The organism is Haliea sp. E1-2-M8 (assembly GCF_030649675.1).
Classification (GTDB): domain Bacteria; phylum Pseudomonadota; class Gammaproteobacteria; order Pseudomonadales; family Halieaceae; genus Haliea.
The window spans coordinates 1-53,583 of record NZ_JAUTDR010000028.1 but is presented as its reverse complement, the minus strand read 5'-3'; the positions used below and the strand labels follow the sequence as shown (position 1 = coordinate 53,583).

Genomic DNA, 53,583 nt, shown 5'->3' with positions numbered 1-53,583 from the left:
CTTCGACATAAACACTCCTTTTGCCCATTATGGGCTTCTTTGAAGTGTCCGTGGAAGTGGGGTAGAACCCGAACCCCTCGACAGGGTTTAGGCTGTGCAATGCTTTGAGAAGATTTGATTTTCCGCTTTCATTTCGCCCAAGTAGTGACGTTATTCGGGAGACTTGGATTTCACCACTATCGTTGATTGAGCGAAAGTTTCTTGCCCTGAATGATTTTAGCTGCACTAGTATTCTCCTTTTTTCTTATTTCAGCAATGCCGAAAACAACCACGAGCAAACTCGAACTCTTGAATCAGCTGGAGCCATAAGAGTTAATTAACCAGAACGGGCCGTATAACGCCATTCCGGTTAGTTCGAAAATTTGATCTGAAAGCACCGCTATTTCTTGCTTTTAATCAACACGTTAGCGATTCCCACGCCAAATACAACCAAGATAACCGGACGCTCCCTGCAAACCCGGTGCGTCATTTTCTCCAATCAGGTCCCGACCTTTTATATCAATTTCAATAAGTTGCATCAGTGCTTCAATCCCGAGTGTGACACGGCCGGTGAAAAAGCTAAAACAATAACCAGAACTCGCCACCCCTTTGAGCCTTGAGAGGCTCCCAACAGGCCCTTTGCCGAGTGGCTGCTTTGGGTCGAAGCTGATATTTGACTTTGCTGCGTCCATCGCCGAAGGCGCGAAGTTGATTGACTTGTTATGTTCATAGGATTTTCTTCTTTAGCTCGGCTGCCTTTGTGTTGAATTCATCTTGTGTTAATACACCTTCATCAAGTAAATTTTTGTACTCGAGCAATTCTTCGCGCGCTTTCCTTTGAGAGAAGTCTTTACCTACTTTCCCAATAAATGAAGATCCAGAGCGATTACCTATTTGTGGAGGCAGATTTACTCCTAGCAGTATCAAGAGTGTAGTAACACCTGCATATACCATTCCTCCGTAGGCAAGAAAATTACCTAGGCCTCTGATATCGGCAAAATCATGCAAACCAGCTCCAACAATAAAAATTGCGCCGCCCACGAGAGCGTGAAAAAGTATTTTTTTAAACATATATCACTCGACCTTGCTGAACATGACGCCGCTGCAAAGGCGCAAAGTAAAGCTGTCACACCCCTTTCGTCAGCAAGGGGTGTGACAGCTTAATTTTGTCGCTCCTAAGTGCTTTATTATGCATTGAACCACTCACTGAAGCGACTCGAAATTTCACTAGGAATATGGTTCGGAAAATTCGTGAAGTCGACATACGGTAAATTGCATTCCTTACACTCGCTCTTATACCACTCGCTTCCATCTGCCTGCTTTTGAAGGAAGCTCAGCGCATTCTCTTTGGATTCATCTTTTAGCCAGTGCTCGTTCTTACTGAGGATGCGGTCATATCTTTTCCCGAGATCCTTGTCCTCATAACCACAGTAGATTGCGGCGCTAGGGCCAAACAGCGCTACAGCTACTTCCGGGTCAATCCATCCCCCGTCCAAGATGCATTTTCGACCGATTGCGAGGATATGAGTAGCCGCAACCTGGCAAATGGACTTAGTAGCGACTTCTAGATCGGAATCTGATTTAAAGGCCGGTCGCAAGGTATTGTAAAACGCATCCAGATGGATCAATGAGAGGCTATTTGTGGTCGCCAATTTCAGTGCGACAGTAGTCTTTCCAGATGCACTTGCACCACCTATGAAGAACACGCAGCTCATGGTCAGGCCTCAAGATGCATAAAACGAATTAACCAGACCTGGTCGTATAACACTATTCCGGCTAATTCGAAAATTGGATATGAAGACACCACTATTTATTCTCTGTAACCAACACGTTAGAAATCCCCACTCCAAATCCAACCGAGATAGCCAGACGTCATTAGCAACCACGACTCACCATCATCAATAAACGGCGGCTTCGGGTCGAAAGCAGCCTCAATATTTTACATACACTCCCACTAGTGATCGAGAAAGGACATGTGCTGCAGTTCGTATTCCGCAATATCCAGAAACAAATCCCTGCCATCGATTTCTTTAGCGGTGCTCTCCACCTCGTCGCCGCGGGCCCTCCCCGATAGATTCTCCAGACATTCATAGATTATTTTCATTATGGCGGTAGCCCCGTTGTAGAGATTCATGCAAGGGCGGGCGCCAGCAGCTCTGGCTGCGCACTGGGAAGGCCACAACAGTGGTATAGGGTTGCGGCTCCCACTCAACATACTTCTGGGGAAACCGGAACTCCCGGGCAGCTTGCAGCAGCCATTCCAGCGCGGCTTGGTCAGCTGATGACTCTTGCACCAGCACAGATTCCACCCGCCCCTCCCTGCCCACTTCGAACTCCAGCAGTACCTGAAGCGGCTTCAGGTTAATCAGGCAGACCCCTTTGGTTTCGCGATGATAAGGCACATAAAACTCGGTCGGTACGGGTTGTAAATACCGTGGCGGCAGCCCGGTGGCCGGCCCTTGACTGGAATAGGCTGGTACTGTGCCGAGCAGCAGACAAACCGCTAGTAGCAGTGGAATAAGCTTCAAGGGGCCGCTCTCCCGGCAAGCAAGCCAGCATTGGCTGGTAGTCGACGCTGTTCGGCGATCATTTGCGGGGTACTGCCTTCGTCATCCCGTAAAGCGGGATCGGCTCCCGCCGCCAGCAAGGCCTTCACACTTTGTTCTCCCAGCCAAACCGCGGCTGCGCGGTGCAGCGGCGTCGCGCCGCGCTCATCCCGAGCATTGGGGTTCGCACCGGCTTCCAGCAGCAATTTCACTACCTCCGGTGTATGCACTGCCAGGTGCAGGGCGGTCTCGCCATCGATAGTGCGGGCATTGATGTCACGCTGTGCCCGCACCAGGGGCTCAAGCAATGGTGCAGGGAAGCGCGGTGAAAATACTGCCCGGTGCAGCGGTGTCGCGCCATCGTAGGCAGTTGCATTGGCCAGTGCTTCGTCTGCGGAGAGTTCGGGCAGCGCTGTTCTGGCCCCCTGCAACGCCGCTCTGTGTAGGGCACTGTTGCCGTAACTATCGCGGGCAGCGGGGTTTTCACCATCATCGGCCGGGAGCTCTGGCCCGCCTGAGATGGCTCGCGCAGCGTCATGCATCAGGCTCTTCAACTCCTCGGTGCCCAGGTTGGCAACGAATACAGAGGCTCCAAGCAGCTGCTCCCTGTGATTCACCGGGGACACCGCAACATCATCCAACTCCAGCAACAGCGGAGCCGACTCCCCAAACTCAGGAAAGGCCGAATAGGGTATGGCGCGTATCACCTCCAGCACCCGCCGCAGATTCGATGCCAGTTTGTCGAGATCGGCAGCTTCGCCCTCTCTCGAATATGCCAGATTGAGTTCCGCGCCGGTGTGCACGCGGAAGTCATCGAGCAGGCGATAGACGGTGCGCGAGTGGGGCTCCAGCGTGTCCTGGAGATAGGCCGCCAGCCTGGCCGCGTCGCTGAAATGCACGCGCAATTTTGGGCTTTGCTGTCCGCGCCTAACACCACCATGGCCTGCGCCGCCTCCGCGGAGTCGCAAACCCCTCTGCCCGGGCTCCACCGTTAGGTGAACAAAGAAGCCCGGAGCCCGGTAGCCGCGCTCGGTCAAGTCGTCGTGGAGCGTCTGCAGGAAGTCGCGGTAGTGCGCCCGATGACTATCGATGCAGTCCAGGTTCGGGCGATAATCCAGCAAGGTCGGGTCGGGAAATACGTGGAAATCTCGCCACAGGGCCTGCTCCAGAATGCGAAGCGTTTCGTGGGATACCATCGGGCAGTTTGCTGAGCGCCCCTGCTTTCCTACGGTCGCCATGTCCAGCTGGAGTATGGCCCTGCGATCTGGTGTGACCGACGAGTTACGTTGGTAGTCCAGTTGCGCGAGCAGAGCGAGCTTGCCATTGGCTGGAACAGCTGCTTGGGTGAGGTACTGTGCTTGAACGCCGAAGCCGAAGTGACGCCGCCAGGGACCATTCTCACCGATCTCGCCCAGCAGGGCCCAGCCGCCTTCACCACCCAAGTGCAGAAGCTTGCCACCTGGCAGCCATTTCAGGGCTCGATTGTCAGGAACCAGGTGCCGCTGCAGCAGGCCCCCGTCAGCAATCGAGTAGACCAGCATCTCACTCAGACCGCGATGATCGTCCCCCGCTGACTGGGTCAATAAGAATGCGCGACCTCCGTCCAGACCTAGCAGGCTGGCGTCAAACCGCTCCGCCGAGGCAATTTCGGCCCGCAGTAGCAGCTGGCCGTTATGATCAATATGACGCACTTCGTAACGCCTGGAATCATTGCTGGCTGCGCGGGAGAGGACGGCCAGCCCGCCTTCTTTAACACGCGTCAAGCCATCTTCCGACACACCACCTGGCAGATCAACGCGCCACAGTATTGTGCCATCCCGGTCCTGGGCCCAGATCTGCCACCGGGGCCCGATCTCGCGAACCGTATAAAGCCGCAGCCCGGTCTCGTCAGGCAGTGTACCGCGATAAGGAGGCACCTCGAACTCGCGCTCGGGGCCAAGCGGTGTGCCGTCAGTCATTGACACCTTGACCGACACAGCGCGTCTGTTGCCGTCTGGATCATGTTCCCGTTGCCACAACAGGAGGTCATCGCCTGTCGGGACTATGGCCTCGACCGCACGGGATGCGGCGAGCCGATATCGCCACCGAAGTTGCCCCGCGGCATCGAAAGCCAGCAGGTAATTTCCTGGCTCATAGTCATACCCACTCGGGTCCGTCCAGGGGCGCTGGACTGAGCCTGACAGCAAGTAACCACTTCCGCCAGCCACCGCGAAGGCTCTATCCTCGAAGTACGGCGGCAAGCCATCAAGGTGGACAACGCTCTCACCTTCAGCGATGCCATGGTGCGGGCGCTCCGGCCAACCGTACTGGCACCCATACCGCGCGTCCAGCGTGATGGCGTTTACGACGGTCTCACCGCAGCCAGCATGTTTGGCAATGAGGGTTGGGGCTCCCCCCCGGTACACTCGTTCGATGGACTCAACTTTCTGCCCGGGTCCAGCAAGATTGCGCAATTCGGCAAGGTAGGCCGCTTCCGCGACGCGAATCACTTCCTCTTCGTCGGGCCAATCCTCCGCGGGCAATGCGGCGTTGGCCTGCGCCAGCAACCGGCAGTGCAGGTTAAGCAGTTCGCCTTTCCGATTAAAGTGCATGTTGCAGCTCTGGTTTTCCGCCCGCACCCCGTCGATGAGTTGGCGGGCCCACAAGGTCAACCAGGCCGCACCGGTGCCGCCGTGATGGGACTGCAGGTAAGTAGACCAGTCCAGCGTATAGCCCTCGGGCCGGGGGCGACACAGATTCTGGTCCAGCTTCTCCATCAGCCGTGCACCCACAGTGTCGGGGTCGGCGGCCAGCTGGTCGAGATCCTCCTTTGGGAACAGTCCGGGGGAGGCAGCACCATCTTTCAGTGCAGGCGATGGATAGACCACTTGCCACTGGTTTAGTCGCCACTCCTCGCGCAAGTAAGCCGAATCATAGTGGTACGCAACATGAACTTCATCGTGACTGAACGCGCCATGAACTTCACTCCGTTCGCAGCCTGGTGGCAACGCAGCGGCATGCAATGCCAGGCTCTGTAGCGCCAAGCAAATAAGGACTGTCCCTGGAAAATTCCGGAGTCCGCGCATGTGCTGGAACATCTTGTTATTAATTTTCAGCACCCTGGAGCCAACGGCAGTGGTTCTGTGATACCACACTAGCTGAACCCCGGCAAACACGGAATGTCTGGACGTCTGCTGCTCTCAGGAGAGACGTATCCGTCGTGAAGAATCCATACTGAATACCGGCTTCACTCAATTGTTCAGCCATGTTCGGGTTGACGTAATCTGTGATTAAAAGGTCCGCGCTTGTGGGAGATTGGCGGGACTTACTCTGATCCGTCCTGCAATACGAGGCGCCGTAAATTAGGTTGGCAAAACTCTTTTGTACTCCAGGGAGTAGCTGGTACTTCGCCCACCGCCGGGGTCTTTCCTGAGTGCGCCGCGCTTCATTAGATCGAGAATATCCCGGTAGGCAGTATCCTGGGAGCATTTTGCGAGCTTAGCCCACTTGGACGTTGTCAGTTTTCCTTCAAAGCCGTCCAGGACCCGGTTCAGCACTTTAATCTGGCGCTCATTCAGGGGCTCCCTGGCAAACTGTTCCCAGAACCGCGCCTTGTTCTTAACAGCGGCAAGTTTTTCCTGTGCGCCCTCAATTGCCCGGTAGAGGCACTGCAGAAACCAGGTGAGCCAGGGCGTTACGTCGAGTCCACCTTTTTGGGTGCGCTCCAGCAGGGTGTAGTAATCGTTGCGTTCGATACGGATTTGCGCCGACATGCTGTAAAAACGCTGCGCCGATCCGTCCGCGCGGGCCAGAGCCATATCCGCAATGGCGCGCGCGATACGGCCATTGCCATCGTCAAAGGGGTGGACAGTCACAAAATGCAGATGTGCCAGACAGGCGACCACCAGCGGATCGAGGCCGCAGGGGGCCTCGAACCACGCCAGGAAACCCGCCATTTCCAGCGGCAGACGATCCGCTGGAGGGGCTTCATAATGGACCTTTTGTCGTCCTGTAGCGCCCGAGACGGCTTGCATGGGACCACCGCTGTCATTGCGCCACTGGCCTACCAGAATTTTGTGCATGCCGTTGCGCCCTGTCGGGAAAAGGGCAGCATGCCAGCCAAAAAGTCGGTCTTCGGTGAGGGGGGCCATGTAGTTGCCGGTCGCGTCCAGCATCATTTCGACAATACCATCGATATTTCGATCTGATGGAACAAGGCCGGCAACATCCATGCCGAGTTGCCTGGCAATGGAAGAGCGGACCTGTTCTCTTGCCAGTTTCTCGCCTTCGATCTCGCTGGAATTGACGACCTCTTCCGTCAGTGTTTGCAGATGGGCTGCATCGCGCAAATCGAACCCCAGCCCCTCCATTCTCCCCAGCAGGCGGCCCTGCTCGCGCGATACCTGGGCCAGAAGGCCGGCCAGGGCATCGTTATCCCAGGTGAATGTGGGCCAGCCTTTTCTGCTCCAGATATACATTTTATCTCCGCACGATGTGCGGATAATATCGACGCTATTCCCGCAGAGTCAAGAGTAATATCCGCTTGGATTGCGGAGAATAGTCTCGCTGATCTCCGCATCATTGCTGATAGGGTCCTTTCCGGTCACATAGGTGACAGTTCATTCCGATCTTTATCACTCTGCCGCGCAGCGGGACCTGAACGACGCCGGGTCCTGATTGTAGCGACGTACACAGGCCTGACAAATGCAGGCCTTGCCCTTTGCCGGAGGAGGGACCAGCTCAACAAGTCCCACGGGTATAGTGGCGGCAATGCACCAGCAGAGCTGCGTGCTCTTCGCCATGCAGGTATTCACTTCGCCACAGAATGGGCACGTGTCTTCACCGTCGACTGCCGTCATGGACAAACCTCTCGATGTCACGTTCCGGAAACCTGCCGCGACATTTCCGCCAGCTCGCTTGCGTCCACCGGCCTGGTGGCGCCCGGTTCCAGACCACCCAGGCACACGGGCCCTACCGAAACGCGGTGCAGCGCGAGCACCTTGTTCCGGAACGAACCGAACATGCGCTTCACCTGGTGATACTTGCCCTCGACCAGCGACAGCCTGGCCCGGTACGCGGAGAGTATCTCCAGCCGTGCCGGCAGTGTGGTAATGCCTTCATAGGCAAAGTAGATGCCCGCCTGAAACGCAGCCACGTATTCCCCGCTCAAGGGCTCGGATACACTCACCTCATAGGTCTTGGGGAGTTTCGTCTGCGGCGAGCTGATCCGGCTTGACCACGCCCCGTCATTCGTCAGCAGCACCAGGCCCGTGGTATTGAAGTCCAGCCGCCCGGCAATATGCAGCTCATCCTTGCGGGGGTGCTGAACCAGATCCATTACCGTCGGGTGCTTGCTGCCCTTTGTCGCACTGACTACACCCGCGGGCTTGTTCAAGGCGAGATAGACCGGCTGCTCGCTCTGCAGGCAGACACCATCCAGCTCAACGCGGGTGAACTTCGTCACCGCCTGCTGAACCGAATCCGCCACAACGCCATCCAGCATTATCCGCCGTTGTGCCAGCAACAGGCGAGTGTCTGCCATCGAGCAATCGCTGTTCTGGCTGATAAAACGATCGAGTCTGGTGGTATAGGTCTTCATGGCAGGCTGGCGAACCGGGTGAGTGTTGACGGCATTATTTCACGTCAAACGCATGTCATCAGTACCTCTGCCAGACCGCTATCGCCTGGATGCAGAGGTCATACAAGAGAGACGCCAGTTTTTATTGCTGTGGCGCCTCAGTCGTCTTCCCGAAGTGTCAGCTTGCCCAGCCGCTCCCCCACCAGAAGATGCTGGTAGGCTTCGTCATTCGTGTCCCTTGGCGCCTCGAGGGTGAAATCTACCGTATCCTGAAACACCATGACAAAGTCGGAACCCCCGAACGCAAAGTGCCCCAGCATGTCGCCCTTCTTCACCTGCGCCCCCGGCTTGACATTGTCCTCCAGGTTTACTGAACTGACCGCTGACATGCCTATGGGCAACAGCGCCACCAGGCCATACCTGTCAGTTTCCAGAATCACACAACCCCTGGTCTCAATGCTTTGCCATCCCAATCTTTCCGAGGGGTCAAACGCATAGCGGTTATTAGCCGCATCCCACCAAATGGAGCCGCCAGTTGTGCTAACGCCCGGAATGATGTGCACCTCCCGGATGGTTCCGCCCAGTGGGAAATGGTAGCGATGGTAGTCGTTGACGTTGAGGAATGAATGGGTAAAAGTGCCGTTTGCAAAGGCATTTCGATACTCGCTGTCCTCACCGATAAGACGCGCTATGGACCGGAGACTCGAGGCTTTTACCGGCACGGGATCCCGCGCGACGAGATTGGAGTCTCCATCAATCGCCCAGACGCCCTGGGGCACCGAATCAGCAAAGGAAGCCACAACACTGTCATCCAGCGGTGCCGCAATGGGACGCATCGCGGGTGATTTGAGATAGCGGGCAAAAAATTCGTTGAAGGTGCTCCAGTTGCCGGAATCCTCGTACCAGTCATTTTGCAGCCCGAAGGCAGGGTCGTTCAGGGCCATTCCGTAATAGGTTTCGTTCCAGGACTCCGGCGTGTCGAGAAAACTGCCCCAGGATTGACTGAATACATTCAACCAGGATGCAAAGGGCTCGGCGTACTGCAGGGTGTTATTGACCAATCCCTTGCCCTCCAATTCAGGCAACGGCTGCTCAACCAGAAAATGGAAATACACCAGACTCTGGTAAATGTTGTCATATATTTCCGGATATTCGGGCTTCTTCAGCAGCGCCCAGGGCATCGCTGTTTCAGCCCAGGATACAAAATCGAAGTACTCTTCCAGGCTTTGCGCAGGATTGGTATTTCGATCCGGATTGATCTGCCTGGCCTGTTCGATGGAAGCGGCCAGCATTGATTTCAGGTCCGGGTTTGCCTCGACCAGTGCCATCAACTCGCTCGCCGCCGGCCCGTATTTAACCGCGCCACCAGAATCCCCTTTGGCACCAGCGGTAAGCAGTGCTGCAAGCGCCAATACCGCCATTATGGCAAACTGATTCAGCCGGGTGCGGCACCTGACATCCTTCGTATTCATAAATGTTCCTGCTTGTAGATATAGTAATTAATACACCGCAAGCATAGTCGGAATTTTGCAAAGGCGCAGTAACCGGGCAGCAGCAAGGTGGTAGCGGACACCTCCAGAAGCCTCATCTGTCGCACAACCCAGGGTTCATGATGTGTGAAATCAGGCCAGTTGTGGTGTCAAAAGTGCCTAAGTCCTGATATGTGATACTACACCCAGACCTCTCCATGACCGTGGGAAGCCCATGTTCCAGAGTGATGTTATGCTACCCCGCGCGCCGCAGCGGCCCTGTCCAGGTCATAGGTAGCCTGGAGATTCATCCACAGCTTTGGCGAAGTCCCCAGGGTGTCAGCGAGATCTAATGCAGCCTCTGCAGTGATTCCCCGCTTCCCGCGGATGAGTTCATTGAGCCGCGCCTTCGTCCAGCCTATTCTCCGTGCGAACTCAGCCTGACTCATGCCCTGGGGTTCGAGGAATTCCTCGAGCAGCATCTCGCCGGGATGGAACGGATGTTTGGGTTGCCTGTCCACAGCCTTCACCTCTATCTGTGATAATCCACTATCTGTACATCGTGTGATTGCCCGCCACTCCAGCGGAAAACCAGTCGCCATTGATCGTTGATTCGTATCGAGTGAAATCCTCTCAAATCACTTTTTAAAGCTTCCAACCTGTTACCAGGTGGAACTCGAAGATCCTGTAAGTCTGTTGCATCATGCAAGTAGAGTAGTTTTCGCCTGGCGATTCTCCGAAGTTCATTTGGAAATGATCTGGTTGCCTTACTCTTCCTGTCATAGAAGAGGTCTTCCGCCACAGCGTTTCCAAAGGATTCGATCATGTTCCTATGTTATCGGAATTTGATAACTCTAACAATGACTGTATTCCCAGCAGAAACCTGCGGGAGATTTGCGGAACTGACCCTGATTTATTGTGCTTCGTGGTGCTAATTGCGCTGTGGGTGTTCGAATTTAAGTTAACAAAATCAACCAGTTAAAAATCTACAGCCAAATCCATAAGGCTGGGGTCACTGGCCGGACCGTCAAGTCCAGCCGTATCTACCACTGGCGCAGGTAAACACAAGCCAGGTCAAACCGGACTGATCCCGCCACAAGCGGGCGGCCAGAGTCAGAATCCGCCGCACCACCGCCAGCATCAGGCCGTAGGCTTCGAAGACTGTCCGGAATGGTGGCAAACCGCTCCACCCAGGCCACATAGCCGGGCACCATGGCGCAGGTCACCCCGCGCCTGAAGCTCATCAGCTCGTAGGCCCGCAACAGCTGGTCGATCATGTCCGGCGGATACATGATGTCGTCGTCCACGGTGAGGATGAGGCTGTCCGGGAATTGCTGCAACGCGTAGTGGATTTTCTTGTAGGAACCGCGGTTGCCTTCACAGAAGCGGATTTCCAGCCCCCGCTCACACTACCGCCGCAACAGCTCCTGGCGGAGCCTGACGAGACTTTTGTCCGGTGCGATGCGCTCGGTCACCTGCTTGCCGGGGCTGTGCAGGAGGCCGGGGGCGATCCGCGACAGTACTGTGGCAGCGTCGCGGCACCGCCACCCCAGGTCTCCATGATGAGGATAGCTCACGGGTACATGAAAAAGTTCTGGTCATAATGATAGGTGCTTGATGCGATACTCGCGCGATGCAACCTTCACGATATTTTCCACGTTACCTGACACCATGCCCGTGAGAGCTGATGAGTAAGCCACTAGACCGAATCAATTTCACGATCACTACCCTGGTACTGATCGCCGTTTCCTTGCCCCTGCTGCTGTTTCCCGGCGCGAGTTCGGCGATACTGTTGACCACCTACGACTGGATTGCGGTGCACTTTGGCTGGCTTTACCTCCTGAGTGGAGCCGCCGCGCTGGTGTTTCTCGCCTGGATCGCGTTCGGACGGTTTGGCGATGTTCGGCTCGGTGAGGGCGAGCCCGAGTTCTCCACGCCAAGCTGGGCAGCCATGCTTTTCAGCGCAGGCGTCGGCGCGGGCCTAATGTACTGGGCAGCCATTGAATGGGCATCATATCTCGCCGCGCCGCCCTTTGGCGCTGAACCTTATTCGTCCGAGGCGGCGACCTGGGCATCCTCCTATGGTGTGCACCACTGGGGGTTTGTCGCCTGGGCGCTCTATTGCGTGCCGACCCTGGCGATCGCCTATTCCTTTTACGTGCGCAAGGTACCCCACCTCAAATACAGCATCGCCTGCGATTACTGGCTGGCCGGCAAGGAAACGGGGCCCCTGGCGCGGGTACTGGATTCGCTGTTCATGATCGCCCTTATCGGTGGCGCCGGTTCTTCACTGGGATTCTCGACGCCCCTGATCGCGGCGCTGGTGGGACGTCTCGTGGGTGTTGAGCCGGGCTTCGGGCTGGAAATGGCCGTGGTCGCCGTCTGCGTCGTGCTGTTTGCCGGCAGTGTGTATCTCGGGCTGAATCGAGGCATCAGACGTCTGTCCGACCTCAACATGATACTCGCCTTCATACTGCTCGCGCTCGTGCTGGTGCTCGGCGATACCCTGTTCCTGGTAAATACCGCCGTCAACGCCATCGGCCACAGCCTGCAGAACCTGATTCGGATGTCCCTCTGGACGGAACCGTTCAATGACACGGGCTTTGTTCGTGAATGGACAGTTTTCTATTGGGCCTGGTGGGTCGCCTACGGTCCTTTCGTCGGTCTTTTTGTGACGCGTATTTCCCGCGGGCGCAGCCTGCGGAGCGTGATTCTGGGTATGCTTAGCTTCGGCCCCGCCGGCTGCTGGCTGTTTTACCTGATACTGGGTAACCACGGCCTCGGCCTGCAGCTGGCAGGCACGGTGGATTTGCTGGGCATCATGGCCGCAAGTGATGGCAACCAGGCGATTATCGCTGGCCTTGACGCACTGCCAGCATCCACGCTGCTGGTGGGGCTGCTGTGCCTCGTCAGCACCATTTTCTGTGCCACTACCTACGACTCTGCCTCCTATACCCTGGCCGCCGGTGCAACCACGGCGATGCACCCCAGTGAGGACCCGGCCCGCTGGCACCGGCTGTTCTGGGCATTCGCGATTGCCATCCTGCCTGTTTCGCTCATGTATGTAGGTGGTATCCGGGAGGCGCAGACCGCGGTACTGGTTGTATCACTGCCCCTGTTATTCACCTTGTGGCTGGGCGGGCTGGCACTGAGCAAGTCCTTGAAACGAGACGAGGGGACACTTGAAAAAACCTAAACAGAACTGCAGTATTCGTTGCTTGATGTGGACGCGCTGTTAGGACAGCATTCCGAGACAACGAAAAGCAAGATAGGTTCCCGTTCTATGGATCAAGCGACCCATCGTCAGCTGCCCTCCACTTCCAGCTTCCGACCCAGCCCCCTGGTGATTGCGCTGCGCCGCTCATTAACGCTGCCTCTGGTGGCCTCCTCCCTGGCGATCCCGCCGGCCTTCGGACAGGAATCCGGCCAGGCCGGACTGCGGCTTGAGGAGGTTGTGGTAACAGCGCAGAAGCGCACCGAGAGCCTTCAGGACGTACCCATCAGCGTGCAGGCCCTTGGTTCCGCAGAACTCGACCGGCTCAACATCAGCGGATTCTCGGATTATGTACAACAGTTGCCGTCGGTGTCATTTACCCAGCGCCGCCCCGGCCAGGCGAGCCTGTTTATGCGAGGTGTTTCCGAGGGTGGCAACGGCAACCAGTCCCTCCAGGGACCGTCGGTGGCAATCTACCTCGACAATCAGCCCGTTACGGCGATTGGCTTCAACCTCGACCCCCATATCTATGACGTGGAGCGCATCGAAGTACTGATGGGCCCCCAGGGTACCCTCTACGGTGCGGCTTCCCAAGCGGGAACGCTGCGCATCGTCACTAAAAAACCGTCAAGGGATGCCTTCGAGGCAGGCGTGGACTTCACTGCCGAGACCATCAGCGGCGGCGGCAACAGTTACCTGGCTGAGGGGTATGCGAATATACCTCTTAACGACCGCATGGCACTGCGAGTCGCGGCCTGGTGGGACGATGACGGCGGCTATATAGACGCTGTCGAAGACACGATCACCTACCCTTTGTCCGGCATCACCCGCGGCAACGCTGGCTTTGTTGAGGACGACTTTAACGAGGTCGAAAAGCGCGGGCTGCGCGCAGCGCTCGGAGTAGACCTCTCCGATCGCTGGAGCGCCGTGGCATCAGTCTCGCACCAGCGGCTGGAGACGAACGGCATCTGGGACCATGACCCGGAAGGCCTCGGGGATTTCAAAGTCGGCAGGTTTTTCGAGGACTCCCAGGAGGACGAGTGGACGCAGTTCGCCCTGACCGTGGAGGGAGACCTCGGCTTCGCGGATCTGACCTACGCCGGCTCCTACCTCGACCGGGAGTTCGAGACCTACAGCGATTATTCCCACTATTCGATCGATGGCTTCGTCGAGCCTTACTACACTTGTTATGTCTCCTATTTCGGTCCCTGTGTAGACCCCAGTATCCAGTACTCCAACTTGAGCGACCTTAGCTACGAGAGCCACGAACTCCGCCTGGCGAGCTCCGGCGATAACCGCCTCAACTGGGTCGCGGGCGTTTTCTACAGTGAAGTGGAAACGGCTTTTGAAAGCCGCTGGTCCGTCCCGCCGATCAACCCCGGCGCGGCAGTGGAAGACGACTTGTACTTCCAGACGGACCAGGTTCGTGTAGACAAGGAAAAGGCCATCTTCGGCGAGCTCTACTATGACCTCACCGAGGAACTGGTTCTCACGCTCGGGTATCGGCGCTTCAAAAACGAAACCACACTGGACGGCTTTGTCGGCACCATTTTCTGGCCTGACTGCTGCTATGGCTACAGCTCGCAGCGTCCGCCCGATAATGTCGCCAGCGAGTTCGACGGCAGCGACGGCACTGGCAAGGTGAGCCTGGCCTACAATTTCTCGGACGACATCATGGTGTACGGAACAGTCTCGGAGGGGTATCGCCCTGGCGGGGTCAACCGTGCTCCCGGTGTAGGTGAGACCTACCAGCCCGACTTCCTGACCAGCTATGAGCTGGGCTGGAAGACCGAGCTGCAGGATGGCCGCCTGCGTATTAACGGGGCTGTCTATCACATGGAGTGGGACGATGTGCAGATCGGCTTTTTCAACCCCGACATCTCCCTGCTCGGTTTGGTGGACAATGTCGGTGCCGCGGAAAGTACGGGCCTTGAACTGGACGCGACCTGGCTGCTCACCGACTCCCTGGACCTCATGCTGACCTATTCCCGCAACAACGCGGAGCTCACGGAAGATTACTTTGCGCGCTCCGACGCCACCGCCCCAGACGCTACCGACGGCCAGGACCTGCCGTTCACGCCGGACACAAAGTACACGATCACGGGGCGCTACCACTTCCCGGTTCAGGGCTTTGACAGCACCCTGCAGCTCAACTGGACGTACACTGACGAACAGTGGAACGATATCTTCGCGAGCACCCGTGAGAAGATGGACTCGTATGGCCTGCTGAATGCAAGCTGGCGCATCGAGGCCGGCAGATGGCACGCCTCCCTGTTCGGCAGCAACCTCACCGACGAAGTGGCGGAGCTGTACATCAACTCTGTAGACATTCAGCGACTGGTTACCGTGAACCAGCCGCGTACTTTTGGTGTAAGCTTCGGCATGAACTTCAATTAGGGCATGCATTCGCGGTGGTAAAAGCTCCTGCGCAGCGGCCACTCCCGGCTCCCCTGGAGCGCGCTTCAGCATTCATTCGGCAGGGGATGCTGGGCAAGGCGGAGGGCGTGCTGCGCGACTATGTCTACGACTATCCGGACGACGTCAACGGCATACGCCTACTGGGGGAGGTCGGTCTCGCTCTCGGTGCCCTGCGCGATGCGGAGACGCTACTGGCGCGGGCCGTTGCCCTCGCGCCGGACTATGCTGCAGCGCGCTTCGCCTACGCCAACGCCCTCTATCGCCGCCACCGCTACACGGAATCTCTCGCCGAACTCGATCAACTGCTGACAGGAGATCCCGGAAATCCGGCCTGGCTGACCTTAAAAGCGGCCAACCTCGTCGATCTCAATGAGCATACCCGGGCGCTACCGGTGCTCGAGACGGTCATTAAACAACACCCGCACTACCGCCAGGCCTGGCTCAGCTACGGTCACGCGCAACGGGCGCTGGGTACTACCGAGGACGCAATCAAGGCCTACGAGCGCTGCCTTGAACTGGATACCGGTGTGGGCGAGGCCTACTGGTCGCTGGCCAACCTTAAAACCTATCGTTTCAGCGAACAACAACTCGCTGCCATGGAGGCGTTGCTCAAGCGCAAGGACTGCGATTTTCGCGACTACTACCATGCGCTGTTCGCGCTCGGTAAGGCGCGCGAAGATGCCGGGGATTACCAGAAGGCGATGGCGGCCTACCTGAAAGGCAATCAGGTACGGGGCCGTCAAGTACCCTGGGATATGGCCGGTTTCGAGCGCGACAGTCAAGAAATTATGAATTTCTTTGACGAGGCTTTTTTTGCGACCCGCAGTCACTGGGGTGACCCGGACCCGTCGCCGATCTTCGTGGTCGGCCTGCCGCGTTCTGGCTCCACACTGGTCGAGCAAATCCTGGCCAGCCACTCACAGGTGGAAGGCACAGCCGAACTTGCGGACATTATCGCTATTGCGCGAGATCTGTCGGGCAAGTGCCGACGCACTGACGTATCGCGCTACCCGCGAGGTTTAAAGGATCTTGACCGGGAAACGGTTGCGGCCCTGGGCGAGCGCTATATTGCCGGAACACGTGTGCAGCGGCTTACCGATGCACCTTTCTTCGTCGACAAGATGCCCAACAACTTTTCGCATGTCGGGCTGATTCACCTCATTCTACCCAACGCGAAAATTATTGACGCCCGACGCCATCCGCTGGATTGCTGTTTCAGCGCCTTCAAGCAGCTGTTCGCCGCCGGGCAGGGATTCAGTTACGGTTTGCAGCGTATCGGCCACTACTACCGGTGGTATTGCGAAACCATGGCGCACTGGGATCGCGTGTTGCCGGGACGGGTGCATCGCATCCATCACGAGCAACTACTGGACGACCTGGAAGGGGAAGTGAGGCGCCTGCTAGACTACTGCGATCTCCCCTTTGAGCAACAATGCCTACAGTTTCACGAGACCGAGCGACGTGTGCGCACGGCGAGCTCCGAACAGGTTCGACAGCCAATCAACCGGGCGGGACAGGGCCGCTGGGAGCCGTTTTCTCAATGGCTTGACCCACTGCGGGATGCGCTGGGGCCCGCGCTGGATACCTATCCCTTTAACTGAGACACGATCGGCGCCAGGTTCTCATCGTCGGCAATCTGCTCCTTGAGCCACCGACGGAGCGTGCGCATTTTGGCGCTTTCCCAGCGCTCCGGTCGAGACACGAGATACCAGCGGTTCGGGTTTTCCACCGTACAACCCGGCAACGGTTCAATCAGCGTGCCCGCGCTCAGGCTCTTGGCAACGTAGGGCTCCTGGCCAAGCATGATCCCCATGCCGCTCTCGGCGCTGTTGACCGCCACTTCGTAGCTCTCCAGTTGCAGACTGCCGACGAGCGCTCGGGAGCCCAGGCCCATACCCGCGAACCAGTTGGGCCAATCTTCGGGTGAGGGATAGACCTGTAGCAGAGGCTTGCCTACGAGGTCTTCGGGCTCCGTTAACGGGCCTTCACGGGCGAGAAACCCCGGACTGCACACCGGACGCATATTGGCCCGGAAAAGCTCTTCCGCCACCAGCTCCTGTGGCGGCTCCCCGATCATGATCGCAGCATCAATATCATTGTGCTGCAGATCCGCATCCCGCTGGTCTGTGTGCAGGCGCACCTGAAAATCCGGCTGAAGCTCCTGAAAGCGGGAGAGGCGCGGCAGCAGCCAGCGGATGGCAAAGGTTGCGTAGACCTGCAAGGTGATGATGTTTCTACTCTCCCGCTGCTGGATAAGCGCAGTGGCTTCGGCGATCGAGTTAAAAGCCGTATGCAGCGCGGGGTAGTAAAGCTCCCCTCTGCTGGTCAGCTCCACACCGCGAGCCTGCCGCAGGAAAAGCGCGACCCCCAGATGGGCTTCCAGGGCCTTGATCTGGTGACTGATCGCTGACTGGGACACGCAGAGTTCTGCCGCAGCCTTCTTCAGACTCATGTGTCGAGCCGCGGCTTCAAAAGCACGCAAGGCGTTCAGGGAGGGCAGGCGCGCCCGCGTTAGAAGGTTTTCCATCGAGCCGTCACTCCGGCATAAGCGTGGGAAATCGAGCAGATAAGATTAGCAAATCTCATCTATTCAGTAAAAAAAAATGCTTGCTCACGGCGACGCCGGGTTGCCACCATGTGCCCGTTATGAGATTGAGCAAAGGCGTCTCCTGTGAGCAGTGATCAACCTGTCGCGTTCATTTCTGCCGGCGCTGCCGGTATCGGTCTAGCTATCGCCCGACGCTTGGGCAACGAGGGCTTCGCGTGTTTCGTCAACGATGTCGACGCCGATGCCGTAGCGGCCTTTAACCGCGAGTTCGGGGCGGGCACAGCGCAGGTCTGTGATGTGAGTGATCCGGAACAGGTAGATGCCTGCCTCGATACTTTCATCGCCAGTTCTGGACGCATCGACCTGCTCGTCAACAACGTGGGCATCGCGGGGCCGACAGCGGCTGTTGAAGATATCCGTGTTGAGGACTGGCAGCAAACCATCGACGTCGATCTGAGCGCCCACTTTCTCGCAACGCGACGCCTCGTTCCCCTCATGAAAGAGGCCGGAGCGGGTTGCATTGTAAACATGTCCTCCAACGCGGGGCTCCACGGCTTTCCGTTGCGCTCTCCCTACGTTGCGGCAAAATGGGCGCTCATCGGGCTTACCAAAACCTGGGCCATGGAGCTCGGGCGCTGGAAGATCCGCGTCAATGCAGTCTGCCCTGGCAGCGTGAGTGGTCCGCGCATCGACCGGGTAATCGACCGCGATGCGAGCCAGCGGAGACTCACGCCCGACCACATTCGGCAGGTCTATCAACGGCAAAGCTCCCTCCGGAGCTTTGTGGATGCCGAGGACATTGCAGCAATGGTCCACTTCCTGGCCAGCGACGCTGGAGCGCGTATCTCTGGACAGGCGATTGCCGTCGATGGAAACACAGAGGGGCTGACCAACTGGTTGGATGAATGATCCGGGGCCGTTATGCCCGACGCTTACGAATGGAGGTGCCAAGAGATGAAAGCGGCATGGTTTGACAGCTTTGGCCCCGCCGGGGACGTACTACAGCTCGGCGAGCAGCCCACGCCGGGGCCTGGAGACGGCGAAGTGCTGGTCCGCCTCGAAACCTCGGGCGTCAACCCTTCGGACGTTAAAAAGCGGGCGGGGGCGTTTCCCGACCTTCTCGACAACGGACTGGTGATTCCCCACAGCGATGGAGCGGGAGTGATCGAAGCAGTGGGGGCGGGGGTTCCTCCCTCCCGGGTCGGCGAGCGGGTGTTCGTTTACCAGGCCCAGCATGGTCGACGGTTCGGTACCGCTGCCGAATATGTGGCGCTGGAAAGCCGTCGCGCGCCCGTGCTGCCCGATGCGGCGTCTTTTGCCGTGGGCGCGTGCGTGGGCATTCCCATGATGACGGCCCACCGCTGTGTGCTCGCTGATGGTGACGTGGCGGGTCAGCGAATACTGGTAACAGGTGGTGCCGGTCGCGTGGGCTACTACGCAATCCAGTGGGCACTGCGAAACGGGGCGAAGGTGCTGGCTACCGCGAGCAATGAGCAGGACGCGGCGCTGTGCCGCGACCTGGGGGTCGAGGGCGTGGTGAACCATCGCGAGGCCGGATGGGGTAAACAGGTGCTCGAGCTCACTGGCGGCGAACGACTCGACCGGGTGGTGGACGTGGAATTCGGTGTCAATCTGGAGGAAGTGCTCGGCTGTATCCGCACTGGCGGCACCATCGCGACCTATTCCTCGACAGTGGTCCCCGAGCCGGCGCTACCCTTCCGGACGATGATGTTCATGGACCTGACCGTGCGCATGGTTATTGTGTACGCGATGCCAGAGGGGGCCAAAGCAGCCGCGGTCGCACACACACAGGCGGCCCTCGCCGCGGGCGAACTGCGGCACCGAGTGGCGCAAGAGCTGCCTTTTGCGGACATGGCGCGATCACATGAGCGTATTGAGGAGGGCGGTTGTGGCGGCTGTATCGTTGTCCAGATCAATGATTGATCAATGGACGGCTGAGCTTATGATGCGCCCTACTCTGCTGCTACTGGTGGTGTTGGCGACAGCATCCTGCACGCCAGTACAGTCCGCTTCGGTGAGTGTCGGCGCGACAAGCTATCAAGGTGTGGAGCTGGATTCTGGTATCGAGGCGTTTCGGGGAATCCCCTTTGCGCTACCGCCGACCGGAGAGCGCCGCTGGCGGAAGCCCGAGCCGCTGGAGCCGCCCCGGGGCAGCGTGGATGCAACACGTTTTGCGCCGGCGTGTATGCAAACGAGCTCCGGTGTCGACTGGTATCACAACCTGATGAAGAAAGTGGGAGCCGACCCGGCGCAGTTTCCGGCGCCCGCGTACTCCGAGGACTGCCTCTACCTGAATGTATGGACTGACCTGAGCGCAGCCCCGGAGCGTCCGGTGGTCGTCTATATACACGGCGGCAGTAACACGGGTGGCTGGAGTTACGAGCCCAACTACCGTGGTGCGGCGCTCGCGGAACAGGGTGTCGTGGTGGTCTCCGTGGCCTATCGGCTGGGCGCTTTCGGCTTCCTGAGCCACCCGGAGCTGCCCGACCGCAATTTCGCCCTGCACGATCTCGCGCTGGCGCTGCACTGGGTCAAGGACCACATCGCCGCTTTCGGCGGTGACCCCGGGCGGATCACGCTGATGGGAGAATCGGCCGGAGCCGCAAATGCGAGCCACCTGATGGTATCGCCGCTTTCAGCTGGCCTGGCGAACCGCCTGATTCACCAGAGTGGCGGCTGGCAGTTTGACGGGCTTGCCGACCCCGCGGAAGCTGAATCGCGCGGGCTGGCACTGGAGCGCACACTGGTCACTGCAGAAGGCGGGCTGGACGCGATGCGACAGCGCAGCGCCAAGTCGGTGCTCGAGGCGGCCACAGAAGTCTACGAGGATTATTATTTTTCGCCCGTACCTGACTCATCATCCCTTCCCGCGCCGCTTGGGGAACTCGCGGACCGGGAAGCGCTGCCGCCCTTTGATCTTCTGCTCGGCACCAACGCGGATGAGGCACTCATGTACCTGGAATCAGACGATACTGTCCGCAGGTGGCTCGCGGAAAACCTCGAACCAAGACAGCGCGCTGCCGTAACCGACGAGCTCGATCCCACAAAGACAGACCGCGAACAGCTCAACAGGCTCGATACGGCCGCGCGATTCGCCTGCCCCAGTATGCGGCTGGCGAACGCAGTCGCCCGGGCGGGCGGGCGCAGCTTTGTCTATCAGTTCACCCGTGTGCGCGATGGTTTTAAGGCGGTTGGTGCCTATCACGGTGCCGAATTGCCCTACGTATTCGACACCCACGATGAGTGGCTGCCGACGCACGCGCATGATCGCGAGCTGACGGCGAAGATGGTCGACTACTGGTTGTCCTTCGCCGCAAACGGCACGCCCGGCAAGGCAGGGGCAGCCTCGTGGCCGCGCTGGCGGGCGGACTCTCAGCGGGTACTGGTGCTTGGCGATACGCTATCGGTACAGGCGTTTCCCGACGATGCGCTTTGCCGCGCACTCGTGGGGCTTAGCCGCTAACTCTGGCGCTCCACCACCCCACCACCGCACCATCGTAGCCAGAGCCTGGGTGCGATGGTGGCGGCGCGCATTGACGCTCACGCAGCCTTGGCCGCGGGTCCGTCATACCCCGCACATTTATGACCATGTGCGATTTTCTGATAATTCTTTATAATACAAAGCTTTCAAGCTTCGCACAAAGCTGCCCTGAGTACTTCTAGGAGCAGTTATTTCTGACACATAGCCCGAACGGGCTCGCAACCAGTACACATCAGTAGGGAGAAATTGTTTGGATACTAATGATCAAGGCCTTAACCGAAACGTCATCCTGACCTGTGCTGTCACGGGATCTGGTGAGACTGCCGGAAAAACCCCGCACCTGCCGGTGACCCCGGCCGAAATTGCGGACGCTGCCATAAGCGCCGCGAAGGCGGGAGCGGCGATTGCCCACATTCACGTGCGCGACCCGGACACCGGTGCGCCGGGGCGCGACCCCGCTATGTTCAAGGAGGTCGTCGAGCGCATTCGCGAGAAAGATACCGACGTGGTGATTAATCTGACAACGGGAATGGGCGGAGACCTCTACCTCGGTCCCGATGACGACCCCACGGCCTTCACTGAAGAGACCGACTGCGTTGGACAGATCGAGCGTATGGAGCACGTCGAGCTGCTGCTGCCAGAGATCTGCTCACTGGACTGTGGCTCGTTCAATTATGACGTGCCCAACTACGTTTATGTATCGAGCACTGGCATGCTGCGCACCGGCGCCGAACGCCTGCAGAAAATCGGCGTCAAACCCGAGCTCGAGGTTTTCGACCTGGGCCATATCTGGTTCGCGAAGCAGATGCTTGAAGAGGGGCTGCTGGAACAGCCGCCGCTTTTCCAGATCTGTATGGGCGTTCGATGGGGTGCACAAGGCAGTACCCGCAACATGCAGACCATGGTCGATAACCTTCCCACCGGCGCAAACTGGGCCGGATTCGGCCTTGGCGCCAATGAGATGCCCATGGTCGCCCAGGCAGCACTGCTTGGCGGACATACCCGTGTCGGCCTAGAGGACAACCTCTATCTGGAAAAAGGTGTCTTTGCGAGCAACGCCCAACTGGTTGAACGTGCAGTCGTGCTACTTGAATCGATGGGGGCGAAGCTGCAAACACCCGAGGAAACCCGGAAAACCCTCGGTCTATCCAAGCTTGAGGAATTGAAGAAGCTTCGGAAGGCGGCATGAACCCACCTGTATTCCGTGCGGTCGCTCATCCCTGGCACTGTGATGTCATGGGTCATGTCACGACGCGTCATTACGTCGCGATGTTCGATGACGCCTCTTACCATGCCCTCCACGCCATATTCGGCTGGTCGGGTGCTGACGCGGGCGATAATGGAATCGGCATGGTCGACGTGCGGCAGGAAATCGACTTCGACGCCGAGGTTAAAGCCGGCGACCTTCTGGAAATTCATGCCCGCCTCGAGAAGCTGGGAGGAAAGTCAGCGAGCATCGGCTACGAAATGGTCAACCTGACGCGCGACGAACCCGCCGCCCGTCTCCTGCAGGTTATTGTCTGCTTCGACATGAATGCGCGCAAAGCCATGCCCTGGCCCGATGACATGCGCGAGAATGCGGAGCCCTTCCTGGCGACAGGCTGATGGCCCTTTTATCACACCCGGAAAGACAAAGACTAAAGAAGGAGAGGGATAAAAGCGATCTTAATCGCACTATCGTCGTTTTTCGGCCACCGGCGACAGCTCACCCTCCTCGCCGATGTGTAGCAACCTGCAGCGGCGCAGTTCGGGCCAGTGCGCGCGACCGATGGTGACAACGGGCGTGACCCGGTCATAGAGCTCCCGGGCGATAGTAACCGCGGCGAGAATGAGCGCGTCCGGAGCGGGCAAGATGAAGGCCGCAGGCCCATTGCCCTGGCGCAGCGCTTCACACAAGGTCCCCGCGGCACTGGTGCTGCCGCGGATCCCCGGCATCAGCAGGATACGCCCCGCTAGCGACGCGCCCTGCTGCGGATGCCGCGCATCGATGATAACCCCGGTTTCGGGGTCAAGCCCGCCCCAGAAACTGAGCGGCTCGTCGAGCATCAGCACGGGGGCGGTACAATCGCCGGCAAAAACAACCGCTTCGGCCCTCATTGCCTCAAAACCACGATACCCGCGAGGCTTCACCGGCAACTGCCGATGCGACACAATCCTCGAGACCCGCGAAAGTAACGGCGGAGCCCAGCGTGCCCGGGGCGTAATAGGCCCACTTCGCGGAATTTGTCATCACCCTCCCCTTGCAGCCCTCGATCACTGGCGGATAGTAGGTACAGCGATCCGTAATCAGCTCGATACCCGCAGCTTGCAGCGTATGTAGCCAGCCCCGCTCCTTCAGCTCGCCTAGAACATGCCGGCTGGTCGTGATGTAAAAGTGTACCTTCGGGTGTACGGTTTTGCCCTCGATAATGGGCAGCAGTCGACCAAATTCGGCGACGGAAAAGTGGGGGGCGCCGACACAAACGGCGGTGAGGGGCAAATCGTTGGATGTATCCAGGATTTTCACCGCGTTGCGGATTGCTTCCCGGTCGATGCGCAACGTTTCCTGCGGTGCCTTATCGTGAAAGGCTTCACTCCGTGTTGCGGCCTCCGGCGTGACCCCTATGGCGTGAAACATATCCACCGCGCCTGAGGCGTTGGCCGCCGTGCCGATCGCGCGCAGTTGTTCCGTCGTCACGGACAAGGGCAGGCCTTCAATGGCGGCTATCCGGTTGCCGACGCTACGCCCCAAGAGGAAACCGAGGATGTGATAAAAGCGGTCGTCCTCCAGCCAGCGAGGGGGCAAATCGGCCAAACTGACCAGAGTAGTCGCCGCGCGGTTGCGGGGTTCATGCAAACCGGTATACGGAACCCGTCCGGTGATAGCGGCACAAATGTCAAAGAATTCATAATAACGGTTGCTGCGCGCGCCAAGCACCGAATTAGCATAGACCACCGCGCTCGACTCAGTCCACGCGAGGTGCTCACCAAAAGCGGGCTCCCTGCGTGTGTGATAGGGCGCACACGTCATTACACTATCGCAACCCATGTCGCGATACAGCTCAATCAGTCGCAGCGCTGACCGTACCGAGGGCGCAGCACACTCCCGCCCGGCCTGTCGACCATCCAGCGAACAGGCCGTAAGCGTGGTGGGCACGCTGACTCGTGCTCCCAGACTTGCGAGCCGCTCCGCCAGGTCCAGGTTCGCCTGGCCGTTGTAATAAGCGCTGGTTACATGTGCCCAGCTGACGTCGATGAGCGTTTCCGCGCCGGTGATTTCAGCGGTGCGAACGAGCAATTGCATCGCGAACTCAGGCGCCGGTCCACACTCGCCGGCCAGCATTGACCGGTCCGAGTCGCTAATGTGTAAAGTGGATTCACTCATGAGGCAATGACGGGGTCTGTTGTAGTACCTATGATATACCTTACAGCAAATACCGGACACATGGTTTACACATTCAGGCATTTGACCCCATTTGATAAGCATCTTACTGAGGTAGCTTTTCTTATAAAAAAGCCACTGTAAAAATATCCAGAAGCTCAGCAGCGTCTGACAGGCTGTTGCGGCCTGATCTCTGCATCTGCCGCACGAACTGTTCTACTTTCTGCGGCTGGTTGAACAATTGATCCTTCAAAAGGTTTTTGGTTGGCGGGAGGGCAATTACACTTGCGTCTCTACCGAGCTTCATGGCACTGGCCTTTGTTTCATCCCAGTCCTGAGCTTCCATGCAGCCTTCTTCATAAATTGCCGCAAAAATTTCCAGGATTTTAGTATAGCTTTCGATCAGATAGCCCATGTACATGGCATCCTTGGGTTTGACCTCTACCTCGCGTTCAACCCAGGCCACCAACTTGAGAATGGCTACGCCGGCCGGGGATGCGACAGGAATAGTCATATCGGGGTTATCACTGATCTGTATGGAAAATGAACTTTCCATGACTTCAGAAAATCCGAGCCATCGCGCCAACCACCAGGAAGTCGATATACAGACTCTTCGCCACGTCGCCTATATCGCCATACAGCGCTACCAGGCCCCGTGGCAGCTTGCCCGCGACATTAACGAAGGTATTTTTCACGAAGCCGCTTAGCCGTGTCGAGATTGCGCGGGTCGCCCGTTGCCACCAGGTCTGCATACACGATGAGAGGGTGCACAAGTCCTCGGTGTACGGCCTCGCTCCCCTCTTTCCAGAAGGGTATGGAAGCCCTCAGTGATCTGGGCCGGACCCTGCGGGAGATGGGCGGGAATTCACCCCGCTTGATTCTGCATCTATGCGCTATCCAACAGACAGTCCGATTGAGACCGCTCTAGTATGAATTCCTTCCCCAATTAGGAACTCGAAATGACACTACATATTGGTGACACAGCCCCCGATTTCACCGTGGACACCCAGAACGTCGAGATTAGCTTGCACGCCTGGGCAGGGAGTAACTGGGTTTTCTTCTTCAGTCACCCGGCTGATTTCACGCCGGTCTGTACAACGGAAATGGGGCGCACCGCACAGCTCGCGCCAGAATTTGAGAAGCGCAACACCAAGCCGCTCGGGCTTTCGACCGACACGGCCGAAGAACACCGCAAGTGGATCGAAGACGTCAACGACACGCAGCACACCAAGCTGGAATTTCCTATCGTGGCTGACGCAGACCTATCCATTGCCAAGCTCTACGACATGATTCATCCCAACGAAAGTGAGACGGCGGCGGTACGAACGGTCTTCATTATCGATCCCCATAAGAAGGTTCGCCTGACGATGACTTATCCGATGAATGTTGGACGCAACTTTGATGAGATCCTGCGTGTGATTGATGCGCTTCAACTGAGTGACGCGAAGCGGATAGCAACCCCGGCCGACTGGCAGATCGGCAAGGACGTGATCATCCCGCCGTCGATCACAAATGATGAGGCCAAGGTGCTATTTCCACAGGGCTGGACCGAACACCGGCCCTATCTTCGGACCACCAAGGTGGATTGATCGATTTGGACTTGTCCATGTGCGCCAGCCCGGTCGAATTAAGTTAATGGGCGAAGATCAAAAGGACGCCATTTCCAGATCCATTTCCACGGCGGCAACGCCTGCCATGGCACATTCTTCATCGGTCTCACCGGAAGGTGCGCCACTTACACCAACACCACCAATGGTTTCACCACTTGCCTGAATGGGAACTCCCCCGGCCGCGAGCAATACCTTCTCGAGCTTGCCGACTGAAAATGGGCCGCTAAAGCGGCCTTCCAGGGACGAGGTCGGGCTGGTGAATGTCATGGCGGTATATGCCTTTCGGTAGCTGACCTCCAGGGACAGATCCATAGCGAGTACATCCCGCAACACCACCTGGGGATGCCCGCCCCGATCCACCACCGTGACTGCGACCTGGACGCCCTGCTCCCGGCAGGTATCGATTGCGGTTTTCGCAATGGTCAGTGCGGTGTCCATGGAGAGTTTCCTGATCTCCACCATCACCGGCTGATTACTGTCCTGGGCGGCAGCAATACCAGTGGCCGCAAGGGCTGAGACGAACATCAGGGATTTTGACAGTTTGCACTTCACGGTGCGCTTCCTTTTCAAGGCCAGACGATCATGGGCGGACGAGAACATAGCCTTTCTCGACCTCGTCCAGAATATGGGCGACCCCAACATCGACCGGGATGCTTTCAGGGTGGAGCTCCGGGCGGTTTCCGCTTGCTCTTTCGATGCTGCTGATGGTGTTCATACACACGGTGAAACGGACGCCCTGGGCCATAAGGCTGGTGATCCTTTCCCGCCGGCTGTTGTCCGCATACATCAGGCGCACGCCTGGCCCGAACGTGATTATCTCGATATCTATCGAGTCCGTTCCATAGTGTTCCAGCAGGTTGCCAGCAACACTGAGCACCTTGCTCTGCTTCTCCTCCTCACCGTCACTCAGTTGAAGAAGCACAAATTTTTCGGCGAATGGCTTGCTCTCGCTCATCGGTTCCGCGTGAAGGGTGCCCGCCGCGACCAGAAGCGCCAGGCCCAGCATCGTTACCATTAATTCACTAACGAGATTCCTGCTCATGATTTATCCTGCGTAGTCTTCGATGCCGGGATTGTCCGCTACATTCCTGAGGGTCGGCGTATTGAACTTGTCAATCTTGACCGTCTTCTCCGACCTCAGGTAGTCAGCAACCACGTCCCAGATTGGCCGGCCGGGTGCCCGCGAGTTCACGGTTGCCCAACCAGCGACCTTGTACATTTTGTTGGCTTCGATCTGTTCGCCGGTATCCAGGCGCATGTCCGAGATCCGGCTGTTCATAGCAGCTGTTGGATCACAGGTGTAATCCATGCCGCCGACACGCACCATGTCACCGCCCTGCTGGTAATACGGATCTTTGTTGAACAGGTTGTCGGCCACATCCTCCATGATCAGCATCAGGTCGGCGCCCGACATTTCCCGGACATAAGTCTCCGGATAGGTGATGGCCGTGGCGTTCATAATGTCGTCCATGGTGATGGACTCACCCGGCAATACAGTCGTGCCCCACCGGAATCCCGGTGACAGAGAAATCTGGGCATCGAGCACCTTTCTCTGGGCGTCGCAGATTACCTGGTCCATGGTGCCGTTGAAGTTGCCCCGACGATAGAGCAGGTCGTCGGTGATGGCCAGTTTTTCACCCAGTTTGTCCATGTACGGTGCCCGGACTTCTTCAATGAAGCTGGTCATGGCCGGATCGGGCTTGATCAGGTTGGAAAAGACCGGCAGCAGCGTGTATTCGTAGCCCCGGACACCGTTATTTCCGATATCCAGATCCAGTATCGCGACAAATTTACCGTTAGTACCGGCGTTGCCGACCAGGGTCGTACCGCCCGGGTTTTTCACTTCGGTGGGTTGTGGCACTGCATCATGGGTGTGGCCGCCCAGGATGGCATCGATGCCGGTTACACGGCTTGCCATTTTGAGGTCCACATCCATTCCATTATGGGAAAGGACCACGACCGCATTGACCTTTTCCTTCTCCCGGATTTCGTTGACCAGCGCCTGCATCTCGGATTCCCGAATTCCGAAACGCCAGTCAGGAATGAAATAGGACGGATTGGCAATGGGTGTATAAGGGAATGCCTGGCCGATAATCGCCACCCGCTTTCCGCCCAGCTCCCGGATGGTATACGGCTTGAAGACGCGACCACTGACTTCGTCGTAGGATTCTGCTCCCATGAACATGGCTTCGTCGGACAGGAAAACATTCTGGGCCAGGAACTCGCCTTTGAAGGAGCTGATGTTCTTGCGAATCTGCTCTTCCGGATACGTGAATTCCCAGTGCCCTGTCAGAATATCGATGCCAAGGCGGTTACTGGCTTCAACCATGTCCTCGCCCTGGGTCCAGAACGCTGTCCCGGAGCCCTGCCAGAGATCGCCGCCATCGAGCAGCAGCGAGTTACCGGCCCCAGCCTGCTCCCGCAGTTGATCCACCAGAGTCTTGAGATGGGCGAACCCGCCCAATCTGCCGTACTTCTGCGCGGCTTCGGTGTAATCGAGATAGGTAAACGCGTGGCTGCGTCGGGTATCTGACGGAAGGCCGAAATGCTTCAGGAAGTGACTCCCGACCAGGTGCGGAACCCTGCCCTTGTTGGGGCCAATTCCCAGGTTGACGTTGGGTTCCCGGAAATGCACCGGTAACAACTGGGCATGGATATCAGTGAGATGAAGCAATCGGACATTGCCGAACTTTGCTGCGTCGTACAGTCCCTCGCCACCTTGTGCCAAAGCAAGTTTCGAAGCGAGCCCGGCAACGGCTGCCGCTTGCATGGCCATAAGGAAATCTCTGCGGGAAATGGTCACTGAACTCTCCTTTCCTTTCTGGTAATTGGAGTTACCAGCTTTCCCGGTTCCGTGCCGGGCAGGCTGGTCAGGTTCGGCGTACGGGGTCAGTTTCCTATGGCAACGTTGCGCCAGGCTTCCTGTTGCTGTTTACGCTGTGCGACGGATTCTTCGGCGAGCCTCAGGGCTTCATTGGCCATGGCCGCGGCTTTCTCAAAGTTGCCGTTGTCAGCGGCGGACTTTGCCGCCTTCAACCGGTCCGAGGTCACAGTCCACTGGAAGGTGCCGGCATCCTGGTGAGTGCTTTGGGCCTTTGAGTAAACGTCATTGAAGTCCTCTTTGGAGCCAGCCTGTGCGGCCAGCGGTAGACACAGCGCAAGCGAGATACCGATTGTCAGCAAAGGTCTGTTCATTGCGATTCTCCCTCTCCATTCCTGACTATGGCCGGGTTGCCGGTCCGACAACTGGCAGGCCATTGCTCATGTAGGTCAGGAAATACTCGAGATTGCGGTACCCCTCACTCTGGGCCGGCAACGGTTCTGCCCGAACATTGGTATTGCAGCCAGCAAAGCGGCGATGCAGCGTCCCCATCTCACCCCAATCCGAACGGTGCACCGGGAAATTTGCCGGTTGCCCCACAGTCGGCGACAGAAAGTCTCCCCGAATCCATTTTCCGGGATTCTGGACATGACAGCTGGCGCAAGAAAAGTTCAGTTGACCACGTCGGCTGTAATAGAACTCCTTGCCGTCCTGGTAGGCAGCCAGTGCATCGGGATCGTCCGGGACTTTGATATTGATCGGCTTACCCTGGGAGGTGGATGCCATGTAACCGGAAATTGACGCTATGGCCCCTTTCTTCCATTTCAGGGGCTCCTCACCGTTGGCTTCGCGGCAGCGATTGATAGCGAGTTCAAGCGTGATGACTTCATTCTTCTCCGTGTCGAAGTACGGATAGTTCTGCCGAATACCGATGCCGTCATTTTCGAAACAGCTGGCGTAGGTCTTGCCATTGGCAAACGGCGTCTCGAACATCTCCTGGCCGTCGGCGACCGCAAATTCATAGGGCGGAAAATCCTGCATGGATTCCCACTGGCGGCGGCGGTCTTCGTTCAGCGCGTACTGGCCATTGACGAAGCCCTCGAAAGGCACGTCCGGGAACATCTGCATGAAGTATTCAACCATTGCTTTCCGGTCTTCTTCCGGTGTCGAGCCCGCCAATACCTGAGGCACTGCGAGCGCCGCACCGAGAACGACCAGAATGATTTTCGCTTTAACCATGTCCAATCCTCCTCATCGGCGATTCAGGATGGTCCTGCCCGCCGACAATCGTCAGGCGATGGTTGCCGTGGTTGAATCGCTTTCACCCGTGTTATCGATCCAGCTGATGGTGACCTCGTCACCCTTCTGGGCCCCCTTGAAGCGAAACTCCAGGAACGGATCTTTGGATACCGCCGGGCCCCAGTGGGCAACAAATACGTCTTTCCCCTTGTGGGAAACGGTCAGAGCCTTGATGAAATTGGCGGGGATGACGTTCCCCGCAGAGTCCTTTACAAAGCCTGAATCCATGGGATGTCGAACCAGGGCTTTCAGCGATGTTACACCGCCACTCTCTACTGCACGAACTCTGATACTAGATGCCATTGTTCTTCTCCTGTCCGGTTAGCTGTCAGCCGCCGCAGCCGCCAACGGTCACTTTCACGTTCTGAGTCGCCTTGTAGGCTTTGCCGTCAGAAATCACGACTGCGACAACATCCGTCGTCTCTGCCATTTTCAGGCGATTCGACACGAACGGCAGAGTGCCTTGCGGAATATCGAAATAGGCAGCCAGGGCATTGGGATTCCTGTCGACCAGTAACGCGATGCTCGTCACGTTCGGCAGTGTGGTTTCGACAGACACGGGCACCACCGCGCCGTTCTGCGCAATGGTCGGCAAATCCATGGTGATCTGGTCCGATTCAGTCGCCTCCATCTCGTACAGTTCAGCAATGGTTTCATCCACGCCCGGGGTATTGAACGCCTTCTTCGGCCAGTCGGACGCGTCCGGGGTGGCTGCCGCCTGAACTCTCAGTGACATGATGCCGGAACCCAGCGCAAAGCCGGCTACTCCTGCACCCAGCATCCCCTTCAAAAAGCCTCTTCGCCTTTGGTCAGTCACGGTAACTCCTCCTCCGCCCTTAGAGCGTATACAGGTAATCGATGACCCGGTTGATTTCTTGTTTGCTCAGGATCATGTGTCTTCCGAATGGCGGCATCACCGTCATCTCGTTGAACTGGGTCTCGTCCCAGATACGTCTGTAAAGAATCTCACGGTCGGGATAGCGGGATTTCATGTCCGCGAGTTCCGGACCGATGTTGCCGGCCAGCTTGCCGTCATCCATCTGGTGGCAGGCCAGGCAATTACCATCAGTCCGGCTGAAAGCGAGTTCCTTCCCCCGGTCAATGTCACCCTGGCTCGGTTCGGCAAACACCGGCGCGGTGACACTCAGTACGAGTGTGGTCAGATACACGGAAATTAACCCTTGTCGCATCACGCAGTCCTCCCGGGCAAGCGTTGTAGAGCCTGGTGCTCCTGATCCGCCTTCATTCCATTATCCCCTCGTCGAGAGGACCGGTCGTGCTCGGTGTCAGATCCTTGCCCGCCGCCGAGTCGGCTACGTTCACCTCGTCTTTACAGTCCTTCATGCAGCGCTCGTTGCTCACGACCGGCCGCGGGTCTTCCCAGGTAAAGCCATCCTGATTAGGCATCACCACCTTCGGCAATGTTTCCCTGTTGGCCACAAAATCGCCGTCCACGATGTAATTGAGATTCAGGACATAGGCGGTCAGCGCATATACCTGGTCATCCGACAACGATTGCGGTGCAAAGAACGGCATGGTTCGGTGGATGTAGTCCCAGAGTGTCGAGGCATAGGGCCAGTAGCTTCCCACTGTCTTTTCGGGACGGTCCTCTGCGAGGCTGTCGTCACCTCCTGCCAGTTTGGGATAGCGCTCCATGCCTTCTCCAAAGGCACCGTGGCAGGACGCACACTGGGCCTCGTAAACGGACATTCCTTCATCGACAGTACCGCTGCCCTCTGGCAGCCCCATGCCGTCAGGACGAATATCGATATCCCAGGCGGCAATCTGTTCATCCGTTGCGGATTCACCATACCCGTAGTGCCCGGCCTGCTCTGCAGCACCGACAAGGGGTATTGAAGCCAGAAGGATGCCGCACCAGGTTCCGGCGAACAGGCGTGGTGTCTTATGCAAGTTGAACATTGACCACACTCCCGTCTGCGTTGACCTGCCAGGTCTGGATCGAATTCTTGTGATAGATCGAATTGCTGCCACGAACCTGCCTGAGCTGAGCCAGCGTCGGTTGCACATACCCCGTTTCATCAATGACCCGGGATTGCAGCAGGGCGGGATTGCCCTCCCACTTCCACTCGAGGGCAAACCGGGTCAGCGATTTGGACATAACCGGCTCCCGCAGTTGCGCCTGCTGCCAGTTCCGACCGCCATCAACCGAAACGTCCACCGTTTTTACCTTGCCGCGGCCGCTCCACGCCAGGCCTTCAATCTGGTGAATACCCTTGTCCTGTAACGGCATTTCGGGGCACGGCGAAGTGATAACCGACTTGGCGTCCATAACCCAGGTGAAGCCATGGGCTGTACCGTCCGGCATCAGGTCCGTGTACTTGGACGTTTCCTCACGCTGCATCCACGGCTTGTCGCCCACTTCCAGCCGGCGCAGCCACTTCACGTGGGTATTGCCCTCCCAGCCCGGCACCACCAGGCGAACCGGGTAGCCCTGCTCGCGACGCAGTGCCTCACCGTTCTGGGCATAAGCCACGATGACATCGTCAAGGGCTTTCTCGAGCGGAATACTGCGGGTCATGGCGGCACCGTCTGCACCCTCTGCCAGCAGCCACTTGCCTTCCGTCTTGATGCCTACTTCCTGCAGCAACGTGGACAGCCGGACACCGGTCCATTCGGCACAGCTCACCATGCCGTGCAGGAACTGGAGGGAATTGAGCTGGGCACCACGCCATTCCATGCCGCCGTTGGCGGGGCACTCGATAAAGTTGATCTGGGAAACGCTGGGGAATCGCTGCAGATCCTCCATGGAGAGAATGATCGGGCGTTCCACAAGGCCATGGATCATCAGGCGGTGTTGCTGAGGATCGATCTCCGGACGGCCAGCGTGATGGCGCTCAAAGAAAAGGCCGTTCGGAGTAATGATGCCTTTCAGGTGTTGAAGTGGAGTAAAACTGATTGACGAGATTTTATCGGCGGTCAGCCAGGGTACGTTCCTGCGAATGACCTCCTTTTCGAACGGCGATGGGAGACCGTATGGATCGGTCACTACACCCGGCCCGAGAGACCGGGTCCACGGGGGAATCCCGGGCGGATACTGTGTCGCTGCAAGGGCCTTTGGGGCAACGCCTGCGAGAGCACCCCCAACCATGGCACCACCAGCGGTGAACAGGCCGCTTCTGAGAAAACGTCTGCGCTCTGCTGCAGGTAAGCGATCTGACTCTGCCAGGGCGATTTTGGTCAGGTCCCGGTGGAGTTGGCGGAGCTTGCCGAACATATTGGTTTCCTCCTCCTTCGAAGCCCTCTCGGGACAGTCGGCCGACACGCAGTGTGGCACTGGCGACAACCTTGTTGTTTCTCTGGTAAGGATATACTTTATATATAGACCCCTCAGTGCGGGGTGACAAGTGGTTTCGAAACCGGCCTCATACCACCTTCGTGGATAAAACCGGCTTTGGAATACGGCTGATCCGAGGTGAAACATGACCAATACAGGCACTTACATGGCGCAATAAAACAGAAGAGGTATCCAAAATGCATGCAAAAACAATCAAGATCTCCATCAGGTCCACCGCTGCGGCTGCCGCAATGCTGATCGGATCGGGAGCGCTGGCTGCCGATTCCGCGCCGGACTATCCGCCGCTCACAATTCCGTTTGAGGCAGAACAAGTGAGCGTGGACAACGTTTACTATTTTTTGGGCCATTCCGGGGTACCGGGAGAGCAGAACGAAGGTTTGACAGCCAATGCCGGATTCGTCATCACCGGCGAAGGTGTGGTGATATTCGATGCCCTCGGAACACCCAGCCTCGGTGCAGCAATGGTCGATAAAATACGCGAACTGACGGAATTACCCATCACTCATGTTGTGATCAGCCATTATCATGCAGACCATGTTTATGGGCTGCAGGCCATCAAAGAGCTGACGGAAGCGGAGGTCATCGCCCAGGATTCATCCCATGTCTATATCAGCAGCCCGGATGCGGACCAACGCCTGGAACAGCGTAAACAGGTTCTCTCACCCTGGGTAGATGACCACACCAGAGTAGTCGCCCCTGATGTTACCTTTGCGGAGGAAATAATGCTGAAGTCCGGCGATTACCGGTTCAGGATCGTGCATGCGGGTCCCGCCCATGCGCCGGATGACAGTCTGATGATGGTAGAGCCCGCCGGTGTTCTGTTTTCCGGCGATATTATCCAGAATGACCGGGTTCCGTATCTCAACAGCGCCGAAGTGGATACCCGTAACTGGATGAAGGCCATCGAGAAAGTCAGGGAACTGAACCCCCGTATACTGATACCCGGCCACGGCAAGCCATCGGAAGATGTCACGGCGGCCCTGAGTTTCACCTATGACTATCTTGCGTATGTCCGGGACCGCATGGGCGCTGCGGTTGAGGAGTGGGTTGAGTTCGAAGATGCCTATGAACAGACGGACTGGTCCCGCTATGAGAACCTGCCGGCATTCGATGCGTCCAACAAGGCCAATGCCTATCGTGTTTACGTTGAAATGGAAAAAGCTGCACTGGGAGGCAGCTAGCAAAGATGCGTATTCCAGGCCAAGCCTGCCACCCATTCCACGCGAATGCTACCACTGATTCCACGGCAAAGCTGCCATCCCGGCTGCGTGCCAGGGAGTCTCATCAGGAGCCAATCGACGCGGGATAACTAACCGGTATTCTGGCCCTTTTCAAGCAAAGGGGATCAGATGTCCGCGATGAGGTTATCCATGCGTAGAATCAAGGAAGTTCTGCGCCTCAAATGGGGCAAGGGCATGAGCAATCGCCAGATAGCGACCAGTTGCGGTATAGGCCTTAATAATGAAGAGCCGATTCGGAAAGTTTTTCGGAGGCTTTATGGAGAGATTGAATGGCCGATCACGATAAAGAAGTAGCACCTGCTCAGTCGCGAGCAGAGAGTCGGCACGAATTACATCAGGAGCTTCCAATTGATTTCCCTGATCCTTTTTTCCGTAGCCTGCACCGGATCATTCGCTTTGCGATTCGGGTGCTTGCGGTACTGATGGTCGCTGTTATTCTCTGGGGGGTTGGCGATGTTGTTTATATCATTTACGACAGACTGATCGCCCCTCCTTTTCTGCTGTTGAATATTAACGACATTTTCTTCACCTTCGGCGCCTTCATGGCGGTGCTGATTGCGGTGGAAATTTTTATTAATATACGGCTCTATCTGGGTACCAACGTCTTTCCCGTTCAGTTGGTTGTCGCCACGGCGCTTATGGCCATTGCACGGAAGGTCATCGTGTTGGATTTCGATACGCTGACGCCCATGTACCTAATCGGTATTGCAGCAACCACATTGGCGCTTGGTATCACTTACTGGCTGTTACAACAGGGCAATCAGTATCACGGTTGAGATGCCTGATCGCCCTCTGCTCAGCGCCGGGGCTCGCAAGCACCTGGCGGCGGAGTAGAATTCCCTCTCCCGCTGCGGCATGCTGCTCGAGAGTTGCTGTTGATCAGGAAAAGTGGCCGTGGTAATCGCATTCGTTAAGGAGCTCTGGCGCTATCCGGTAAAAAGCCTTGGAGGCGAAAGTCTGAGCACCGCAATCATCGGCGCGGGTGGCGTCTGCGGTGATCGCCACTGGACAGTGTACGACCCCCTCGCTCCGATCATTCGCAGCGCCAAGCAATGGCCTCGACTGCTGGAGCTGCGCGCGCAGTACCTGTCCAGCCCTTCCCCGGAGGATTACGGCGATGCCATTGCTCCAGTGAGATTACTGGCGCCCGATGGCAACTCCTGCGAGAGCAGCGATTTGAAGGCGTGCGAAGATTGGTTGACCCGCTGGCTGGACGCCCCCGCCCAGCTGAAACCACGAGCGCCCCGCTCTGATAGGGCTTTTTACGCGTTGCCAGGTGAGCGTACCGAGCAGCAGATCGCCGGGGAGATCGGTCTCAACGCAGGTGAGCCCCTTCCCGAGTTCGGCGCCATGGATGTGGACGTGGCCACAGTACTGCAGTTCCATGCCACACCGCCGGGATTTCTTTACGATGCCTTTCCAGTGCATCTACTGACCACGGACTCGCTGCAGTTCTTGGCCGACGCGTCCGGGCTGGACGTGGACGTTCGTCGTTTTCGGCCGAACCTCCTGCTGGAAATGACCTCACCCGCTGCCGCGATGACAGAACAGGGGTGGGTCGGCGCGACGCTGAAAATCGGTGAAGCCGTCTTGCTAGTCGATTCGCCGACGGCGCGCTGCTCGATGCCGGGCCGTCCGCAGCCGGGCTTCGACCTGCGTGAGGAGAAGGGGCTTTCCAGGGCCATGGCGAAGCATGCAGATCGCAACCTGGGTGTAAACGCCAGGATCATCCAGCCCGGCACGGTCAGAACCGGAGATCGGGTGCAACTGCTACCAGGAAGACGGGGTACAGGACGCCGGTGACAGCGCCAACGCCGAAGAAAACTCCGCGAGCAATAATGTCAGTTGATATCCAGCCGCTGCAGCTGGCGCACGAAGTTGCCGCGGTCGATACCGAATGAGCGCGCTGTGGCCGCCTTGTTACCCTGGAAATGTTTCAGGCGAGCCAGGATCAGCCGTCGTTTGTAGTCGTCGACGGCCTCGTTTAGCGGCACATCAACGAGAGGCTCGACAGGTTTGGCGAGTCGCAGAGTGGCGCCGTCTGGCACTGCTTCCGCACCAAAGTGCGACACGTCCAGCTCGATTACCTGAGTGGAGTCCTGCCCTTCGCTCAGGGCGCGAATCACCGCGCGGGAGAGCGTGTGCTCCAGCTCCCGCACATTACCCGGCCAGGAGAAGCCACTCAGCCAGTGCTTGGCGACGTGCGTCAGGCGCACACCGCGCACCCCCATGCGACGATGGTCCCGCTCCAGAAAAAAACCGGCCAGGGGGAGGATATCCGCGGGGCGATCCCGTAGCGGCGGTACCACCAGGGGATAGACACTCAACCGATGATACAGGTCCGGACGAAAGCGCCCTTCTGCGACTTCCTTTTTCAGTTCCCGATTCGTCGCGGCGATGAGGCGGACATCCACCCGGTGCTGCCGGTCACTGCCAACTCGCTGGATTTCCCCATTCTGCAGAGCACGCAGTAGCTTGGACTGCACGATGATCGGTAGCTCACCGACTTCGTCCAGAAACAGCGTACCTTCGTGGGCCAACTCGAACTTCCCCGTGCGATTCTCGGTTGCGCCAGAGAACGCCCCTTTCACGTGACCGAACAGTTCACTTTCGGCCAGTGACTCCGGCAGCGCAGCACAGTTGACGTAGACCATCGGCTCACTGGCCCGGATGGATTGGTGGTGCAGGTAGTTGGCAATCAGCTCCTTGCCGACACCGGTCTCACCCGTAATCAGCACGGTCAGATCTGATGCCGCCACGGTTTGTGTCTCATTGATTAGCTGAGTCATTTCCTGGCTCTCAGCGATGATGTCCGTGGTGGCCCGATGCACGGATTGGCTGAGCAGGATTTTCTGGCGCCGCTCCAGCTGCTCCTCAAGGCGCTGAATCCAGCTCGCCGCCCTCACTGTCGCAGCGGCCACGCCGAGAAAGGCCTGAAAGACATCAAGATCGAAATGATCGAACGCATGGGGGTCCAGCGCATCCAGGGTCACCACACCCCAGGGGGTGTCGTCGATATAGAGTGCGGCACCCATGCAGTCGTGCACGTAGAGATGATCTTCACTGTTATCGATCAATCCGTCATAGGGGTCAGGCAGTTGCGAATCGGCAACAAAACGAACCGGCTTGCGGCTATCCAGTATCTGGGCCAGGCGTGGGTGGTTCTGGATGACAAAGCGACGCCCGAGCGCATCCGGGCTCAGCCCCTGGGCTGCCCGTGGAATCAACTGCCCCCCTTCCCGCTCCAGCAGACAGATGGCGTCGCAGGGAAAGTTGCGCCGAACCACCTCCAGCAAACGCTGGAAACGGGTCTCCCGAGGCATGGATTGCGATAGATCGGCAACAATTTCAGCCAGGTCTGCAAAAGCGGGGTGTGATGTCATAACGTCATAACCGTGTTATTTAAACACGTATTTTGTGTTGTGTTATTGACATTTTATAATTCTATCTCTCTGAATAGCAACGCATTTTTTTATGGCACGATTCTCGCTGGGTATTAACCGCTGATCATCAATCAGAAGCGGCAACCAAGGAGATCATCGTGAAATCATTACTGACCAACCTCACTCTCGCCACTGCAATCTGCACCTCCCCAGTCCTGTGGGCGGAAACCATCAAGGTGGACATGACTGTCAAGGAAGTCGATGTGGTGGTCGACAATGCCGGCACCACCCAGGCCATGTGGACCTACAACGGCACCATCCCCGGCCCCCTGGTCCGGGTGAAGCAGGGAGATGTGGTGGACTTCACCCTGCTGAACCACGCGGATAACGAGCAGAGTCACTCCATGGACTTCCACGCAGCGCGGGTTGATGTACTCGATGAGTTCGAGTCCATCAAGCCGGGCCAGACCAAGCAGTTCACCTTCAAGGCGGAATACCCGGGTGTCTTTATCTACCACTGCGGCTCCGACTCCATGGCCGAGCACATTGCTCGCGGCATGTACGGCGTAATCATCGTCGACCCTGCGGAAGGCTACAGCGAGAACTTCCCCAAGGCAGATCGCGAGTATGTGTTGGTGCAGGGTGACCTGTTCGCGCCGGGCACCTCCGCCGATGACATGAAAATGGGCAACGGCTGGAAAGGCGCACTGGTGAACGGCAGGCAGTTCCACTACGACCCGGTACACGATCCGAACGCCAGCCAGACCCTTGAAAGCCGGCCCGGCGAGCGTGTGCGCATCCACTTCGTCAACGCCATGATCAATGAGGCCGCTGCCTTCCACCCGATCGCCGGTATCTGGGAGCAAGTCTGGGACAACGGCAACCCGAAAAACGTTGCCTGGGGACTGCAGACGGTGGAAGTGCCGCCGGCTCACGGTCTGACTCTGGACATCGTCAGTCCTGCGGACCGGCCCACCAACAACGCCCTGGTTGATCACCGCATGAAGCACGCCCTGAATGGCGCCATCTCGGTACTGATGAACCATGCGGCTGCCGACCCGAAGAAGGGCCGCGGCGATCAGCAGCTGTTGCGCTGAAAGGAGGCGGAAGATGCGACTAAAACTTCTCGCCGGACTGCTGCTGACGGGCGGGCTGTTACAGCCCTCTCCCGGCGCTCTGGCAGACACCGGGCAGTGGCTGCAGTCCGAATGTGGCAGCTGCCACGCACTGGAAAAACCTGACTACCCGGCACTGGGACACGTGGAGCGCGTCACTCGCAAAGGGCCACCGCTACATTTCGCTGGCAACAAATTCCAGGCCGGCTGGCTGGAAAGCTGGCTCCAGGATCCGGTACGCATCCGACCGGCCGGGGTGTTCCCCCCGGGGGCAGTCGTGCCCAGTGACGAGGGTGACGTTATTGATCCAGCCACCCTGGAGGAACATCCGGCACTGGACGCCAAGCAGGCGAAAAGGGCTGCTGACTACCTGATGGTGCTGCGCCCCCACGACGAGCTGATTGCCGCCACCATCTATGAACCCGGTTCCATCGCCCGCCGCATGGGCGAGCTGAATTTCACCAAGTTCAACGGCTGCGATGCCTGTCACAGTGACGGCCCCGGTTATGGCGGCCTGTCCGGCCCCGAGCTGTATACCGCGTGGCAGCGGCTACAGCCCGGGTTCATTGCCTCCTTCATCGCCGACCCTGCAGCATGGGACCCCCACACCCTGATGCCCAAGGCGGGACTCAACGACAGCGCCGTGGGACGGCTGGCCAACTATCTGAAACTGATCGGGGAGGAAGCGCCATGAACTATTCAGCAACTCTGCTGGCCAGCCTGTTGCTGGCGGGCAGCCTGCCCGCCCTGGCCGAGGACCTCGAACACGGCGAAAACCTGTACACCATCTACTGCACCCAGTGCCACGGCGTGACCGGCAACGGCGATGGCGTGAACGTCCCCGCCATGTCGGTGCAACCCCGCAACCATCGAGACCAGGGAGAAATGTCGGCACGTACCGACGCCGAACTGTTCAAGGCGGTGAAAGAAGGCGGCAAGAGTATCAACAAGTCGGTGCTGATGCCGCCCTGGAGCGGGAATCTGAGCGACGACGACATCCACGCGCTGGTGCGCTATATGCGGCACCTGTGCTGCGAATCCGGAGGTTGAAGAACAATGACCAGATACACGATCGCATTGCTAACGGCACTGCTGCTGGGGGCGACGACCAGCTTCGCCGAGTCGCGCCAGTTCGAATTGACTATTGAGGAAGTGGAACTGGACGTCGCGCCTGGCTTCAGTGCCAAGGTCTGGGGCTTTAACGGCCAGGTTCCAGGGCCGTTGCTCCACGTGAAGGAGGGGGACGAACTGGAGGTCACTGTGCAGAACAACTCCACACTCAACCACACCGTTCACTGGCACGGCGTCTACCAGACCAACACCTGGCCCCAGGATGGGGTGCCCGATCTCACCCAGCGCGGTATCGAGCCCGGCGACAGCTTTACCTACAAGTTCGTGGTCGACAAGCCCGGTACCCTTTGGTATCACTGCCACGTCAACGTCTCGGAACACGTCGGCCTGCGCGGCATGTGGGGGCCGCTGATCGTCGACCCCAAAGACCCCATTCCGGTGGAGAAGACAGTCACCAAGGACGCCATTCTGATGTTCTCTGGCTGGAACTCCGAAGTGGCTGACGAATACGGCACCGGAGGTAAACCCGGGGAAGTCATCAATTACTTCTCCATCAATGGCAAGTCCTTCCCCATGACCCACCCACTGCAGGTGCAAGAAGGCGACGTGGTCCGGTTGCGCCTGATTGGCGCCAGCATTCCCACCTCCTTCCACACGCACGGCCACGACATGCTGATCACCCACAAGGATGGCCTGCCTCTCAAACAACCCATAGAGGCCGACGTGGTCGCCCTGCAACCGGGTGAGCGCTACGACGTAATCATGAAGATGGACAACCCCGGATTGTGGATGACGCACGATCACATCGAGCATCACACCACCAACAATGGCAAGGACCACGGTGGCTCCATGCTGGTCATTGAGTACCAGGATGTGGAGCGACCTGAGTGGTATATGTGGAAGGATTACGAGGTGGAACGGGATTTCTATATGATTGAGTCCATGGCCAAGCCGCATGGCCTCCACGACATTGAAGCTTTCAAGGGACATGCCCCGGATGCCGGACGTCGCCCGAGGCGCCCCGTGCATGGCCGTTGAAGACCTCGCCGCACCCCTCTGTGTTCCCATGCGGTACTGTGTCGCATGGCTCTGTCGAAAAGACGCCGCCAAACGGCTGCAAAGAGAACATGAACCTATTGGCTCAATTCTGCGCAGTTCCATTCCGCATTTGGAGTGAGAAATTACCTCAACTGCTGTCGGTCAGGAGACGACGGCGAATACCGCTGATCGCCTTCATCGGGTTGAGCCCCTTGGGACAGACCTGGGCACAGTTCTCGATATCGCGGCAGCGAAACACACTGTAGTGATCCTCCAGGGCCGTCAGCCGCTCGACTCCAGCGGAGTCACGACTGTCCTCCAGAAAGCGCTGAGCCTGCAGCAAGACCGCCGGGCCCAGGTACTTATCAGGATTCCACCACCAGGACGGACAGCCGGAGGTGCAGCACCCGCAGAGGATGCATTCGTAGAGCCCGTCGAGGCGGGCACGGTCCTCGGGAGATTGAAGCCGCTCTATCGCCGGCGGCGGCTCATCATTAATAAGCCAGGGCTTGATCTGGCGATACTGATCGAAGAAGTGAGTTTGATCCACCACAAGATCCCTTATTACCGGCATGCCAGTTAGCGGTCGGATCACCAGAGGAGCATCCGGTGCCTTCCTGACCGACGCCACCCCGCTTCCGTAATTGCTTTTCTGAGCGACCCAGGTACCCGCCAGTATATCCGACACCTGAGATACACAGGCCAGGGCATTCTGGCCATTGATGTTCATACCATCGGAGCCGCAAACACCTTCACGGCAGGATCGGCGATAGGTCAGGCTTGGATCGCGCTCCTTCAGGTGCTCGAGCACATCCAGCACCATGCGCTGGCGGAAGCTCTCTTCCACCTGGTAGTTTTCCATCCGGGGTTCGTTATCTAAATCCGGGTTGTAGCGGTAGATCTGAACCTGAATCATGGACTCGCTCCCGTTATGGCGGCAACTCGACATATGCTTTTACATATCCCCTGCCTTGCTCGAGCGACCGCGCGGCTGCCTGAGCTTACTGTAGGCGTCCGCCAAGCGCTCAGGAATCCCCGCCCGTACGGCGGCTGGATTGGACTCCAATGCCGCCAGTATTAGTGAAGACAATAGCACAGTTGTACGAATGAGGACCTGATGTGGAGTCACATGGATCTCGTACACCGCCGGCGGACGCCCTGCTCAGATCGCCGCAATGCTCCGCGAACGATGCCTTACCGTGGATTTGTTGGATATCGAACATACCCGCACAGTTTATGTGGTCATGATTGGCAACAAACGTCGAGGGAGACGAATATGAGCATTGTCGGGAAAGTTGCACTGATAACGGGCGCGGGACAAGGAATCGGACGCGGCATCGCGCTACGTCTGGCAAGCGACGGCGCGGAAATTGGGATTGTTGATATCAACGATGAGAAGACAAAGGCGGTCGCTGATGAAGTGCGCGCTCTCGGCCGCAAAGCGACTACTTTCAAAGCCGACGTGACGAAGCGGGATGAGGTTTATGCCGCCATCGACCATGTCGAGCAAGAACTCGGCGGCTTTGACATTATGGTGAACAACGCGGGTGTCGCCAGTATTCAATCCATCGCCGAGATCACCCTTGAACAAGTTGAAAAGACTTTCAAGGTTAATGTCCATGGCGTTTTGTGGGGCATTCAGGCCGCTGCCGCAAAGTTCAAGGAGCGTGGCCACAAAGGCAAAATAATCAGCGCGTCATCCATCGCGGGCCATGAAGGATTTCCTTTGTTGGGCGTGTATTCGGCGACCAAATTTTCCGTACGCGCGCTGACGCAGGCAGCGGCTAAAGAGTTTGCGAGCGACGGCATCACCGTCAACGCCTACTGCCCCGGCGTTGTCGGCACCGACATGTGGGTAGAGATTGACCGGCGCATGGCCGATATTACCGGCGCCAAGATCGGAGAAAGCTACGAGAAATTCGTCGGCGGCATTGCACTGGGCCGCGCGCAAACGCCCGAAGATGTGGCGGCTTTCGTTTCTTATTTGGCTGGCCCCGATTCCGACTACATGACAGGCCAAGCGCCATTGATTGATGGCGGACTTGTTTATCGTTGAGCTTGGATGCTGCGTTCGAAAAGACTGTCAAGGGCACTTCTCATGCACGATCTTATGAAGCGATTACGCCGGGACCACCGGAACCTGAACAGGCTCTTCGATATGCTTGAAGAGCAGGTGGCACGCTACGACAGGGATTCGACGTTCGAACCTGACCTCCTGCTGATCCTGGATATCGTCGCCTATCTGAACGACTATCCAAGGATCTATCATCACCCGCTGGAGGAAGAGGCGGTCGCGCTGATGGTTGAGCGGAATCTGGGCGACAACTCGGTCAACGAGTTTATCCACGATCAGCATCAGAATCTGGAGCAGGCCACGGAACGCCTTTCCTCTCTATTCAACATGATTGTCAATGATCACCCTGTCCCCATAGAGCAGACCCGGGAAGCCCTGGACAGCTACCTCGAAATGTCGCGCAAACATTTGCAGTCAGAGGAGGACAGGCTGTTCCCGGTAATGGAGAAGGTACTCGGCAATGACGAATGGGAAGTGGTGGCTTCGCGTCTACCCGAACGCCTGGATCCCTTGTTCGCCGAGAATCCCGATGATGCCTTCGTCGAGCTGAGAAGGAGAATGTAATTCGCATGGCGCCGCACACGTAAAACCGGAACCCCTTCCTCATTCTCGATTGGGTTGGGGTTCAGGTGCCCTCGCTGAGAGGACGACGGCGACTATCGCCGATCCGACAGATGGCTTGGTGGTGCGCGTCAGGCCCGCGTGTTAGCCGCTCAGGCTCATCGAGCGGCGAAATAGGGCAAGGCTGGCGGCGAAGAAAGCGGCACCCAGCCCGGCCATCAACACGAGTTCCAGCCAGACGGATTCGATGCCTGCACCGCGGAAGGTCACTGCTTTGGCGAAGGCGAGGAAATGGCGTGAGGGCAGAGCCAGGGTCAGGCGCTGGACGATCTCGGGCTGGCTCTCCACCGCGCCCATGCCGCCCGACAGCATGATCACGGGAATGATTACCATAATCACCAGCAACGCAAACTGCGCCATGCTCCGCGCCATGGTGCCCAGAAACATCCCGATCGCAGCGGCCGCCCACAGGTAGACTGCCGCACCGCCGACCAGTAGCGGCACCGACCCGGCCACCGGTACCTGCAGGGCCCCCTGCACCACAAACAGCAGGGATCCGATAAACGCCGCCAGCACCACCGCCATCGTCGCCAGAACCTTGGCCAAGGCCACTTCCACCGGTGTCAGCGGCATCACCATCAGATGCTCGATGGTGCCATGTTCCCGTTCGCGCAGCATCGCCGCGCCGGTCAGCGCGATGGTCAGCACCGACAGTTGGTTGAGCAATGAGGAGACCGCCTTGAACCAGATCGGGTTGCCGTTGGGGTTGAAGGCGCGACGCAGTTCCAGCCGTAGTGGCGGGTCGGGCGGGTCCGGATTACCGGATAGAAAAGCCCGGGTTTCCGACTGTACGATATTACTGATGTAGTCGGTGCCGAGTTGCGCTTGCGATACCGCGGTGGCGTCGATTTGGAGCTGTACCGCGGGCTTCTTGCCGGCAATCACGTCGGCTGCGAAATTGGCTGGAAACGACAGAATGAACATCACACGTCCGGTGTTCATGGCGGCATCCGCCTGCTCGGGGCTCATGGCAACCGGTGTCTGGAACCAGGGTGGCAGGAGTCCCGCGGAAATCTGCCTGCTGAGCACAGACTGGTCCTCATCGACGATGGCGATCGCGGCATTGCGCACAGTGTCACCGGCGCCGCTAGCCTCCAGGAGTACCGCAACGACGAACGACCACAGAATCAGAATTACCATCACGGGATCGCCGATCACGCTCTTCAATTCCTTGCCGAACAGCCAGAAAACATTAATCAGGCCTTGCATGGTTACCGCTCCTGCTTCCGTAGCGCGAGGATAGCCAGGCCGGTGAAGACCGGGCCGAAGGCCGCCAGGCGGACCAGTGACCCGCTCAGATCCGCCAGCCCCAGCCCCTTGGTAAAAGTGCCGACACTGATCGCCATATACCAGGTCGTGGGCCAGAAGGTCCCCATTACCCGGGCCGGGCCTTCGAGCGATGAAACCGGTTCCATCATTCCGGAAAATTGCAGAGTCGGCATCACCGACAGGATGGTACTGGCGAATACCGCCGTGACCTGGGTGGCCGTCAACATCGATACCATGAGGCCGAAGCCGGTCGCCGCCACCGCATAGGCCAGCGCGGCCAGTGCGAGCACGAGAGGGTCGCCGCGCAAGGGCACGCCGAGCACAAGCACCACCAGCGCCGTCAAAATCACGAAATTCAGCAGCGTGATGCCGATGTACACGATCTGCTTGCCGACCAGAAACTCGGCCCGCCCGGTAGGGGTGACGTAGAAGTTGGTAATTGTCCCAATTTCCTTTTCGCGCGCCACGCTGACGGCCATCAGGATCGCGGGGAACAGGAGCAGAAGAAGTGGCGGGATCGAGGGCCCGATCGCGGGCAGGCTCGCCATCGCCGGGTTGTAGCGAAAGCGAGGTTCCAGCACCACAGGAGCTGCGGGGCGGGTCGTCGTCCTGGCGAGCATGTCGAGGGCGGGGGCTGCACCCGCCGTTTCGGCCAGAACGCGTGCGTGAGCGCCCGAGACATAGCTTTCGATCGTACCAGCGCGCGTGGTGTCGGCCCCGTCGATCATCGCCGCGACTTCGGCACCGGTTCCGCGCCGTAGAGCGGAGCCAAAGCCCGCCGGAATCTGCAACACCAGCGCCAGCTCGCCGCTGGCCAACCGGTACTGCAGTTCATCGACGGTAAGAAGCGGCGCATGAGCCAGAAACCAGGCAGAATCCTCGAACGTCGAGAGATAGGCGCGGCTTTCCGGCGTCCGGTCCTGGTCCAGCGCAGCGAAGGGTATGTCGCGGACCTCCTGAGAAATACCGAACGACATAATGAGCAGCAGCAGTGCGCTACCCAAAAAGGCGAAGGCAAGCCGCACCGGGTCACGTCGTACCTGCAGGGCTTCACGTGCGGTAAACGCCAGCAAACGGCGCAGACTGAATCCCGGGACCCCGTGCGCAGTTTCGGTACTTTCAGGAGCTATGGACAAGCCCGTATCTGTCATAGGCTCGGGCACAATCTCCGCGGAGATGTAGTCCACGAACGCGTCTTCCAGTGTTACAGCGTCGCGCGACTGTATGATCCCCGCCGGCGTGTCCGTAACCAGTACGCGGCCCGCGTGCATCAGCGACATGCGGTCGCAGCGCAGTGCCTCGTCCATGAAATGCGTCGAGATGAAGATCGTCACGCCATCGTTGCGCGACAAGTCCAGTAGCAGACGCCAGAACTCATCGCGTGCCTGCGGATCGACCCCCGAGGTCGGCTCGTCGAGGATGAGGATATCCGGCTCGTGTATCACCGCCACCGCCAGCGACAGGCGCTGGCGCAGCCCAAGTGGTAACGCGCCGGCGCGCTGATTGAGGTACGGTTCAAGGCCGAAGCGTGGCACCAGATCGTCCATTCTCTGCGCGGTCAGTGCCCGGCCCAGGTGATAGAGCCGTGCGTGCAGCAGCAGATTTTCACCGACGCTCAACTCGCCATACAGCGAAAAAGCCTGCGACATGAAGCCGACGCGGCGCCGGGTGCCCAGATCCTGCGCATCGACCGGCTGGCCGAAGATCCAGGCCTCCCCCTCGGAGGCCGGCAGCAAGCCGGTCAGCATCTTCATTGTCGTGGTCTTGCCACAACCATTGGAGCCGAGAAAACCGAAGATCTCGCCCCGTGCAATCTCGAAGCTGACAGCGTCCACTGCGGTGAAATCGCCAAAGCGCCGGGTCAGCGCACGCGCGCGGATTGCCGGCTCAGCGTCGGCGGCGGGCACGGCAGCAGCCACTTCGCGGTCCGCTGCCGCATCCGCTTCGACGTCGCCCGACCGCAGTAGCGCGACATAGGCCTCGCCGACAGATTCGGTGCCGGTCTGGCGCATCAGCTCTTCTGGCGAGGCCTCCGCCAGCACACAGCCCGCGTTCATCGCCACCAGATGGTCGAAGCGAGCGGCCTCTTCCATATAGGCAGTGGATACCAGCACGCTCATCCCCGGACGCTCGGCGCGGATCGCGTCGATGAGGTCCCAGAACTGACGACGCGACAGCGGATCAACGCCCGTGGTAGGTTCGTCCAACAACAGGAAATCCGGGTCGTGGATCAGCGCCGAGCACAAACCCAGCTTCTGCTTCATCCCCCCCGACAGCTGCCCCGCGAGCCGGTCCAGGAAGGGATGCAAGCCAGTGGCCCGGGTTAGCCGGTCGATACGCGCGACACGTTCAGACCGGTTCAAGCCAAACAGCTTGCCGAAGAAGTCCAGATTCTCGCGCAGACTGAGATCGTGGTACAGGTTGCTACCCAATCCCTGTGGCATGTAGGCGATACGCCCGCCTATGGCCGTACGATGGCGGGCGCTGGCCATATCACCACCCAAAGTTTGCACCCGCCCTTGCTGCAGGCGCTTGGCTCCGGCTATCAAGCCCATCAGCGTCGATTTGCCCACCCCATCGGGGCCGATCAACCCCACCATGCGTCCCGCCGGGAGTGCCAGCGTCAGATCGCGGAGCGCGGCGACCTTCCCATAGCTGTGGCTTACACTCTCAAGACAGGCGACCTGCGCGGGCTGCATCAGGGTAAGTCGGCGGCAGGGGCAGCGGGCATCACCAGCAGCGGCGGGATCAGCGCCTCCGACCAGTCCGGCAGGCTGCCGTCATCCCCCACCAGCCGTACCCATGCGACGCCGCGCACGCCGGTCTTGATCTGGTCAATCCGCGCCGCGACCAGTTCCGCCGGAATCCGCACACGGATACGGAACATGAGGCTTTCGCGCTCGGTCACGGTCTCTACTTGTTTCGGTGTGAACTGAGCCTGTGGGGAGACAAACGACACCACCGCAGGCACGGAAGTGTTGGTCATGATGTCGGGGACGATCCGCGCTTCGTCGCCGATTCTGACCCGCGGGGCCTGGGTAGCGGAGAGGAAGAACTCCATGTAAACCTCCTCGAGGCTGACAAGCGTCAGCAGCTTGCCGCCACTACCGAGAATTTCGCCCGGCTGCGCCAGACGGTATAGCACCCGTCCCGCGCTCTGTGCGGAGAGTGTGCTATCGGCGATGCGTGCGGCGATCTCTGCGCTCGCAGCAACTTCGGCGTCAACGGCGCGCTCTCTGGCCCGCAGATTCGCGCTGGCGGCAGTGACCGCGGTCTCGGCTACCTGCGTCGCGGTGCGGCTTATGTCGAGATCCTGGCGCGAAAGCATATCGCGCGTGCCCAGCGTCTCGGCGCGGGCCTGTTCACTGCGCGCGAGCGCCAGTTTCGCCTCAGCCTCGGTCACCTGTGCCGCCGCCACTCCAACCGCCGCTTCGGCGCTGGCCACCGCCGCCTCAGCCCGCATCAGCTGCGAATCGAGCTCGGTGGTATCCATGACTGCCAGCACATCGCCGGGCCGTACCCGATCGCCCTCCTGCACTCTGATCTCGGCCACTCGCCCTGCGAGCCGGGGCGAGATGTCGATAAGGTCCGCCTCGATGCGGCCGTTGCCCCGCGCAAACCCCTCGGGTGGCAGCCCCGTGGACTTGAAGAACACCGTCCATACGGCAAAACCCAGAACAGCGAACAGGACGATGAGAACAATGGAAATGGAAAACTTACGCGGCATGGGTGCCTGCTCCTTCCATGAGTGTGTGCAGCATGCTCTGTCCCGGGTGGATTCCAGTCGGATCGGAGTCCTTTCGCGGGCCCGTGGTCAGGTCAATCTACCGCCGCCGGAGCGGGAAGTACGGAAGCAGGCCAGCGACTGGAATTCGGTGGTTGGCAAGGCGCCGGGCGCTGTCTGCGGCCTGCTCGGCATTGTCGGTGATGATCCCTGCGGCGATGCGCAGACTGCCATGCCTGTGAAATCGAACCATGATAAACCCCTTGTATCAGCGTGCCGTGGGCTCATGAAATCCCATCTGAAATCCCTGACATGACGAATTCCGGACCTGAAGGTCGGCCTTCTGCGCAAGGTGCCTCCAAAGCCGGCGCCCTATCTGCTTCATGCCAGACTAACGATGGAGAAAATCCCGTTCTGTGCGTCCAACAACATATGCTTCAGTACATTTCAAGTCGGCCGATATCGCGCACCTGAAGTCTCATCTCGGCATCCTGATTCTTCATAAGTTCGTTAAACAGTTCTGCTTCACTCGGAATCTGCGCCAGTTCAGAACGCAGACGATACATGTCTTTGAGCGTCTGGTTGGCCGCCATTGCATTAGCCGGAATGTCCTGCACATCGCGACAATCGCTGCAATGTGGAATGCGGTCCAGCACACGAGGGTGCACAAATCCCGAGGTGTCGATCAGCCAGATATCAAGCACTCCGCTCTTGTCATCTTCAAGGTATCTTGCAATGTTCTGCTGCATGCGTTGCTCACGGTCGGCCAGAAAACCCAATGCCATTTTCATGCGCTAATCCATGCGTCCGAGGTAATTGCAGTTCACTTCAGCACCATTGCGGCGGCCAATGACTACTGGCGGGACGAATAGAGCCCGACCGATGGCGTCTGCAGGCTAGCTTGGGACATACCGGCCGGCAGCCATCACTGCGTGTTGAACCCGCCGAAACGCTCGCTGACGTGACGGCTGTGGCAGGTTACGCAGGCCTGCGTCAGTTGCCCGAATATCTTCAGTTGATCCGCGGTATCTTTCCTGCCACCGCTCTCGGAGAGCTGAACAGCCAGCTCGTGAAATCCTTGATCCAGCTTCAGAAACTCGTCGGGGACAGCGGCCTTCAGTGCCTTGCGCTCTTCCGGAGTAATGGATTGCTGCAGAATGAAGCTGTCATGGATCGCTTTGCCCTGTTTCTCAACGACTTCGTGGTCTCCACGAATAATGGCACCATGGATGACCTTCATGGCCGCATCCACTTGTACCATTTCCTTTTGCAGTAACCCGCGTATCTCAGGGGTCAACTCGGCAGTGACGTCTTGAGCTGATGCAGCTTGGGCCAGAAAGGCGAGGCACAAAATACAGAGGGCAAGGAATCGCTTGTTGGTGAAAATCATGACCTGTTTCCTTTTACGTTTGTGAGCCTGAATGGTTGTAACACACAGGCGAGGCGTTCTCGGTTGAAGTTTCAGCTTCCTTCCTCTCCCCCAGTAACACTTCCCGTAGCGCCACGGCCTGGTTGTGCTCGCGGTCCCGGGCACCGAATACCAGGGTGACTGGTCCCTGTCGGCAATAATCGAGTAGTTTTGTCAGCGTCTCGGGTACTTGAGCCAGTTCGTCGCGGTAGCTGCGGCGGAATTCGGCCCAGCGGTCAGGATCATGGCCGAACCATTTACGCAGCTCAGTGGACGGTGCCAATTCCCTGGCCCACCAGTCCAGTCGCACGTCCGCCTTGCGTACGCCGCGCGGCCAGACACGATCCACCAGAACGCGAGCGCCGTCTTCGTCTTCCACCGGGTCGTAGATACGCTTGAGCTGAATCGGATCAATCATTATTTTAATCCCTGCAACGAATTCAAACTGAAAATTTGGTTGTTAAACAAGGTGCGTCTTACCGGACCTGGTGGTCTTCATCACCGTAGAGTCCGGCGCATCAAGCAGCAAGTGCGCCGCTAGCCAGACAAGCGACGCCGACCATGCCGCAGCTGCCAGCCAGAGTGCTTCGACTCGAACACCGGGAACGGTGTCTGCTGCCAGCCGTGACAATGTGGCGGTCGCCATCAAGGCCATTGTGCCAAGCATCAGCACAACGGGAGGGGGACGTTTCCATTGACGCTGGTAGTGCTGGCGAGCCATGACAACAGAAGCGAGAGTGCCCAGCCCGCCCACGGTCACCAGGTGCAGTGCCGTCCGTTGCCCCGTCCCCTGCAGCAGGGTTGCGCCCAACACGGCCAACCCCAGGGCCACCCAGCCGTAGCCAAGACCGGCCGCCCAGAGATCAGCGCGCCGGCATCGCCAAAGACGCCAGCGAAGGAGGCGTATCGTGGCCACCCCGCCCGCGACGAGCATCAAGGTACCGGACGCGGCCCGGCTGACCGGAAACAGCAGCGCGACAACTGCCGCAGCGAGAAGCAGCAACAGCAACGACTCGAGTCGCGGCTGCACCCTTGCATCCAGATACATGCCGCGTTCGCGAAAGGCGCCGGCGGCGGCCGGGGCAATCAGGCGCCCGCCCATGAACAGCATCAATGACGCAAACAGCAGCGCGCCCAGCTCCGCCAGCGGCAAGTCGACACCCGAAAGCCATAGCAGCGGCAGCACGATGATCGCACCAAACAGGGGCATAACTGCCTTGTTGCGCCACTTACGGGCGTGTCGGAAACGGGGAATGACCAGTGCACCCAGTACCAGGGCAAAGAGCGTACTCAACAGTTGACCGAGCAGTGAGGGCGGAAGGGTCACAGCGGTAACGCGAGCCGCCAACCAGAGCCCGGCGAGAGCCAGGAGCCAGCGACGGGATAACGGCCCCAACAGATAACCGCCGACCAGTGCCAGGGCAAAGCCGAAGAACATCTCCCGCCCATGGCCGGCGCCCACCAGGCCCGACGGCCAGCCGCTGCCGGTCATGGACAAGGCCGACAGCCCCCCGGCCAGGGCACCATATAACGCGGCCAAGGGGAAAAAGACGCGGCCCGCATCCGTGCGAATCGGAATATGAGATTTGTGCGATGGCCCGTGCATAAGCTGACCATATCAAGAGGCATTTAATATGCATCTTATAGCAAACAGGGTTGGCAATATATGCCAATGGTGTTCAGCGGTTTGGCAAGGACGCTCATTGTTAAATAGATATCTTACGGAACACGCTGCCCGAGTCAGTGTTCGAGGAATGCCCGCGCGCTCTCTACCACTTCCATGGTTTCGCCGACCTGATTTGCCAGCACGACGATGATATCGCCGGTTTTAACCTGAAACCCGAAGAAGTCGACGGTTCCTGGCCCGCCGCCGGTATGTCCGACCCAGTCCCCCCAAAAGAGCTGAGCGCCAAAACCATAAGCCTCCGACCCCAGCTCCGGTTTCGGAGACAACATTAGCTGCACTGTCTCTGGACTCAGAAGCTGCCCCTGCAGCAGAGCGCGTGCGAAGCGTGCCATATCATCGAGCGTTGAGAAACCACCACCCGCCGGAGTACCTTTCACAACCTGCTCGTAACGGTCACTCACAAAGCCATCCGTCGGATCATCAGAGACCGGTGTATAAGTGCTGGCGAGGTTCTGTGGAACCCGGTCAAGTTCGGGCCAACCGGTATCGAGCATCCCTGCCGGCTTCAGGACATGAGTCTGGATATAGGTCTCATATTCCTCACCCGTGACTGCCTCCAGCAGCGCACCCATCACCAGGAAACCCGTGTTCGAATAACCCCACTGAGCTCCGGGTTCGAAAGCAAGCCTGTCATCCGCGAGCATCGGCAAATAATCCGCAATCACGCGGTAGTCNCAGCAGCGCACCCATCACCAGGAAACCCGTGTTCGAATAACCCCACTGAGCTCCGGGTTCGAAAGCAAGCCTGTCATCCGCGAGCATCGGCAAATAATCCGCAATCACGCGGTAGTCAGCCCGGTTCATCCGCTCCATTTCCGGTGTGAACAAAAAGTCACCAAGCCCGGACGTATGCGACAACAAATGTCGTATCTGCACCCGGCGCGCCACGCTGTCCGGGAGGACACCAGGAAGGTGATCGATCACTGTGTCGTCGAGATTCAGCTCGCCTGCTTCCACAAGTTGTAAAACCGCCACTGCAGTGAATATCTTGTTTATCGACCCAAGGATGTAACGAGTATCGGGCGTATTCGGCACCCCGAATTCCCGGCTGGCTTCCCCGTATGCTTCCCGAAGCAGCACCTCACCGTCGCCACGAACAATCAGCACGCCACCGCTAAAAAGATCCGCTGCCGCAAGTTCGCGAGCCCGTTGGTCAAGTGCCTCCATACCATCCGGTACCAGGGCTCCGGCAATGGCTGTTTTTGCTCCCGAGTCTTGCCTCTCAGGCGCAGTCTGTGCGCCTAGTATTTAAACACATAAATATCGAAACATAGTTTATACTGCTTCATATCCACCCCATGACGAGGAGTTG

General features: G+C 58.4%; 59 protein-coding genes. 21 read left to right on the top strand and 38 right to left on the bottom strand.

The genetic code is table 11. From position 1 onward, the window contains the following. Nucleotides 1-705: 705 nt before the first annotated feature. The 12 genes from Q6D67_RS18425 to Q6D67_RS18380 form a co-directional block, all read right to left on the bottom strand. On the bottom strand, nucleotides 706-1,050 hold the full coding sequence (locus Q6D67_RS18425; protein ID WP_304707138.1) for a hypothetical protein: 345 nt from the start codon (nucleotides 1,048-1,050) through the stop codon (nucleotides 706-708). Nucleotides 1,051-1,166: 116 nt separating this feature from the next. After that, nucleotides 1,167-1,694, bottom strand: coding sequence for an AAA family ATPase (locus tag Q6D67_RS18420; protein WP_304707137.1), 528 nt, complete (start codon nucleotides 1,692-1,694; stop codon nucleotides 1,167-1,169). Between the two features lie 239 nt (nucleotides 1,695-1,933). After that, nucleotides 1,934-2,083 (bottom strand): hypothetical protein, encoded by a 150-nt coding sequence (locus tag Q6D67_RS18415; RefSeq protein ID WP_304707136.1) that lies wholly within the window; start codon nucleotides 2,081-2,083, stop codon nucleotides 1,934-1,936. Further along, nucleotides 2,067-2,507, bottom strand: coding sequence for an energy transducer TonB (locus Q6D67_RS18410; RefSeq protein ID WP_304707135.1), 441 nt, complete (start codon nucleotides 2,505-2,507; stop codon nucleotides 2,067-2,069). Before Q6D67_RS18410 ends, Q6D67_RS18415 begins: the two co-directional genes overlap by 17 nt. After that, nucleotides 2,504-5,548 (bottom strand): ankyrin repeat domain-containing protein, encoded by a 3,045-nt coding sequence (locus Q6D67_RS18405; protein WP_304707134.1) that lies wholly within the window; start codon nucleotides 5,546-5,548, stop codon nucleotides 2,504-2,506. Before Q6D67_RS18405 ends, Q6D67_RS18410 begins: the two co-directional genes overlap by 4 nt. A 318-nt stretch (nucleotides 5,549-5,866) precedes the next feature. After that, nucleotides 5,867-6,982: a Fic family protein gene (locus Q6D67_RS18400; RefSeq protein ID WP_304707133.1), complete on the bottom strand. Its 1,116-nt coding sequence runs from the start codon at nucleotides 6,980-6,982 to the stop codon at nucleotides 5,867-5,869. Between the two features lie 156 nt (nucleotides 6,983-7,138). After that, on the bottom strand, nucleotides 7,139-7,363 hold the full coding sequence (locus Q6D67_RS21890) for a cysteine-rich CWC family protein (RefSeq protein WP_370551990.1): 225 nt from the start codon (nucleotides 7,361-7,363) through the stop codon (nucleotides 7,139-7,141). A 17-nt stretch (nucleotides 7,364-7,380) separates the two neighbouring features. Then, entirely contained in the window at nucleotides 7,381-8,103 is a 723-nt protein-coding gene (locus Q6D67_RS18395; protein ID WP_304707132.1) for a pseudouridine synthase, read from the bottom strand. Nucleotides 8,104-8,240: 137 nt separating this feature from the next. Then, nucleotides 8,241-9,503, bottom strand: coding sequence for a phosphatidylserine decarboxylase (locus Q6D67_RS18390; protein WP_304707131.1), 1,263 nt, complete (start codon nucleotides 9,501-9,503; stop codon nucleotides 8,241-8,243). A 299-nt stretch (nucleotides 9,504-9,802) separates the two neighbouring features. Then, nucleotides 9,803-10,072 carry a HigA family addiction module antitoxin gene (locus Q6D67_RS18385; protein WP_304707130.1) on the bottom strand — a complete coding sequence of 90 codons (270 nt, stop codon included), beginning with the start codon at nucleotides 10,070-10,072 and terminating at the stop codon, nucleotides 9,803-9,805. An 11-nt stretch (nucleotides 10,073-10,083) separates the two neighbouring features. Then, nucleotides 10,084-10,377 (bottom strand): type II toxin-antitoxin system RelE/ParE family toxin, encoded by a 294-nt coding sequence (locus tag Q6D67_RS21885; protein ID WP_370551989.1) that lies wholly within the window; start codon nucleotides 10,375-10,377, stop codon nucleotides 10,084-10,086. A gap of 217 nt (nucleotides 10,378-10,594) precedes the next feature. Then, nucleotides 10,595-10,891: a hypothetical protein gene (locus Q6D67_RS18380; protein ID WP_304707129.1), complete on the bottom strand. Its 297-nt coding sequence runs from the start codon at nucleotides 10,889-10,891 to the stop codon at nucleotides 10,595-10,597. Between the two features lie 347 nt (nucleotides 10,892-11,238). Between Q6D67_RS18380 and Q6D67_RS18375 the strand changes: the two genes are divergently transcribed. The 3 genes from Q6D67_RS18375 (at nucleotide 11,239) to Q6D67_RS18365 (ending at nucleotide 16,784) form a co-directional block, all read left to right on the top strand. After that, a complete protein-coding gene (locus Q6D67_RS18375; RefSeq protein ID WP_304707128.1) occupies nucleotides 11,239-12,747 on the top strand; it encodes a BCCT family transporter in 1,509 nt (502 codons plus the stop codon). Nucleotides 12,748-12,834: 87 nt separating this feature from the next. Beyond that, the gene (locus Q6D67_RS18370; protein WP_304707127.1) at nucleotides 12,835-15,162 is read left to right on the top strand and encodes a TonB-dependent receptor; all 2,328 of its coding nucleotides are present in this window, start codon (nucleotides 12,835-12,837) and stop codon (nucleotides 15,160-15,162) included. 86 nt (nucleotides 15,163-15,248) lie between these two features. Then, entirely contained in the window at nucleotides 15,249-16,784 is a 1,536-nt protein-coding gene (locus tag Q6D67_RS18365) for a sulfotransferase (RefSeq protein ID WP_304707126.1), read from the top strand. Here the strand turns inward: Q6D67_RS18365 and Q6D67_RS18360 are convergent. Then, nucleotides 16,769-17,710 (bottom strand): LysR substrate-binding domain-containing protein, encoded by a 942-nt coding sequence (locus Q6D67_RS18360; protein WP_304707125.1) that lies wholly within the window; start codon nucleotides 17,708-17,710, stop codon nucleotides 16,769-16,771. The two genes, Q6D67_RS18365 and Q6D67_RS18360, sit on opposite strands and share 16 nt — an antisense overlap. 144 nt (nucleotides 17,711-17,854) lie before the next feature. Between Q6D67_RS18360 and Q6D67_RS18355 the strand changes: the two genes are divergently transcribed. From Q6D67_RS18355 to Q6D67_RS18335, 5 genes are all read left to right on the top strand, one after another. Next, the gene (locus tag Q6D67_RS18355) at nucleotides 17,855-18,640 is read left to right on the top strand and encodes an SDR family oxidoreductase (RefSeq protein ID WP_304707124.1); all 786 of its coding nucleotides are present in this window, start codon (nucleotides 17,855-17,857) and stop codon (nucleotides 18,638-18,640) included. A 45-nt stretch (nucleotides 18,641-18,685) separates the two neighbouring features. Beyond that, nucleotides 18,686-19,675, top strand: coding sequence for an NADPH:quinone reductase (locus tag Q6D67_RS18350; RefSeq protein WP_304707123.1), 990 nt, complete (start codon nucleotides 18,686-18,688; stop codon nucleotides 19,673-19,675). A gap of 19 nt (nucleotides 19,676-19,694) precedes the next feature. Beyond that, nucleotides 19,695-21,215, top strand: a complete 1,521-nt coding sequence (locus Q6D67_RS18345) for a carboxylesterase/lipase family protein (RefSeq protein ID WP_304707122.1) — start codon at nucleotides 19,695-19,697, stop codon at nucleotides 21,213-21,215. Between the two features lie 268 nt (nucleotides 21,216-21,483). Further along, on the top strand, nucleotides 21,484-22,422 hold the full coding sequence (locus Q6D67_RS18340) for a 3-keto-5-aminohexanoate cleavage protein (protein WP_304707121.1): 939 nt from the start codon (nucleotides 21,484-21,486) through the stop codon (nucleotides 22,420-22,422). Continuing rightward, entirely contained in the window at nucleotides 22,419-22,838 is a 420-nt protein-coding gene (locus tag Q6D67_RS18335; protein ID WP_304707120.1) for a thioesterase family protein, read from the top strand. Before Q6D67_RS18340 ends, Q6D67_RS18335 begins: the two co-directional genes overlap by 4 nt. A gap of 69 nt (nucleotides 22,839-22,907) precedes the next feature. On the opposite strand, the gene Q6D67_RS18330 is transcribed toward Q6D67_RS18335, so the two are convergent. The 3 genes from Q6D67_RS18330 to Q6D67_RS18320 all read right to left on the bottom strand — a co-directional run bounded on the left by Q6D67_RS18330 (nucleotide 22,908) and on the right by Q6D67_RS18320 (nucleotide 25,150). Next, nucleotides 22,908-23,330 (bottom strand): aconitase X swivel domain-containing protein, encoded by a 423-nt coding sequence (locus Q6D67_RS18330; protein WP_304707119.1) that lies wholly within the window; start codon nucleotides 23,328-23,330, stop codon nucleotides 22,908-22,910. A 4-nt stretch (nucleotides 23,331-23,334) separates the two neighbouring features. Next, complete coding sequence (locus Q6D67_RS18325; protein WP_304707118.1) at nucleotides 23,335-24,597, bottom strand: aconitase X catalytic domain-containing protein; 1,263 nt, start codon at nucleotides 24,595-24,597, stop codon at nucleotides 23,335-23,337. 121 nt (nucleotides 24,598-24,718) lie between these two features. After that, nucleotides 24,719-25,150 (bottom strand): hypothetical protein, encoded by a 432-nt coding sequence (locus Q6D67_RS18320; RefSeq protein WP_304707117.1) that lies wholly within the window; start codon nucleotides 25,148-25,150, stop codon nucleotides 24,719-24,721. Between Q6D67_RS18320 and Q6D67_RS18315 the strand changes: the two genes are divergently transcribed. Then, nucleotides 25,149-25,301, top strand: coding sequence for a hypothetical protein (locus Q6D67_RS18315; protein ID WP_304707116.1), 153 nt, complete (start codon nucleotides 25,149-25,151; stop codon nucleotides 25,299-25,301). The two genes, Q6D67_RS18320 and Q6D67_RS18315, sit on opposite strands and share 2 nt — an antisense overlap. Here the strand turns inward: Q6D67_RS18315 and Q6D67_RS21880 are convergent. Next, on the bottom strand, nucleotides 25,270-25,350 hold the full coding sequence (locus tag Q6D67_RS21880; protein WP_370551991.1) for a type IV toxin-antitoxin system AbiEi family antitoxin: 81 nt from the start codon (nucleotides 25,348-25,350) through the stop codon (nucleotides 25,270-25,272). The genes Q6D67_RS18315 and Q6D67_RS21880 overlap by 32 nt on opposite strands. A gap of 203 nt (nucleotides 25,351-25,553) precedes the next feature. On the opposite strand from Q6D67_RS21880, the gene Q6D67_RS18310 reads away from it, so the two are divergent. Next, a complete protein-coding gene (locus Q6D67_RS18310; RefSeq protein ID WP_304707115.1) occupies nucleotides 25,554-26,183 on the top strand; it encodes a peroxiredoxin in 630 nt (209 codons plus the stop codon). Nucleotides 26,184-26,240: 57 nt separating this feature from the next. Here Q6D67_RS18310 and Q6D67_RS18305 read toward each other — a convergent pair whose 3' ends face one another. The 10 genes from Q6D67_RS18305 to soxC form a co-directional block, all read right to left on the bottom strand. Continuing rightward, nucleotides 26,241-26,756, bottom strand: coding sequence for a heme-binding protein (locus Q6D67_RS18305; protein WP_304707114.1), 516 nt, complete (start codon nucleotides 26,754-26,756; stop codon nucleotides 26,241-26,243). 28 nt (nucleotides 26,757-26,784) lie between these two features. Further along, entirely contained in the window at nucleotides 26,785-27,246 is a 462-nt protein-coding gene (locus Q6D67_RS18300) for a hypothetical protein (RefSeq protein WP_304707113.1), read from the bottom strand. 3 nt (nucleotides 27,247-27,249) lie between these two features. Next, complete coding sequence (soxB, locus tag Q6D67_RS18295) at nucleotides 27,250-29,007, bottom strand: thiosulfohydrolase SoxB (RefSeq protein ID WP_304707112.1); 1,758 nt, start codon at nucleotides 29,005-29,007, stop codon at nucleotides 27,250-27,252. Between the two features lie 86 nt (nucleotides 29,008-29,093). Continuing rightward, the gene (locus tag Q6D67_RS18290) at nucleotides 29,094-29,399 is read right to left on the bottom strand and encodes a hypothetical protein (RefSeq protein WP_304707111.1); all 306 of its coding nucleotides are present in this window, start codon (nucleotides 29,397-29,399) and stop codon (nucleotides 29,094-29,096) included. A 25-nt stretch (nucleotides 29,400-29,424) separates the two neighbouring features. After that, entirely contained in the window at nucleotides 29,425-30,264 is an 840-nt protein-coding gene (gene soxA / locus Q6D67_RS18285) for a sulfur oxidation c-type cytochrome SoxA (RefSeq protein ID WP_304707110.1), read from the bottom strand. Nucleotides 30,265-30,315: 51 nt separating this feature from the next. After that, nucleotides 30,316-30,627 carry a thiosulfate oxidation carrier complex protein SoxZ gene (gene soxZ / locus Q6D67_RS18280; RefSeq protein WP_304707109.1) on the bottom strand — a complete coding sequence of 104 codons (312 nt, stop codon included), beginning with the start codon at nucleotides 30,625-30,627 and terminating at the stop codon, nucleotides 30,316-30,318. 25 nt (nucleotides 30,628-30,652) lie between these two features. Next, the gene (gene soxY / locus Q6D67_RS18275) at nucleotides 30,653-31,141 is read right to left on the bottom strand and encodes a thiosulfate oxidation carrier protein SoxY (protein WP_304707108.1); all 489 of its coding nucleotides are present in this window, start codon (nucleotides 31,139-31,141) and stop codon (nucleotides 30,653-30,655) included. Nucleotides 31,142-31,160: 19 nt separating this feature from the next. Beyond that, nucleotides 31,161-31,514: a sulfur oxidation c-type cytochrome SoxX gene (soxX, locus tag Q6D67_RS18270; RefSeq protein ID WP_304707107.1), complete on the bottom strand. Its 354-nt coding sequence runs from the start codon at nucleotides 31,512-31,514 to the stop codon at nucleotides 31,161-31,163. Nucleotides 31,515-31,566: 52 nt separating this feature from the next. After that, nucleotides 31,567-32,244 (bottom strand): c-type cytochrome, encoded by a 678-nt coding sequence (locus Q6D67_RS18265; protein ID WP_304707106.1) that lies wholly within the window; start codon nucleotides 32,242-32,244, stop codon nucleotides 31,567-31,569. Then, nucleotides 32,228-33,559 (bottom strand): sulfite dehydrogenase, encoded by a 1,332-nt coding sequence (soxC, locus tag Q6D67_RS18260; RefSeq protein WP_304707105.1) that lies wholly within the window; start codon nucleotides 33,557-33,559, stop codon nucleotides 32,228-32,230. The genes Q6D67_RS18265 and soxC overlap by 17 nt, the downstream gene beginning before the upstream one ends. 257 nt (nucleotides 33,560-33,816) lie before the next feature. Here soxC and Q6D67_RS18255 point away from each other — a divergent pair, with 257 nt between their 5' ends. The 3 genes from Q6D67_RS18255 (at nucleotide 33,817) to Q6D67_RS18245 (ending at nucleotide 36,684) form a co-directional block, all read left to right on the top strand. Beyond that, nucleotides 33,817-34,821 carry an MBL fold metallo-hydrolase gene (locus Q6D67_RS18255; RefSeq protein WP_304707104.1) on the top strand — a complete coding sequence of 335 codons (1,005 nt, stop codon included), beginning with the start codon at nucleotides 33,817-33,819 and terminating at the stop codon, nucleotides 34,819-34,821. A 329-nt stretch (nucleotides 34,822-35,150) separates the two neighbouring features. Next, on the top strand, nucleotides 35,151-35,657 hold the full coding sequence (locus tag Q6D67_RS18250) for a phosphate-starvation-inducible PsiE family protein (RefSeq protein ID WP_304707103.1): 507 nt from the start codon (nucleotides 35,151-35,153) through the stop codon (nucleotides 35,655-35,657). A 118-nt stretch (nucleotides 35,658-35,775) separates the two neighbouring features. After that, nucleotides 35,776-36,684, top strand: coding sequence for an MOSC domain-containing protein (locus Q6D67_RS18245; RefSeq protein ID WP_304707102.1), 909 nt, complete (start codon nucleotides 35,776-35,778; stop codon nucleotides 36,682-36,684). A 38-nt stretch (nucleotides 36,685-36,722) separates the two neighbouring features. Here the strand turns inward: Q6D67_RS18245 and norR are convergent, their stop codons facing one another. After that, entirely contained in the window at nucleotides 36,723-38,264 is a 1,542-nt protein-coding gene (gene norR, locus Q6D67_RS18240) for a nitric oxide reductase transcriptional regulator NorR (RefSeq protein ID WP_304707101.1), read from the bottom strand. Nucleotides 38,265-38,422: 158 nt separating this feature from the next. Between norR and Q6D67_RS18235 the strand changes: the two genes are divergently transcribed. Genes Q6D67_RS18235 through Q6D67_RS18220 form a run of 4 tightly spaced genes read left to right on the top strand, consistent with a single transcriptional unit; the run spans nucleotide 38,423 to nucleotide 41,488 of the window. Then, complete coding sequence (locus Q6D67_RS18235) at nucleotides 38,423-39,361, top strand: multicopper oxidase domain-containing protein (RefSeq protein WP_304707100.1); 939 nt, start codon at nucleotides 38,423-38,425, stop codon at nucleotides 39,359-39,361. A 13-nt stretch (nucleotides 39,362-39,374) separates the two neighbouring features. Continuing rightward, nucleotides 39,375-40,073 (top strand): cytochrome c family protein, encoded by a 699-nt coding sequence (locus tag Q6D67_RS18230; protein WP_304707099.1) that lies wholly within the window; start codon nucleotides 39,375-39,377, stop codon nucleotides 40,071-40,073. Beyond that, nucleotides 40,070-40,429: a cytochrome c gene (locus tag Q6D67_RS18225; RefSeq protein ID WP_304707098.1), complete on the top strand. Its 360-nt coding sequence runs from the start codon at nucleotides 40,070-40,072 to the stop codon at nucleotides 40,427-40,429. Before Q6D67_RS18230 ends, Q6D67_RS18225 begins: the two co-directional genes overlap by 4 nt. Nucleotides 40,430-40,435: 6 nt before the next feature. Continuing rightward, nucleotides 40,436-41,488, top strand: a complete 1,053-nt coding sequence (locus tag Q6D67_RS18220; protein WP_304707097.1) for a multicopper oxidase domain-containing protein — start codon at nucleotides 40,436-40,438, stop codon at nucleotides 41,486-41,488. A gap of 148 nt (nucleotides 41,489-41,636) precedes the next feature. Here Q6D67_RS18220 and Q6D67_RS18215 read toward each other — a convergent pair whose 3' ends face one another. After that, nucleotides 41,637-42,404, bottom strand: a complete 768-nt coding sequence (locus tag Q6D67_RS18215) for a succinate dehydrogenase iron-sulfur subunit (RefSeq protein WP_304707096.1) — start codon at nucleotides 42,402-42,404, stop codon at nucleotides 41,637-41,639. Nucleotides 42,405-42,764: 360 nt separating this feature from the next. On the opposite strand from Q6D67_RS18215, the gene Q6D67_RS18210 reads away from it, so the two are divergent. Both Q6D67_RS18210 and Q6D67_RS18205 read left to right on the top strand, forming a co-directional pair. After that, nucleotides 42,765-43,544, top strand: a complete 780-nt coding sequence (locus tag Q6D67_RS18210; protein WP_304707095.1) for an acetoin reductase — start codon at nucleotides 42,765-42,767, stop codon at nucleotides 43,542-43,544. Between the two features lie 54 nt (nucleotides 43,545-43,598). Then, complete coding sequence (locus tag Q6D67_RS18205; protein ID WP_304707094.1) at nucleotides 43,599-44,126, top strand: hemerythrin domain-containing protein; 528 nt, start codon at nucleotides 43,599-43,601, stop codon at nucleotides 44,124-44,126. 141 nt (nucleotides 44,127-44,267) lie between these two features. On the opposite strand, the gene Q6D67_RS18200 is transcribed toward Q6D67_RS18205, so the two are convergent. From Q6D67_RS18200 to Q6D67_RS18190, 3 genes are read right to left on the bottom strand one after another with little or no spacing between them, the layout of a single operon-like run. Beyond that, nucleotides 44,268-45,392 (bottom strand): ABC transporter permease, encoded by a 1,125-nt coding sequence (locus Q6D67_RS18200; RefSeq protein WP_304707093.1) that lies wholly within the window; start codon nucleotides 45,390-45,392, stop codon nucleotides 44,268-44,270. A gap of 2 nt (nucleotides 45,393-45,394) precedes the next feature. Then, nucleotides 45,395-48,151: a ribosome-associated ATPase/putative transporter RbbA gene (gene rbbA, locus Q6D67_RS18195; RefSeq protein ID WP_304707092.1), complete on the bottom strand. Its 2,757-nt coding sequence runs from the start codon at nucleotides 48,149-48,151 to the stop codon at nucleotides 45,395-45,397. After that, on the bottom strand, nucleotides 48,151-49,179 hold the full coding sequence (locus tag Q6D67_RS18190; RefSeq protein WP_304707091.1) for an HlyD family secretion protein: 1,029 nt from the start codon (nucleotides 49,177-49,179) through the stop codon (nucleotides 48,151-48,153). Before Q6D67_RS18190 ends, rbbA begins: the two co-directional genes overlap by 1 nt. On the opposite strand from Q6D67_RS18190, the gene Q6D67_RS18185 reads away from it, so the two are divergent. Beyond that, nucleotides 49,154-49,492: a hypothetical protein gene (locus Q6D67_RS18185; protein ID WP_304707090.1), complete on the top strand. Its 339-nt coding sequence runs from the start codon at nucleotides 49,154-49,156 to the stop codon at nucleotides 49,490-49,492. The genes Q6D67_RS18190 and Q6D67_RS18185 overlap by 26 nt on opposite strands. A 121-nt stretch (nucleotides 49,493-49,613) precedes the next feature. On the opposite strand, the gene Q6D67_RS18180 is transcribed toward Q6D67_RS18185, so the two are convergent. Further along, nucleotides 49,614-49,967: a hypothetical protein gene (locus tag Q6D67_RS18180; RefSeq protein WP_304707089.1), complete on the bottom strand. Its 354-nt coding sequence runs from the start codon at nucleotides 49,965-49,967 to the stop codon at nucleotides 49,614-49,616. Between Q6D67_RS18180 and Q6D67_RS21875 the strand changes: the two genes are divergently transcribed. After that, the gene (locus Q6D67_RS21875) at nucleotides 49,929-50,048 is read left to right on the top strand and encodes a hexameric tyrosine-coordinated heme protein (RefSeq protein WP_370551988.1); all 120 of its coding nucleotides are present in this window, start codon (nucleotides 49,929-49,931) and stop codon (nucleotides 50,046-50,048) included. The genes Q6D67_RS18180 and Q6D67_RS21875 overlap by 39 nt on opposite strands. A gap of 53 nt (nucleotides 50,049-50,101) precedes the next feature. On the opposite strand, the gene Q6D67_RS18175 is transcribed toward Q6D67_RS21875, so the two are convergent. From Q6D67_RS18175 to Q6D67_RS18155, 5 genes are all read right to left on the bottom strand, one after another. After that, on the bottom strand, nucleotides 50,102-50,566 hold the full coding sequence (locus Q6D67_RS18175; RefSeq protein ID WP_304707088.1) for a hypothetical protein: 465 nt from the start codon (nucleotides 50,564-50,566) through the stop codon (nucleotides 50,102-50,104). Between the two features lie 13 nt (nucleotides 50,567-50,579). Beyond that, nucleotides 50,580-51,002: a DUF488 domain-containing protein gene (locus tag Q6D67_RS18170; protein ID WP_304707087.1), complete on the bottom strand. Its 423-nt coding sequence runs from the start codon at nucleotides 51,000-51,002 to the stop codon at nucleotides 50,580-50,582. A gap of 42 nt (nucleotides 51,003-51,044) precedes the next feature. Next, entirely contained in the window at nucleotides 51,045-52,190 is a 1,146-nt protein-coding gene (locus Q6D67_RS18165) for an NnrS family protein (protein WP_304707086.1), read from the bottom strand. 134 nt (nucleotides 52,191-52,324) lie between these two features. After that, nucleotides 52,325-52,936: a serine hydrolase gene (locus tag Q6D67_RS18160; RefSeq protein WP_304707085.1), complete on the bottom strand. Its 612-nt coding sequence runs from the start codon at nucleotides 52,934-52,936 to the stop codon at nucleotides 52,325-52,327. Continuing rightward, entirely contained in the window at nucleotides 52,902-53,438 is a 537-nt protein-coding gene (locus Q6D67_RS18155) for a serine hydrolase (RefSeq protein WP_304707084.1), read from the bottom strand. The genes Q6D67_RS18160 and Q6D67_RS18155 overlap by 35 nt, the downstream gene beginning before the upstream one ends. Between the last annotated feature and the right edge of the window lie 145 nt (nucleotides 53,439-53,583).

Coding starts and splice junctions, on each gene's coding strand:
- Q6D67_RS18215 (WP_304707096.1), bottom strand. CDS start 42,404: ATGATTCAGGTTCAGATCTACCGCTACAACCCGGATTTAGATAACGAA.
- Q6D67_RS18315 (WP_304707116.1), top strand. CDS start 25,149: ATGACTTCAGAAAATCCGAGCCATCGCGCCAACCACCAGGAAGTCGAT.
- Q6D67_RS18250 (WP_304707103.1), top strand. CDS start 35,151: ATGGCCGATCACGATAAAGAAGTAGCACCTGCTCAGTCGCGAGCAGAG.
- norR (WP_304707101.1), bottom strand. CDS start 38,264: ATGACATCACACCCCGCTTTTGCAGACCTGGCTGAAATTGTTGCCGAT.
- Q6D67_RS21885 (WP_370551989.1), bottom strand. CDS start 10,377: ATGATCGAATCCTTTGGAAACGCTGTGGCGGAAGACCTCTTCTATGAC.
- soxX (WP_304707107.1), bottom strand. CDS start 31,514: ATGCGACAAGGGTTAATTTCCGTGTATCTGACCACACTCGTACTGAGT.
- Q6D67_RS18395 (WP_304707132.1), bottom strand. CDS start 8,103: ATGAAGACCTATACCACCAGACTCGATCGTTTTATCAGCCAGAACAGC.
- rbbA (WP_304707092.1), bottom strand. CDS start 48,151: ATGCAGCCCGCGCAGGTCGCCTGTCTTGAGAGTGTAAGCCACAGCTAT.
- Q6D67_RS18185 (WP_304707090.1), top strand. CDS start 49,154: ATGGAAATGGAAAACTTACGCGGCATGGGTGCCTGCTCCTTCCATGAG.
- Q6D67_RS18255 (WP_304707104.1), top strand. CDS start 33,817: ATGCATGCAAAAACAATCAAGATCTCCATCAGGTCCACCGCTGCGGCT.
- Q6D67_RS18205 (WP_304707094.1), top strand. CDS start 43,599: ATGAAGCGATTACGCCGGGACCACCGGAACCTGAACAGGCTCTTCGAT.
- Q6D67_RS18175 (WP_304707088.1), bottom strand. CDS start 50,566: ATGATTTTCACCAACAAGCGATTCCTTGCCCTCTGTATTTTGTGCCTC.
- Q6D67_RS18200 (WP_304707093.1), bottom strand. CDS start 45,392: ATGCAAGGCCTGATTAATGTTTTCTGGCTGTTCGGCAAGGAATTGAAG.
- Q6D67_RS18365 (WP_304707126.1), top strand. CDS start 15,249: ATGCTGGGCAAGGCGGAGGGCGTGCTGCGCGACTATGTCTACGACTAT.
- Q6D67_RS18375 (WP_304707128.1), top strand. CDS start 11,239: ATGAGTAAGCCACTAGACCGAATCAATTTCACGATCACTACCCTGGTA.
- Q6D67_RS18320 (WP_304707117.1), bottom strand. CDS start 25,150: ATGGAAAGTTCATTTTCCATACAGATCAGTGATAACCCCGATATGACT.
- Q6D67_RS18370 (WP_304707127.1), top strand. CDS start 12,835: ATGGATCAAGCGACCCATCGTCAGCTGCCCTCCACTTCCAGCTTCCGA.
- Q6D67_RS18190 (WP_304707091.1), bottom strand. CDS start 49,179: ATGCCGCGTAAGTTTTCCATTTCCATTGTTCTCATCGTCCTGTTCGCT.
- Q6D67_RS18210 (WP_304707095.1), top strand. CDS start 42,765: ATGAGCATTGTCGGGAAAGTTGCACTGATAACGGGCGCGGGACAAGGA.
- soxA (WP_304707110.1), bottom strand. CDS start 30,264: ATGGTTAAAGCGAAAATCATTCTGGTCGTTCTCGGTGCGGCGCTCGCA.
- Q6D67_RS18310 (WP_304707115.1), top strand. CDS start 25,554: ATGACACTACATATTGGTGACACAGCCCCCGATTTCACCGTGGACACC.
- Q6D67_RS18180 (WP_304707089.1), bottom strand. CDS start 49,967: ATGAAAATGGCATTGGGTTTTCTGGCCGACCGTGAGCAACGCATGCAG.
- Q6D67_RS18265 (WP_304707106.1), bottom strand. CDS start 32,244: ATGTTCAACTTGCATAAGACACCACGCCTGTTCGCCGGAACCTGGTGC.
- Q6D67_RS18425 (WP_304707138.1), bottom strand. CDS start 1,050: ATGTTTAAAAAAATACTTTTTCACGCTCTCGTGGGCGGCGCAATTTTT.
- soxC (WP_304707105.1), bottom strand. CDS start 33,559: ATGTTCGGCAAGCTCCGCCAACTCCACCGGGACCTGACCAAAATCGCC.
- Q6D67_RS18170 (WP_304707087.1), bottom strand. CDS start 51,002: ATGATTGATCCGATTCAGCTCAAGCGTATCTACGACCCGGTGGAAGAC.
- Q6D67_RS18165 (WP_304707086.1), bottom strand. CDS start 52,190: ATGCACGGGCCATCGCACAAATCTCATATTCCGATTCGCACGGATGCG.
- Q6D67_RS18220 (WP_304707097.1), top strand. CDS start 40,436: ATGACCAGATACACGATCGCATTGCTAACGGCACTGCTGCTGGGGGCG.
- Q6D67_RS18230 (WP_304707099.1), top strand. CDS start 39,375: ATGCGACTAAAACTTCTCGCCGGACTGCTGCTGACGGGCGGGCTGTTA.
- Q6D67_RS21890 (WP_370551990.1), bottom strand. CDS start 7,363: ATGACGGCAGTCGACGGTGAAGACACGTGCCCATTCTGTGGCGAAGTG.
- Q6D67_RS18325 (WP_304707118.1), bottom strand. CDS start 24,597: ATGAGTGAATCCACTTTACACATTAGCGACTCGGACCGGTCAATGCTG.
- soxZ (WP_304707109.1), bottom strand. CDS start 30,627: ATGGCATCTAGTATCAGAGTTCGTGCAGTAGAGAGTGGCGGTGTAACA.
- Q6D67_RS18400 (WP_304707133.1), bottom strand. CDS start 6,982: ATGTATATCTGGAGCAGAAAAGGCTGGCCCACATTCACCTGGGATAAC.
- Q6D67_RS18420 (WP_304707137.1), bottom strand. CDS start 1,694: ATGAGCTGCGTGTTCTTCATAGGTGGTGCAAGTGCATCTGGAAAGACT.
- Q6D67_RS18300 (WP_304707113.1), bottom strand. CDS start 27,246: ATGAGCAGGAATCTCGTTAGTGAATTAATGGTAACGATGCTGGGCCTG.
- Q6D67_RS18350 (WP_304707123.1), top strand. CDS start 18,686: ATGAAAGCGGCATGGTTTGACAGCTTTGGCCCCGCCGGGGACGTACTA.
- Q6D67_RS18360 (WP_304707125.1), bottom strand. CDS start 17,710: ATGGAAAACCTTCTAACGCGGGCGCGCCTGCCCTCCCTGAACGCCTTG.
- Q6D67_RS18225 (WP_304707098.1), top strand. CDS start 40,070: ATGAACTATTCAGCAACTCTGCTGGCCAGCCTGTTGCTGGCGGGCAGC.
- Q6D67_RS18390 (WP_304707131.1), bottom strand. CDS start 9,503: ATGGCGGTATTGGCGCTTGCAGCACTGCTTACCGCTGGTGCCAAAGGG.
- Q6D67_RS18345 (WP_304707122.1), top strand. CDS start 19,695: ATGATGCGCCCTACTCTGCTGCTACTGGTGGTGTTGGCGACAGCATCC.
- Q6D67_RS18335 (WP_304707120.1), top strand. CDS start 22,419: ATGAACCCACCTGTATTCCGTGCGGTCGCTCATCCCTGGCACTGTGAT.
- Q6D67_RS18290 (WP_304707111.1), bottom strand. CDS start 29,399: ATGAACAGACCTTTGCTGACAATCGGTATCTCGCTTGCGCTGTGTCTA.
- Q6D67_RS18415 (WP_304707136.1), bottom strand. CDS start 2,083: ATGAAAATAATCTATGAATGTCTGGAGAATCTATCGGGGAGGGCCCGC.
- Q6D67_RS18330 (WP_304707119.1), bottom strand. CDS start 23,330: ATGAGGGCCGAAGCGGTTGTTTTTGCCGGCGATTGTACCGCCCCCGTG.